Below are 57,671 nucleotides of genomic sequence, written 5' to 3' on the forward strand. Positions count from 1 at the left end.
GGCTGCTGCCCACCGCTGAGACCATCGGTGTCTGGGCGCCGATCCTCCTCATCGTCCTGCGGATCTTCCAGGGCATGGGATCGGGTGCCGAGTTCGCCGGCGCGATCACGATGGCGAGCGAGTCCGCCGACGTGAAGCACCGCGCGTTCGCCGCGTCCTTCCCCGGCGCCTCCGTCTACGTCGGCATGGCCCTCGCGACGACCGTGTTCGCCGTGGTGAGCGCGCTGCCGACCGAGCAGTTCCAGAGCTGGGGCTGGCGCATCCCGTTCCTCGCGAGCGTCGTCATCGTCGCCTTCGCGCTCTATTTCCGCCTGCGGGTGAAGGAGACGAAGGCCTTCGAGAGCGCCGAGGAGCGCGGTTCGACCAGCTCCGCACCGCTCGTCGGCGCGATCCGTTCGCACTGGCGCGTGATCATCTGCGGGATGGCGCTGTTCGCGTTCGCGCTGCCGTGGGTCTACGTGGTGCAGGTGTTCTCGCTGTCGTACGTCACGGGCACCCTGACGGTGAACCCGACGGAGGCGCTCATCGGCCTCATCGTCGCCGAGGTCCTCACCATCCCGACGGCGCTGCTCTTCGGCCGTCTCGCCGACCGCATCGGCCGGAAGCCGGTCCTCATGGGCGCCGCGATCTTCGGGGTCCTGTACGCGTTCCCGATGTTCCTGCTCTACAACACGGAGCAGTCGGTCGTCGTCGCGCTCGGCCTGATCCTCGGCCTCGCGGTCATCCAGGGCTCCACGATCGGCACCTCCGGAGCCCTGCTCGCGGAGATCTTCCCGACGTCGATGCGGTGGAGCGGCATCGCGCTCTCCCGCGAGATCCCGGCGGCGCTCGTCGGCGGGACCGTCCCCCTCGTCGCCACGGCCCTCGTCGCCGCGAGCGGCGGAGCCCCGTGGCTCGTGGCCGCGTACCTGCTCGTGCTCAGTGCGATCGGCATCGTCGGCATCGCGTTCCTCCCGGAGACCCTGCCGCGTAAGCAGCGGGGCTGACGGGAGAGCCGACGACAGGAGCGGTCCGGCCTACCGGCTGGGCCGCTCCTCCTCGTCCCAGGTCATGCGGCGGCCCATCACGGGCACGGAGGCCAGGAGCTCGCGGGTGTAGGCGTCCTCGGGAGCGGCGAGGACCGTCGAGGTGGGGCCCGCCTCCACCACCCGGCCGGCCTGCATGACACTCACCGAGTCGCACATGTAGTTGACGACGGCGAGGTTGTGCGAGATGAACAGCACCGTGAGGTCGAGTTCGCGCTGCAGCTCGCGCAGCAGGTTGAGGACGACGCCCTGCACCGAGACGTCGAGCGCCGAGGTGATCTCGTCCGCGATGAGCACCTCCGGTTCGGCGGCGAGCGCCCGGGCGATCGTGATGCGCTGCCGCTGACCGCCGGAGAAGGCGGACGGCAGCTCCGAGGCGCGGTCCGGGTCGATCTGCACGCGTTCGAGGAGCTCGCCGACGCGTGACCGCTGCTCCGCGCGACTCCACGAGCGCCCGGTGGCGCGGGAGCCCTCGGCGATCGACAGGCCGATCGGCATGCGCGGGTCGAGTGCGGAGTACGGGTCCTGGAAGACGAGCTGCACGCGGCGTCTGGCCCTGCGGGCGGCGGCGGAGCGTCCGACGATGTCGGCACCGTTCAGGCGGATGCTGCCCGCCGTCGGGAGGACGAGTCCGACGGCCGCGGCCGCGACGGTCGACTTCCCGGAGCCCGACTCCCCGACGAGTCCGTGGGAGGTGCCGGGGCGGACGGTGAGGTCGAAGCCGTCGACGGCCGTGTGTGCTGCGGCGCCGTGGCCGTAGCGGACGGTGAGGCCGGAGAACTCGAGACCGGTCATGCGCGCTGTCCTTCGGTGGTGATGACGGGCTGGTCGTCCGGCCCGTCGACGAGCAGATCGGGCCCTTCGACAAGCGGTTCCTGAGCCTGTCGAAGGGCAGGGACCAGGAGGTCGTCTTCGTCCATCGCGCCGATGACCGGGAGCGGCATGGTGCGGTCCGAGGTCATGTCCGGCACGCAGGCGATGAGCCCCTGGGTGTACGGGTGACGGGCCTCGTGGAGGCGGTCGGCGTCGAGGGATTCGACGATGCGGCCGTCCTTCATGACGAGGATGCGGTCGCAGAAGCCGCTCACGAGGGCGATGTCGTGCGAGATGAGCAGGATCGCGGCGCCGGTCTGCACCTGCGCCTCGTGGAGCACCCGCAGGACCTGCCGCTGCACGGTCACGTCGAGCGCGGTCGTGGGCTCGTCGGCGATGAGCAGCTTGGGGCGGCCCATCAGGCCCATCCCGATCATGGCCCGCTGGCGCATGCCGCCGGACAGTTCGTGCGGGAACTGCTTGAGCCGTTTCGCGGGGAGCGGGATGCGCACCGACTCGAGCGCGGCCTCGGCCCGCTTCGTCGCCTCGGCCGTCGACAGGCCCTCGTGGACCTCGACGGTCTCGCGGAGCTGCTTGCCGATGGTGAGCGAGGGGTTCAGCGAGGTGAGCGGGTCCTGGAAGACCATCGCGAGTTCGAGACCCAGGCGGCTCCGTTCGCCCGCGGTGAGCGGCGCGGTCATGTCGATCCCGCGGAACGTCAGCTCGGAGGCCTGCACCGACGAGTCCGGTCCGAGCAGGGCGGCGATCGCCATCGCGCTCACCGACTTGCCGGACCCGGACTCCCCGACGACGCCGACGACCTCGCCGGGCATGATCGTGAGGCTGATCCCGTGGACGCGCTCGACGAGTCGACCGTCGCGGTCGGGGAACGCCACGCGGAGGTCGCGCACCTCGACGACGGGCGCCTCCTCGGTGGGGACGGCGGCCGTGGCGGCCTCGGTCGCCGCGCGCGAGCCGCGTCGTCTGGCTGGAGCCGGCAGGCCGAGCAACCGCTTCGACGACTCGTTCCAGAGCTCGCCGAGCTGGGTGAAGATGACGCCGCACACGACGAGCGCGATGCCGGGGCCGATCGCGGCCATCGGGTTGCCGTAGATGCGGGCGATGCCGAGACCGAGCAGGCGACCCCAGTCGTACTCGGGGGCCTGGACACCGAGGCCGAGGAAGGACAGCCCGGCGAAGGCGAGGAGGGTGCCGGACGCCGAGACGGCCGCGTTCACGAGCATCGGCGGCAGCATGTTCGGCATCACGTGGCGGACGAGCACCTCGGCCTGGCCGACGCCGGCGATGCGGGCGGCCTTGACGTAGTCGCGTCCGATGAGCGAGGAGGCGAGCGTGTAGGTGAGGCGCGCGAAGGTCGGGACGCCCGCGAAGCCGACGGCGAGCATCGCCCCGGTCGCGCTGGCGCCCCAGATGACGGAGAAGAACAGCGCCATGAGCAGCCACGGGAACGACAGGAGGATGTCGATGAGCGCCGTGACGAGGCGACGCAGCGGCCGCGGCAGCACCGTGGCCACGGCGCCGAGCAGCACGCCGCCGACGACGGAGATCGCCGTCGCGCCGAGCGTCAGGAGCACGGACACCCGCGTCGCGACCATGACCCGTGCGAAGACGTCGCGGCCGAGTTCGTCGGTGCCGAAGGGGTGGGCGAGGCTCGCGCTGGCGAGGCGGTCGGCGACGGAGGTCGTGTCGGCCGCCGTCCCCCACACGCTCGGGGCGACGACCGCGACGACGATGATGAGGAGCGCGCCGACGGCGCCGGTCAGCCCGCGCGGGGTGCGGAGGCGGTCGAGCAGCGGCGAGCGACGGGTGCGGGTGGGTGTGCTCATGGGCTCAGCCCTCCGTGATCGACGAGCGCGGATCGATCGTCGCGAGTGCGACGTCGATGAGGAGGTTGAGGCCGAGGACGAGCATCGCGTACACGAGCACGATGCCCTGGATCATCGGGTAGTCCTTCGAGGTGATCGACGACACGATGCTCGTGCCGAGACCGGGGATGGCGAACACCGTCTCGATGAGCACGGTGCCGGCGACCATGCCCGTGAGGATGATGCCGCCGATCGTGAGCGTCGACGTCACCATGTTCGGCAGCGCGTGCCGCAGGTAGACCAGGTGGGTCGGCAGTCGTTTGCTGCGGGCCGTCGTCATGTACGGCATCTCGAGGACGGCGAGCATCTCGACGTGCACGATGCGTGCCAGGTAGGCCATGGGGCCGACGGCGAGCGCGACCACCGGCAGGATCGCCTGGTCGAACGAGCCCCAACCGGCCGCCGGGAGGACCTTCAGGCCGATGCTGAACACGGCGATGAGGCCGACGGCGAGCAGCAGGCTCGGGATCGCGATGAGGACCCCGAGGAGCCCGGAGACCCCGAGGTCGGCGAGGCGGCGACGGCCGGTGCGCGAGGACACCGCGGTGGCGACACCGATGGGGAACGCGCCGATCGCCGCGAGGAGGAAGGACGCGACCGCGAGGGTGAGGGTGACCGGGAAGCGTTGCGCGATCGTGTCGGCGACCGGCCGCTGCGAACCGATCGCCGTGCCGAAGTCGCCGCGGAACAGACCGCTGACGTGGTTGACGAACTGCTCCGGGACGGGCACGTTCAGGCCGAGGTCGGCCCTGGTGCGCTCCACGAGCTCGGGGGTCGCGCTGTTCCCGAGTGCCGCCCGCACCGGGTCGCCCGGGACGAGCTGCACGATGAGGAACGTCGCGACGATGACGATAGCGAGGGAGACGAGCACCCGACCCAGCCGTCGGAGGATGAAGGACGTCCGCGGCGAGAGTCCGCCGAGGACACCACGACCCCCTCGACGCGCGACCGCCGGGCCGCCGGGGCCCGTGGCCGGGTCGGTGGCCTGTCCGGTGGTCACGGTCGAGGGGATCGCCATGATCAGCCGACCATCCGGATGCTCGTCGGGCGGATGAAGTTCGGACGCTCGACCTCGGCGCCGTTCAGGTACAGGAAGTCCTGCGCGTCGGCGATGGGGAACACGTCCGTCCGCTCGATGAGCTTCGCCTCGGCCTGCTGCCACAGGTCGCAGGTCTCCTCAGGGCTGGCCGTCTTCGCCTGCTCGGCGAGGGCGTCGTACTCGGGGTTGTCGACGAACATGAAGTTGTTGCCACCCTTGTCCGGGGTCTCGCCACCGAAGAAGGTGTTCACGATGACCGGTCCGCCCGGGGCGATCTGGACGAAGCCGGTGTCCCAGTCGAAGGTCGAGAACAGCTGCTCGGACCAGGCGTTCGCGTCGTTGCCCGAGAGCTCCGTCGTGACGCCCAGCTCGTCCCAGGTCTGCTGCACGAGCTCGGCCGCTGCCGCGTGGCTCGGGGTCGCCGCGTCGTAGATGAACTTGATCGTCAGGGGCTCGCCGTCCTTCGAACGCTTGCCGTCGGAGCCGAGCGTCCAGCCGGCCTCGTCGAGCAGCTCGCCGGACTTCTCGACGTCGGTCTCGGGGAGCGTCCACTGCGGGCCGTCGGCGACGCAGAGGTACGGGCTCTTCACGACGAGCGACTTCGACTCCTCGGCGGTGCCGTCGGTGACGACCTCGCCGACCTGCTCGCGGTCGATCGCGGTGACGAGGGCCTCACGGACGAGCGGGTCGGAGGTGGGGCGCTCGGGGCGCTCGTTGAAAAGCATCTCGCCGATCGGGTTGCGCACACCCTCGCTGGCGAGACCGGCGGCCTCGACGCGGTCCTGGTCGGCTCCGCCGATGCTCGCGGCGTTCACGTCGCCGGAGAGCAGCAGGTTCGCGGCGGTCCCGGGGTCGGTGACGACGCGGACCTCGAAGGTGTCCGGCAGGCCCTTGGTGTCGCTCGTGACGTCCCCTGGACCCCAGGTGTAGTCGTCACGCTTCGTGAAGGTGTAGCTGGAGCCGGGCGTCGCCTTGTCCAGCGCGAAGAGGCCGGTGCCGTTCATCGTCTCGACGAGCGAGTCCGGGTCGTCGAGACCGGCCTGGCAGACCATCTCGACGGTGCCGGTGTTGGCGAGGATGAACGGGTCGGGCGTCGTGCTCGTGACGGTGAGCTGGTTGCCGTCGGCGGTCGCGGTCATGCGCTCGGAGACCTGCGCACCGTAGTAGAAGGTCGCGTTGGCCGGGTCGGCGTTGTAGGTGATGTTCGCGGCGGCCGTCTCAGCGGTGAACGGGGTGCCGTCGGCGCAGGTGATGCCGTCCTTCAGCGTGTACGTGATGGAGGTGGCGTCCTCCTCCCAGCTCTCGGCCAGCCACGGGACGAGCTCGCCGTCGGCGTCGACGTACACGAGCGACTCGTAGTGGAAGCTGATGATCTCGCGGGCCTCGAGGCTGATCCCCGTCATGGGGACGAGGCTGCCGGGGTCGCCGCTCATCGCGGTGACGAAGGTGCCGCCGGAGACGTACTCGCCGGAGGAATCCGAGGATTGCGAGGAGGTACACGCGGTGAGGGCCACCGCGGTGAGCGCCGCGGTGGCGAGGGCCGCCGCGGCTTTCTGCTTGCTGTTCATGCTGGATCCTTCGTACTCGGGTGGCCGTGGTGCGCGGGTGGCCGGATCAGATGGGGTGAGGTGCCGTGCTGGAATGGCTGTGATGCGTGGTGCCCGGTGCGGTGGTGCGGGGAATCGGCTGGTGCTGCCCGTCAGACGGGCTGTCTCGTGGCGGTCCCGATCCTGGCGAGCGGACCCGCCGCCTTCACGGAGACCTTGAGGGTGGGACGGGTCGCGTACGAGACGGGGGTCTCGAGCACGTCGACGACCTCGACCGTGCGCGGGTCTGCGCCGGCCTGGATCGCCTTCTCGATCGCGGAGCGTCCTGCCTCCTCGATGGCGGCTGCGCGGTCGGCGAAGTCGCAGAGCTGATCGGAACGCCCGCCGGCGAGCGCGATGGCCGCGCCGACCGCGTTGGCGACGTTGCCTCGCGCGGGGCGGAGCACCTCGCTCGCTCCGAGGACCGAGTCCGGCACGAGGAACCCGCCGCCGCCGACCACGACGAGCGGGAGGCCCGTGCGGCCGAGCGACATGCGTTCCACGGCGGACTCGATGCGTTCGTGGGCGACCCCGAGGGCGTGTTCGAGCGCCTGGCGGGTCGCGCGGTCGAGCGGCGGCAGCTCCCGGTCGGCGATGCCGAACTGGAGCGATGCGGCGTCGGTGAGCGTCGGGGTGGAGCCGCCGAACAGCAGCGCCTCCTCGGTGAGCCGGTAGCCGACCGAGTCGTGCCGCGGGACGCCCGTCGCGGTGTCGACGATCGTGCCACCGCCGAGGCCGACGCTCAGGATGTCGGGCATGCGGAAGTTCGTGCGCACGCCGCCGACCTCACGCGGCAGGGTCGACTCGCGCGGGAAGCGGTCGACGAGCACGCCGAGGTCGCTCGTGGTGCCACCGACGTCGATGATGATCGCGTTGTCGGCACCGGAGAGGAACGCGGCGCCGCGGATCGAGTTCGCGGGTCCCGAGCCGATCGTCAGGACCGGGTAGCGCGCCGCGTACTCGACGGCCATGAGCGTGCCGTCGTTCTGGGCGAAGTAGGTGGTCGCGTCGAGCTGCTCCTCGGCGACGACCGTGGTGAGGGCGGCCGTGACGTCGCGGGCGACGGCGTAGAGGGCGGCGTTCAGGACGGTCGCGTTCTCCCGTTCCAGGAGTCCGAGGGCGCCGATCTCGTGGCTGAGCGACACCGGGACGTCGACTCCGACGTGGTCCTGGACGAGCGCCTCGACCTCGAGCTCCTGCTCGGGGAACGACGGGCTGAAGATGCCGCAGACGGCGACCGCGTCGAAGGTGCCGGCGAGGGCGTCGAGCTCGCGCCGGATGAGGTCGCGGTCGAGCGGTGCGATCGGGTAGCCGTCGACGAGGTGGCCGCCGCCCGCGAGCACGCTGCCGGCGAGGACAACGTCGCGCAGCTCCCGCGGCCACCCGGCGAGGGGCGGGAGCGAGGTGGCGGCGGGCGAACCGAGCCGGATGACGACGACCCGACCGAGGTCACGGCGGTTGACGATCGCGTTCGTCGCGTGGGTGGTGCCGAGCATGACGCGCGTCACGAGGCAACGGGCGTCGCCCAGTTGCTCGAGGACGTCGGCGAGCGCCGCGCGGATGCCGCCGGTGACGTCGCGCGTGGTCGGCTGCTTCGTCCACGAGACGACCTCGCCGTTGCCCGCGAGCGCGACGGCGTCGGTGTTGGTCCCACCGACGTCGATGCCGATGGCGAGTTCGCCCGAGGTGTCCGTGACGGTGCTGGTGCCGGCGTTCATCGGGTCGCTCCCAGGGTCTCGGCCGCACTCGTCGTGCCGAACGGTTCGTAGTCGAGGTCGTAGCCGAACGCCCGCGGGCCGGCGAGTTCGAGTCCGCGCGGCGTCCGCCACAGCGGGTCGCACGCCCAGGCGAGCACGCTCACCCGCTGGCCGAAGCGCAGCATCTCGGTGGAGATCGCGTCGCCCGTCTCCGAGTCGACGATGGTCACGAGGTCGGGCACGCTCACGATGACCGCGCCGTCCTCCATGACCACGAGGTTCTCGTTCTGGATCTCCACCCGCGTGAGGCGACCGCGGTGCTCGCCGATGCCCTCGACCGTCACGGAACCGCGGGTGAAGCCACCCTCGGTCCGGCGTTCGATGTCGACGACCTTGCCGCCCGTGATGAGCGCGGCCCCGAGTTCGTCGGTGAGCGCCTCGACCGGGTCGGTGGCGGTGAGCAGCCGTCGCCCGACCTGCACGGCCCGACTCACGCTGCCCTCGATGACGGCGCCGCGGACGGTGTCGCGGTCCATGACGTAGTTCGCGCCGATCGAGATGGCACCGCTCGCGACGGTGAGGGCACGGGCGTGACGCTCGAGCCACGACAGGCTGACGGGCCGCAGGATCGAGACGTTGCCGATCACGTCGCTCAACACGGCGTACCCGGGCGGGAGGTTCGCGACGTTCATCGCCGTCATCGGCGCCTCGGGGAAGGCGCGGCCCATGCCGTCGGCGTCGAGGATGCTCAGGCCGAGGCTCGCCGCCCACCCGACCGGACCGACGCCGTTGCTGCCGCCGATCTCCGTCGCCATGATCGTCGTGATGCGCTTGCCGGTGAGCCGCTGGATCTCCTCGACGATGATCTCGGCCTGGCCGGTCGCCGCGAGCATCTCGAAGCCCACCGAAGGGGCGCCGATGCCGGACATCGCGACGACGACGTCGTGCTCGTCGAGGTCGGCGACCTGTTTGACCGGCACCGGGCCGTACTGCTCGAGTGCGATCTCGACGCCGAGCTGCGGGGTCTGCACCGCGCCGCCGCCGCCGGTGCCGAAGACGGCGCAACCGGCCGCGAGGGCGGGCACGTCGGCCAGGGTGATGCTCGTGACCGGGGTGGCCGACGCCGCGGACCGCGCGGCGGGGTGGTTCGTTGACATGTACCGAGCGTAGGCAGGGGTCGGAATCACGACAATGTTCCCGCAGCCCACACAATCGGGGCAGAATGTGCTCATGGCCCAAGTCACCGTCGCCGACGTCATCCTCCAAGCCGAACATCTCGGCGCTCGCTGCGTCGCCGGTTCCCCGGCCGACGTCCTCGTCACCGGCGTCGAGATCCTCGCCCTCGACGAGCTCAACGACGCCACCGAGCACGCCATCGCCGTCGTCACCACCCCCGACGGCGCCGTCCCCCGGCCGTACCAGGTGGACATCGCCATCCGCCGGGCCATCGCGGCGGGATGTGCGGCGATCCTGTTCGTCGGTGAGTTCCCCATCGCCGAGACCTCGCGCGCGCTCGCGGGCCGTGGCGGCCTCCCCGTGATCATGAGTCAGGGCATCGCCTCCGATCTCGCCGTGCTCATGGACCGCACCATCCGCGGCGGGGCCGAGGAGGCGATGTCGCGGGCGGAGTTCGCGATCCAGCGCGTCATCGCGGCTTCGGCGGCCGAGACGGAACAGGCCTCCGGCGTCGGCGTCCGGGAGGCGATCCTCGAGGTCGCGAGCACCACGCTCGGCGTCCCCGTCACCCTCGTCGAGGACGCCGGCGCGAGCTGGCTCGAACCCGACGCCGTGTGCATCGGCGAGATCCCCATCGGCCGGGTGCACGCCGAACGCGACGACCCCGCCGCCGCCATCGCGCTCCCCGTCATCGCCTCGGTGCTGTCGCGGGCGCTGCAGCGCGAACTCCACGGTCGCTTCGGCTCCGTGCGGTCCCGGGCGGAACTCATCATCGAGTTGATCTTCGCGGAGTCCTCCCGCATCGACGGCTTCGCGATGGACGCCGTGCGGGCCGGCCTCCCCCTGCAGCTGTCGCATGCGGTCGCCTGGTTGACCCCGAAGCACGTGAGCGACCCGGACCGACGGGCGCCGACGGTGCTCGCCCCCTCCGTCGAACTGTTCGCGCTGCAGCTCGTCGACCAACGCGACGAGCAGTGGCACCTGGCGATGCGCCGCGACGAGATCGTCGTCATCGCCTCGGAGGAGCTCGGGGCGCCGGACCACCAGCGGCGCCTCCGCGACGTCATGGAGCGCATCGTCGCGCACGCGTCGTCGGTCGCCGGGCCCGAGTGGACGTTCACCGTCGGCCTCGGCACGCCGCAGAGCGGGGCCGCCGGGCTGCGGCAGTCGGCGACGGAGGCCAGGGTCGCGGCGGAGGCGGCGATCGCGGGTGGGCGGTTCGGCACGATGGAGGCGACCGACGTCACCGGGCTGCGCCGGGTGCTCCTCGACTTCTACGCCTCACCGCTCAGTCGCACGCTGCTCGACGACATCCTGTCGCCGCTCGACGACCTCGGGCCGGAGCGCGCGGCGATCGCGGTCCGCACGCTCCTCGCCTACCTCAGCCACCGGAACTCGCTCGTGCGCGCCGGGGCGGAACTGAACCTCCACCCGAACGCGGTGAACTATCGGATCCGCCGCATCGAGCAGTCGCTCGAGCTCGACCTCGCAGATCCCGACGTGCGCTTCGCAGCCGAACTCGCCTGTCGCGTTCGCCTCATCGGCATGCCGTAGAGAACCCCGTTCCCTGAACTCCCGACGCCGATCCCTGAGCTTGTCGAAGGGCAGCCCCGGTCCCCGCCCTTCGACAGGCGCAGGGACCACGCCACCCTCAGCGCAGCTGCTCCGCGTGCCTGGCCACGCGCACGATGCCGGCGACGAGCGTCGGCCACAGCTCCGCGGGGATGAGGTGCCCCATGTCGGGCAGGACGTGGAGTTCGGCCGCCGGCATGGCCTCGGCGATGTCCACGGCCGAGCTCCAGTGCAGCACGTCGTCCTCGCGTCCGTGGAGTACGAGGGTGGGCACGGTGACCTCGCGCAACCGGTCGAGTCGCTCGGGCGCGCGGCGGAGGGCCGCCCACTGCCGGCTGTAGCCCTCGGGCGCGTAGCCGCGGTCGTACGCCTCGCCCGTCGCCCACACTTCCCATTCGGTGTCCGGCTGGTACCGGGCGCCGGGGACGGGCGCGGCCAGCTCGGCCATGACGGCGACGGACTCCTCGCGGCTGGTCCGCACGGGCTCGACGAGCAGCTCCGGCCGCTCGCCGTGCAGGATGTAGCGCGGGTCCTGGCCGGGGATCGTCGACAGCAGGCCGAGGCTCAGCACACGCTCAGGGTGCTCGAGGGCGACCATCTGCGCCATCATCCCGCCCATCGAGTGGCCGACGAGGTGGGCCGCTGCGACCCCCAGGTGGTCGAGCACGCGGAGGACGTCGTCACCCATGTCGCCGAGCGAGTACCCGCCGTCGACGTCGTGCTCGCCGCCGAAGCGCTGGGAGAAGCCGACGTCGCGGTTGTCGAACCACACCACCCGGAACCCCTCGTCCACGAGCATCGCGCGGAGTTCGGGGCGCCACGCGATCATCTGCGCGCCGCCACCGGCGATGAGCACGATCACCGGGTCGGCGGGGTCGCCCTCGACCTCGTAGTGGATCGAGACGTCGTCGGTGTCGGTGTACGGCATGTGGTGCCCACTCTCCTCGTGATCGGTTCCGAGGCTAACCCGCAGCCGGAGCACACACCATGTGTCGGTGCACCACGCTTCGGGCGGGGACTGTGCCGGGCACCCAAGGCTCCGGGCCACGGGCTCCGCGGGTAGGCTCGCGCCATGAGCGCTGAACCCCTCTCCGGAGACGACTCCCTGCACCTGCCCGAGTTCGAGACCCCGCCGACCGAGCCGATGCCGCTCGCCCAGGCGTGGTTGGCCGCAGCCGTGGAGCGCGAGGTGAGCGAGCCCCGCTCGATGACCCTCGCCACCGCCACCGCCGTCGGCGTGGTCAGCGCCCGGACCGTGGACGTGAAGACGATCGACGGTCGCGGCCTGGTGTTCGGCACCTCGACCGAGAGCCGCAAGGGCGGGCAGTTGACGGAGAACCCGAGCGCCGCCCTGCAGGTGTACTGGCGCGAGACGATGCAGCAGCTCCGCTTCGAGGGCCGGGTCGAACGGTTGAGCGACGAGGAGTCCGACGCGCTGTTCGCCGACCGCTCGCCGAAGTCCCGGGCCGCCACGGCGGTCGCGCACCAGTCGACGCCGTTCGCCGACGGCCCGGAGGAGACGCTCGACACGCTCATCGCCCGCGCGAACGAGCTGCTCGAGCGTTCGGGTGACGATGTGCCGCGGCCGGCCACCTGGGTCGGCTACCGGCTCGTCCCCGACATGGTCGAGTTCTGGCACGCCAGCCGCGACCGCATGCACCGGCGACTCCGCTACCTCGCGGCCGACGGCGGCTGGATCGTCGACCGCCTGCAGCCGTAACGGGGAGGCGACCACCGGCCGCCTCCCCGTATGGAGAGCATTTCCGTCATTAACGCGTATAATGACGAACATGATCGCCATTATCGAGAAGGTGCCATCATGGCCGCCGGTCCGGGTCTGAGCCGCGAGATGGTCCGTCTCGGATCGAACGTCCGAGCCTGGCGCAAGATCGTCGGCCTGACGGCGGACATCGTCGCTGAGCGCGCCGGCATCTCGCGGGACACGCTGCGCGCCATCGAGAACGGACGGTCGACCTCCTCCGAGAACCTGTTCGCAGCACTCCGAGCTGTCGGGATCCTGTCCCAGGTCGTCGACGCATCAGATCCTCTGGCGAGCGATTTCGGCTCGCGGAACTTCGCTCGAGCTGGCGTCGAGCGCGTCCGGATCCCTGCACCGACGCCCGCAGACGATCAACGATGACCGTCGACCTGGCGCCCGACCACCTGGTCGAGGCGAACGTGAGCATCGTCCTGCCAGACGGAGTCGAAGTCCCGGCCGGCCGGGTGGCGACCGACGGGCACCCGGGGTCGGCCGCGCCGGGCATCGTCTTCCGATACGCGGACTCGTTCCTCCTCGATCCACGCGGCTACGACCTGTCGCCCGACATGCCCCGAAGTGCTGGTCCGCTCCGCGCATGGTCCGGCCGCGAAGCGCTCGGCGCACTCGGCGACGCCATGCCCGACAGCTGGGGGCGTCGGATCATCCGCGCCGGAACGCAGGCGCGAAGCGGTCTGGACTACCTGCTGCACGTGAACGACGAGACCCGTCAGGGCGCCTTACGTTTCGCGGTGGAAGGCACGTTCCTCGGGCGACGCACCCATCCCGTAGCTCAGGTCCATGACCTGCCCCGGATCCTCGCAGCAGCACGGGCATTCGAGACGGGCACCGAGTCCGACGATGAGCTCGCGGTGCTGATCGAGGCAGGGACCAGTGCCGGAGGAGCGCGACCGAAGGCGGTCGTCCGTCATGACGACGCACTCTGGATGGCGAAGTTCGCTCGCGACACCGAATACTCCGACCCGATGGCCTGGGAGGCGACCGCACTCGCGCTCGCGCGTCAGGCGGGTGTCGAGATACCGGACTTCGAGCTGGAACGGATCGCCGAGGGCCGGTCGATCCTGCTCACCAAACGATTCGACCGCATCGGCGAGCAGCGCATCGGGTATCTCAGTGCTCACTCGCTCACGACGAAACCGGAGAACCAGCCCCTGTCGTACGTCCACCTGGCCGAGGCAGTCGCGTTCGCCAGTCCGACCCCGCGAGTGGATCTCGCCGAGCTGTTCCGACGAGTCGCGCTCAGCCTGCTCATCGGCAACGTGGACGACCATTTCCGGAACCACGGATTCCTCCGGCAACACACCGGCTGGAAGCTGTCACCCGTCTTCGACCTGGAACCGAACAAGCGCCCCGACCGGGTGGAAGCCACTCCCATCACCGAAGGAGGCGAACGATACGGTCGTGACATCCGCGAACTCTGCGCGGTGCACGACGCGTTCCGCCTCTCGGCGACGGCCGCCGCTTCGATCATCCGCGACACAGCGGAGCGCACGATGGACTGGCGGACGGTCGCGATCGGTTACGGCATCTCGCCTGAGGCCGCGGTCGTCGCCGAGCGTGCGTTCGACGGCGACAACCGGCGTCGCGCGTTGGAGATACAGGCTCGGTGACCGGAGACACCGGTCACCGAGCCTGGCGAGACGCTACCTCGGTGCCCGGACGATGACGACACCACCGGCGGGCGGCTCGACGACGGCCGTCCCGTTGTCGGCGTCGACCGCGATCACATAGGCACCGACGGCGACCCGCTGCACGCCCGCCGAAGCCGGGTGCACGATGACGTCGAGGCCGGGCTCCACCCGGGAGACCTGCTGCTCGCCCGGGTCGGGGTCCGTCGTGAGCACGTGCGCCGGGTGCGTCCGGTCGGCGGCCGCAGCCGCCTCCCGGCGGGTCAGCTCGCTCGAGGGCGAGGCCACGTGGGCGGCGGTCGCCGCGGTCACGCCGGCACCGAGCGCCGCCGTCTCCGCGCCGTCGACCGCACTCCGCGGGCTGTCCTGCTGCGGCACCGTCTCGACCGAACCGGTGTTGTGGGGGTGGCTGCGTTCGAGCGCGGCGCCCTCCACGTCGACGTTCGGCAGGATGCGGTCGAGCCACTTCGGGATCCACCAGGCGCTCGTCCCGAGAAGGTGCATGATCGCCGGGATGAGCAGCATGCGGACGACGAACGCGTCGACGAGCACACCGAACGCGAGACCGAAGCCGATCGACCGGATCATCGCCGAGTGGGAGAAGATGAACCCGCCGAAGACGGAGATCATGATGATCGCTGCGGCCACGACGACCGTGCGACCGGCGTGGAGACCGCGGCGCACCGCGAGTCGGGCCGGAGCACCGTGGGCGTACGCCTCACGCATGCCCGACACGAGGAACAGCTGGTAGTCCATCGCGAGGCCGAACAGGATGCCGATGAGGATCGTCGGCAGGAAGCTCAGGATGGGCCCCGGGTCGTGGACGCCGAACACCGGGCCGAGCCAACCCCACTGGAAGATCGCCGTGATGCCGCCGAAGGTCGCGGCGAGCGACAGCATGAAGCCGAGCGTCGCGGTGACGGGCACGAGGATCGAGCGGAACACCAGGATCATGATGATGAGCGACAGCCCGACCACGAGTGCGAGGTAGAGCGGCAGGGCGTCGGACAGCTGCTTCGAGACGTCGATGTTGCCGCTCGCACTGCCGGCCACACCGAGGTCGACGTCGCCGGACAGCGGCGACAGGTCGCGGAGGTCGCGGACGAGCTGCTCCGTGGAGACCGCGTTCGGGCCTTCCTCGGGGATCACCTGGAACGCGAGGACGGTGTTGTCGTCCGAGGCGCCGACGGGGGCGACGGCCTTGACGTCCTGCACGTCGGCGATCTTCTGACCGATGCGCACCTGCTCCTCGAGCACCTCGTCGTCGGTCGCGGCGTCCGGGAGGGTCGCGACGACGAGCAGCGGGCCGTTGACGCCGGCACCGAACTTGTCCTCGATGAGCGTGTAGGACTTGTACTGCGTCGAGTCGACGGCCTCTGAGCTGCCGTCGGGGAGGCCGAGCCGCATGTCGAGGGCCGGCAGGGCGACGACACCGAGGACGACGAGCCCGGCCACGAGGGTGCCGATCGCGCGGATCGTGCCCATCGGCTTGGTGGGGACGGCGTCGGGGCGCGGGGTGCCGATGGAGGCGCGGGCCTTGCGGCTGAGGATCCGCAGGCCGAGCAGCGACAGCAGCGCCGGCGTGAGGGTGACGGCGAGGAGGATGGCGACGGCCACGCAGATCGCGCCGACGGTGCCCATCATGCCGAGGAACGGGATGCCGGTGACGTTGAGCGCGAGGAGCGCGACGAGCACCGTGGAGCCGGCGAACACGACCGCGTTGCCCGAGGTGCCGTTCGCGAGCCCGATGGACTCGTGGAGGTCGACGCCGTCGAGCAGCTGCTTCCGGTGCCTGTTGAGGATGAACAGCGAGTAGTCGATGCCTACCGCGAGCCCGAGCATGACCCCGAGCACCGGGGTGATGGAGAGCATGTCGACGACACCGGACATCGCGAGCGAGGCGGTGACACCCACGCCGACGCCGACGATCGCCGAGACGAGCGGGAGCGATGCGGCGATGACGGTGCCGAGCATGACGAGGAGGGTGATCGCGGCGATGATCAGGCCGATGGCCTCGCCGACGCCGAACAGCTGCGGGAGGCTCTGCGCGAGTTCGTTGGAGAACTCGACCTCGACGCCCGCGGGGACGTCCTCGGAGACCTGGTCGATGACCGACTGCTTCGTCTCGGGCGTGACCTCCTGCTGACGCTGCTCGAAGACGACGTTCGCGACCGCGGTCGTGTCGTCGGTCGACACGGTGCGGATGCCGGAGGAGAGGTCGAGCAGCTGCGAGGAGAGTTCGAGCTTCGTGCTCTGCTCGTCGATGGTCGCGAGGTTGTCGGTGATCGTGGTCTGCTGGGCGTCGAGCGCGGCCTGCTGCTGGGTGATCGCCGCCTGCTGGGTGTCGAACTGGGCCTGTGCGGCGGCGGGGAGCGTGCCGCCGGCCGCCTGCTGTGCCTGGGCGAGCGCGGCGCTCAGCTGGGTCTGCGCGGCGGTCAGCTGCTGCTGGCCGGCGTCGAGCTGCGCCTGTCCGTCGGTCAGTTGCGTGCGACCGGCGTCGACCTGCGCCTTGCCGTCGGAGATCTGCTTCGCCTGGTCGGCGATCGTCTCCTGGGTCTCGAAGGGGTTGACCGTGGAGTCGACGCCCGTGAGGTCGGCGGTCTCGTCGAGCAGCTCACCGATCGCGGTCTTCTGCGAGTCCGTGAAGGCGTCGCCGTCCTTGGTGTGGAAGACCATCGCGCCGGTGCCGCCGGAGGCGCTCGGGAACGACTCCTCGAGCTGGTCGGTGACCTTCGCCGTCGGGGTACCGGGGATGGTCACGGCGCTCGACAGCGTCCCGCCGAACGCGAGGAACGCGCCGACCGAGATGCCGAGGATCACGATCCAGGAGATGAGGACGGCCCACGCGCGGCGCGCGGAGAAGCGTCCGAGGCGATACAGCAGTTCAGCCAAGGGAGTCTCGATTCTTCGGGAGGTGGTGCTGGTGACGTGTGCGGGGACGGAGCGGATGGGATCAGTGCGTGGAGCCGTAGCCCGTGCGGACGCTCGCGATGAGCCGTTCCAGCAGGGTGGTCCAGAGCGCACGGGCATCATCGTCCGTGGTGGCGCCGGTGCTCGCGATCCAGTGGTGCGCGAGCACTTCGACACCGTGCATGAGGGAGGACACGAGGAAGCCGGCCTCGAGTTCGTCGACGTCGGTGTTGCGCTCGGCCAGTTCGTGGGCGAGCTCCTGGGTGGTGCGGGAGAACGTGGCCTGGAAGAGCTGCTGCGGCCGCGAGTCCTCCGGGGCGAAGCCGCCGAGCGCGTTCCAGAGGAAGGCGATGACGCGGGGGATGTCCGTCGTGCGGAGGGCCGCGGCGACATCCTCGAACATCGAGGCCCGCGACCCCGGGCCGGCCGGGCGCGCGTTGACGGCGGCGCGGAAGCTCTCGATGACGACGGCCAGCTCCTCGGTGCAGGAGGTCGTGACGAGGTCGTCGACGGAGGAGAAGTGGTTGAACACCGTCCGCCGCGAGACGTCGGCGCGCTCGGCGATGACGTCGACGTTGAAGCCCGCGATCCCCTGCTCCGCGATCATGACGCGGGCGGCGTCGAGGATCGCGCGATGGTGGCGCGCACGCAGGGCGGCGCGTCGATCCTCGGCGGGGGCGGTGGTGGACACGTGGGTACACTACGTGCACCGATGCACGGAGTGCAACTTCTTGACGCGGGGTTCACCGAGTTGCCAGCAACGCGACACCGGAGCGTCTGCGGACGAACGGTCGGACCCTGCGGACGCAGCGTCGGGCGGGCGTCGTCAGCCCCCGCCAGACTGGGAGCATGAGCACCCCCGACACCCTCGATTCACCGCGCACCGGCTCCGTCCCCGTCGCCGGCACCCCGCGCGACCGCACCGCCTGGGCGTCCGTCGCCGTGATGATGGCGACGAGCTTCGTGCTCGTGCTCGCCGAGTTCCTCCCGCCGAGCCTCCTACCGTCCATGGCCGCGTCGCTCGGCATCTCCGAGGGGCAGGCCGGCCAGGCCGTCACCGCGACGGCCTTCGTCGGGTTCCTGACGGCACCGACCATCGGCATCCTCGTCCCCAGCCTCGACCGCCGCCTGCTGCTCGTCCTCCTCGCCGTCGGCGCCGCGGTCTCCAGCGCACTCGTCGCGATCTCCGCCGACTTCGTCATGCTGCTCATCGCCCGCCTGCTCCTCGGAGCGGCACTCGGGGCGTTCTGGGCCATGTCGATCGCGATCGCCGCCCGCCTCTCGGCCCCGAAGCACCTCGGGCGCGCGATCATGCTCGTGAACACGGGCACCACCGTCGCGACCGTCGCCGGCGTCCCCGTGGGCACCTACCTCGGGTCGATCATGGACTGGCGGCTCATCTTCGCGGCCGTCGCGGTGATCACCGCCGTCGTCGCCGTCGCGCTGCGGCTCGTCCTCCCGCCCGTCGCGCCGGCACCGTCGAGCGGCGGGCTGCGGTCGCTCGTCGACACCCTCCGGGTCCCGGGCATCCGCATGGGCCTGACTGGTCACATCCTCACCGTGCTCGGACACTTCATCGCGTTCACCTACATCCGGCTCGCGATCGAGCGGGTGCCCGACCTCGACGCCGCCGGTGTCGCCGTCCTGCTCGCCGCGTTCGGCCTCGGCGGCGTGGTCGGCAACTTCGTCATCGGCCTGCTCGTCGACCGTCACCTGGCGGCGCTCCGCTATGTGGTCCCCGCGTTCATCGGCGTCTCGATCGCGCTCGTGACCCTGTTCCCGGGGCAGCCGTTGGTCGTGACCATCGCCATCACCACCTGGGGCATGGGCTTCGGCGCGTGGCTCACGACGCTGAGCACCTGGATGGGACGGCTCGTCCCCGACCGCATGGAGTCCGGCGGCGGGCTCGTGGTCGCCGGGTTCCAGCTCGCGATCACGGTCGGCGCCGGTGTCGGCGGCATCCTCGTCGACGCGGTCGGCATCGTGCCGGCGCTCGTCGTCGCCGCGGTCTCCGCGATCGTCGGTGGGGTCATCTTCGGCTCGGCGCGCACCGCGCGCTGAGGCAGCACCGACGCCGAGGCCGAGACCGCACGCCTACGCGGCGGCGGCCTCGGCTCGCCAGCGGGCGGGCGTCAGGCCCGTGTAGCGCTGGAAGGCGCGTGCGAAGCCGTCCTCCGAGGCGTAGCCGAGCTCGCCGGCCAGCTCGGCGACCGTCGCCCCGCCCGTGATGATGAGTCCCTTCGCGGTCTCCATCCGGACCGTCGTGAGGTAGGCGCGCGGGGTGTGTCCGACGACCTGTCGGAACCGCTCGGCGAACGCGGAGCGCGACATCATCGCGATGCGGGCGAGGCTCTCGAAGGTCCACGGCCGCCCGGGTTCGGCGTGCAGGGCGTCTAGCACGGCCGCGATGTGCGGGTCGCCGATGCGTTGCAGCCAGCGCTCGGGCGCGCACCCGGCCTCGTTCCAGGACCGGAGGGCGGCGGAGACGATCGTGGTCGCGATCCGGCTGCAGATGACGGCGTCGCCGGGGCGTGCGCGGCCGCTCGGACCGGGGCATCCCATGCCCTCGATGAGCGCGACCATGGACCGCTCCTGACCCGCGAAGTCCCGCACGGTCAGTGTCTCGGGCAGGGTGTCGGCGACCGCCTGCCGCTGCCGCGACGGTTCGAGACCGACCTCCAGGACCTCCGCCTCGCCGAGCGCGCGGAGGACGGTCGTGTGCGCCCGGGGGAAGAACACGAGGTCGCCGGCGTCGAGGTCGAGGGCGCCCTCCGGGGTGGTGAGCCGGATACGTCCGCTCGACACGAACAGGAAGCCGGAGGCCGGGTGCCCGCGGTCGAGCCGGGAACCGTCCGCGAGGCGGTCGCGGTAGGTGCCGTGGATCGTCCACTCGAGGCTCGCGAGCGCGCGATCGAGGGTGTCTGGTGCGGACTCGGCGAGGGCCGGCAGCGTGAGGGTCACACCTGGGCGAACGCGATCACGCCCGGCGATGTTCCGAGGGCGGCCGATTCCGCCTCAGCGGGCGTCGACGACGGACATGAACCCGGCGAAGGCGAACGCCGCGGGGATGAAGTACAGCAGGGTGCGGGTGATGAGCCACGTCGCCGCACCGACGACACCCCACAGCGCGTGGAAGCGCGCGCGGACCCGGAGTCGTCGGCCGTCCTCGGAGACGACCGTCCGCCCCTTCGTCCACTGCTGCTCGGCCTCCATGGCCTTCCGTGCGGCATCGAGGACGCTCTCGGCGTCCTGCCCCACCACCCGTTCGTCGCGGTACCGTTCAGCCTTCCGGACGAGGCGCGGGACGAGGTCGGTGAGGATGGCGTCGACGGCGATCCACGGTGCCGGGTAGGCGAAGTCGGCGGCGGGCTTGCTGAAGAACACGACCCGGTCGTCGAGGATCTCGACGTTGTAGTACGCGGCGGTGCTGATGAGCGACGACATCACGTCCGGCGTCAGGACGTACCGGGCGTCGACCCCGTAGCCCGAGGGCGCGTACACCCGGAACCAGCGGTCGAAGTCGCCCTCGAGCGAGATCAGACCGCCGCGGTCGAGGCCGGGTGGCAGGTCGCTGCGGACGGTGTCGTTCCTCGTCGCGTCGAGGAGGAGGTGCGGCAGCGGCGCCGGCAGCCGGACCACGAGGTAGTGCCAGTCCCCCGAACGCTTCACCTCGTCGAGGAGGTTGCCGAACTCGACCTCGTCGCGGACGAACCGGGGGTCCGACAGGAACTGCGGCCCGGGAGTAGAGACGAACGCGTTGTGGTACTTCCCGGTCGTGGTGATGAGCGAGGAGAACATCGCCCGCGACTTCGGCTCCTCGGTGAAGCCGTTCTCCACCGCGGTCAGGTGTCGCCGCCACTCGGCCAGGCGCGCCTTCGGCGATGGTGGCCGTTGCGACCAGCGCAGCAGGAACCAGGCGCCGGCGAGCAGCCCCACGAGGATGAGCGCGGCGACGACCAGGCCGATGACGTCGTCGGCTTCGACGCGACTGTCGTGGTACTCGTCGACGCTGACACCGACCGAGACGAGGGCGATCGCGAGATACCAGAGGACGAGGCTGAAGTAGAGGTGGAAGACCACTCGGCGCCCGGTGGGTACTCCCTTGGACCTGGCCGAGCGGCGCTCCTCCGCGATCGCGGAGGCGACCTCGTGCTCGGGTGCCGTCAGCCACCGCAGGTCCATCGACTCCGTCACCGACACCGACACTGTTCCCCCGTCACCCTCGACCTCCAAGCGTATTGCAGCCGGACCCGGTCGATGCTCGTCAGTGAGGCGCGGGATCGGCCTCGGGCCGAGCCATGGACCCCTGTCGTGCGCGGTGGGCGCGGACCCGGCCCCGACTGGCGCAGGCCGGCGACGGACACCAGTGGCGCCGACCGGAGGTGTCGAGGAACACCCACCGGCAGTCGACCTCGGCACACTGGTGCAGGAGCTGTCGGTCCGGTCCTTGCAGGGTGACGAGCGCTTGGACGGCGATCGCGGCGAGCGCCGTGTCGAACGGCATGCCGGCGACCTGGTCGCGCCAGGCCGGCTCAGCCGGGATCGTGGCGATCGCACGGACCTCCTGCGCCGCCTCGGCCGCCGGCTCCCGTCCGGCGACCGCCGCCATCGCCAGTTCGCGGAGCGCTTCCCGCAACCGCACCAGTCCGGCGAGGTCCGCATCGCTCAGCTCGTCCTGCGGCGGGAACCCGACGAGCCCGAGCCAGCGTCGTCCGGCTTCCGGCGTTCCGATGCGCTCGATCGGTCGCGTTCCGAAGCTCTGCCCCCGGGTGGCGAGCAGGTTCAGCCAGGTGGCGCCGCCGTCGAAGCGGAAGTCGGTCTCGGTCGTCATGGTTCGAGTGTAACGTGTCAACCGTTACAGCCGAGACGATCGAAGGAGAGACGATGCACGAGGTGTTCGATGTGGCGGCAGGCCGCGAACGATTGGCGGAGCTGCAGGACGAGACGACGACCGCGGCCTGGCGCGCGACGGTGGATGCGGCGGCGCCGGGCTTCGACGAGTGGATCGTCGGCGCCGTGTTCGGCGGGACGTATCAGCGTGAGGGCCTGACGCCGCGCGACCGACAGCTGCTCATCATCGGTGCGCTGACCGCGCTCGGCGGCGTGGACCCGCAGCTCAGCGGGCACCTCACGACCTCGCTCCGGATCGGGATGACCCGCACGGAGCTCGCGGAATCGCTCATCCACCTCGTGCCGTACGTCGGCCTCCCCCGGGTGATGGCGGCCCTGCGGCTGCTGCCCGAAGCGGCGACCGCCGGGGATGCCGACGCCCGATGACCCGGGTGATCCGCACGGTGCTCGGTGACATCGACCCGGCGACGGCGGGCGTGGTCGACTCGCACGACCACCTCTTCCTGCGGACACCGGTCCTGGCCGGTCAGGACCTGGTCGACGAGCCGGACGCCCTGGCGACGGTCGAGCGGTTCGCCGCGGCGGGCGGCGGGAGTCTCGTGCAGTGGACGCCTCGAGGTCTCGGCCGCGGGCTCCCGGCACTCCGACGGATCAGTGCGTCGACGGACGTCCACCTCGTGGCGGCGACCGGCCGGCATCTGCGGCGCGTCTACCCCGAGGGCGCTGCAGAACCCACACGCTCGGCCGACGAGCTGGCGGCGGCGTTCATCGACGACATCGACCGGCACGGGTGCGGACTGATCAAGATCGGTGTCGGCCCCGACCGCCTCGCCGAGGACGAGCGGGACGCGTTGCGGGCCGCTGCGGTGGCGCATCACGCCACCGGAGTGCCGATCGCGGTGCACCTCGAGCAGGGAGCGGCGGCCGGCCTCGTCCTGGCGGCGCTGGACGCCGACGAGGTGGACCCGCGGTCCATCGTCCTCGGGCATCTCGGCCGGAACCCTCACGTCGAGCAGATCCTCGAGGCCGCGCGCTCCGGCGCGTGGGTGTGCATCGACACACCGTCGCCCGGCCACCCGATGGAGCCGAACCGGTTGACGCGGATCCTCGAGGCCCTCATCGACGACGGACACCTGCCCGCGCTGCTCCTCGGCGCCGACACGACCACGTCCGCCTCCCGCGCGCGGCCGGAAGACGCCGGTCCGGCGGCGCTGCTGACGGCCATCGAACCGCAGCTGGCACAGGCCCTCGGCGCGGAAGCGGTGTCGACGATCACCCGCGACAACCCCGCCCGCGCCTGGGCGTTCGAGCTGGGGGATTTGACGCCCTAGGAACTGTCAGGACTGAGGCAGCAGGCGACTGGACACGGTGCGGGCCGCCGAGCAAGCCACGCTGCCTGAGATCTCCGAGGAGCTCATGCCCGCCAGAGATCGAGGGTGTCCCAGTGTGTCGGCGCGCCCAGGGACTCGATCGTAAGAGCTTCGGACGTTGGGAAGCCGCGGAACAGTGCTGCTACCCTCACCGGCCAATCGGTATCCGGATCGATCGATGCCAGCAGGTAGGCGATCACGGCCAGCGCATTGTAGGTGCCGTACACCTGTTTCGGATGCTCGGAGTCGCGCAGATGATCGAGCATCTCGATCAGTCGACGGTCGAAGTCGATGATCGCTTCGGCGTGCGAGAGACGTGTGCCCGGCCGGTATCCGCTGAGGATGCGGACCCGGGTGCGGCCATGCTCGTCGACATACGCTTCGGACAACCGGAACGGGTACAGGAAGCCGGTCAGACGGTAGTACCCGATCGATTCCACGACTCGGGCGGCATGATCGGGATCCGAAACCTCGAGGCCGTGGTACTCGAGTCGGGCGACCTGCTGCTCAACGGACAACCAGTCTTTGGCGTACTCGACCATGGACCTCCCCCGAACAGAAAATCAGCCCGCGCCTTTCGGCAACGGGCTGATCATGATGACTCCAGTCTAGCGCGCAGAGACGCGACGTTGAGCTTGGCGTCGTTGCGGCTGTGGACACCACGCACCGTAGGGAGGTCGTGAGGATCGACGCGGAAGGCGTATGGAAACCGTGAGGACGGCCGATCCGGGCTGCTGACGGGTGTTGGCTCTGAGCTGTCCCGAACGGGACTCATCAGCACCACGCACCATTCACACACTGGAGTCCTCTTGCTCGACCTCGTCTACGTGCTCGGCATCATCGCCGTGTTCGCTGTGGTCGGCCTCGTCGCCCGGGGAGTGGAGAGACTGTGATCGTCTTCGAACTCCTCGCCGCCGTCCTGGCCGTCGCCGCCGTCGTGTACCTCGTGTACGCGCTCGTGAAACCCGAGAGGTTCTGATGCAGACCCTCTTCGCGATCCTCCAGGTCTCGACCCTCGTCCTGGTCCTCGTGCTGCTCTACCGTCCGCTCGGTGAGTACCTCGTCCGGGTGTACACCTCCGGCAAGGACTTCGCCGTCGAGCGCGGCTTCTACCGCGTGATCGGTGTCGACGCCCGCTCCGAGCAGACCTGGCAGGCCTACCTGCGCGGGGTGCTCGCCTTCTCGCTCGTCGGCGTCCTCCTCGTCTACGCCCTCCAGCGTGCGCAGGCCGTCCTGCCGTTCGCGCTCGGCCTCCCCGCCGTGCCGGAGGGTCTGTCGTTCAACACGGCCGCGTCGTTCGTCGCCAACACGAACTGGCAGTCGTACTCCCCCGAGGTCACGATGGGGTACACCGTGCAGCTCACCGGCCTCGCGGTGCAGAACTTCGTCTCCGCCGCCGTCGGCATCGCGGTCGCCATCGCCCTCGTCCGCGGCTTCGCGAGTCGGCGCAGCGGCACCATCGGCAACTTCTGGGTCGACCTCACCCGCGGCACCCTCCGTGTCCTGCTGCCGCTCTCCGTCGTCATGGCGGTCGTGCTCATCGCGGGCGGCACCATCCAGAACCTCAACGGCTTCACCGACGTCGGCACCATCACGGGTGCGACGCAGACCATCCCCGGCGGACCGGTCGCCTCGCAGGAGGCCATCAAGCTCCTCGGCACGAACGGCGGCGGGTTCTTCAACGCGAACTCCGCGCACCCCTTCGAGAACCCGACCGCGTGGACGAGCCTCGTCCAGAACATCCTCATGCTCGCGATCCCGTTCTCGCTGCCGCGCACCTTCGGCCGCATGGTCGGCGACCACAAGCAGGGCTACACGATCCTCGCGGTCATGGGCGTCATCTTCCTCGCGTCGTTCTCGATCCTCACGGCGCTCGAAGCCCGTGGCCTCGGAGCGGCACCGATGGCGGCCGGCGGCGCGATGGAGGGCAAGGAGCAGCGCTTCGGGGTCTTCGCCTCGACGCTGTTCGGTTCGACCTCGACGCTCACCTCCACCGGTGCCGTCAACTCGATGCACGACTCCTACACGGCACTCGGCGGCATGATGCCGATGATCAACATGATGCTCGGCGAGATCGCCCCCGGCGGCGTCGGCTCAGGCCTGTACGGCATGCTCGTGCTCGCCGTCATCGCCGTGTTCATCGGTGGCCTGCTCGTCGGCCGGACCCCGGAGTACCTCGGCAAGAAGATCGGCCCGCGGGAGATCAAGCTCGCGAGCCTGTACATCCTCGTGACGCCGACGCTCGTCCTCGCCGGTACCGCACTGAGCTTCGCCATCCCCGGCGTCCGCTCGGACGTGGAGACGACGTCGATCTGGAACCCGGGCCTCCACGGCCTCTCCGAGGTGCTCTACGCCTTCACCTCCGCCGCGAACAACAACGGTTCCGCGTTCGCCGGCCTCACGGCGAACACCCCGTGGTTCAACACGGCCCTCGGTGTCGCCATGCTCCTCGGCCGCTTCGTCCCGATCGTGCTCGTCCTCGCACTCGCCGGTTCGCTTGCCGCGCAGGACCGGGTGCCGTCGACCGCCGGAACGCTCCCGACCAACCGGCCGCAGTTCGTCGGCCTCCTCACCGGTGTCGCCGTGGTCATCACCGCACTCACCTACTTCCCCGTCCTCGCGCTGGGTCCCCTGGCGGAAGGGCTGTCATGAGCCACGTCCACCACGCACACCCCGTGGTCATCACCGCATCCACCTACTTCCCCGTACTCGCGCTGGGTCCCCTGGCGGAAGGGCTGTCATAAACCATGTCCACCACGCACACGCTTCCCGCCCCGGCGGAACCCGAGCAGGAACAGGACCACCACCACGAGCCCGCGAAGGCCGCGTTCGGTCCGGCACAGCTGCTCGCCGCGACCCCCGGCGCCTTCCGCAAACTCGACCCGCGACTCATGGTCAAGAACCCGGTCATGTTCATCGTCGAGGTCGGGGCCGCACTGACGACCGTCCTCGCGATCGCCGAACCGTTCCTCGGTGGGGCGCAGGAGTCCGGCGGCTCGGCCGTGCCGGCATCGTTCACCTGGGGCATCGCGATCTGGCTGTGGCTCACCGTCGTCTTCGCGAACCTCGCCGAATCCGTGGCCGAGGGCCGCGGCAAGGCCCAGGCCGACAGCCTCCGCAAGACGCGCACCTCGACCATGGCGAACCAGGTCACCGCCTACGACGCCTCGGGCGATCCGTCCGCCGAGCACACGGCCACCGGCCAGGTCTCCTCGGCGGACCTCACCCTCGGCGACGTCGTCGTCGTGACCGCCGGCGAACTCGTCCCGGGTGACGGCGACATCGTCTGGGGCATCGCCTCGGTCGACGAGTCGGCCATCACGGGCGAGTCGGCCCCGGTTGTCCGCGAGTCCGGCGGCGACCGCAGCGCCGTCACCGGCGGCACCCGGGTGCTGTCCGACCGCATCGTCGTCCGCATCACCTCGAAGCCCGGCGAGACCTTCGTCGACCGCATGATCGGCCTCGTCGAGGGCGCGGCGCGGCAGAAGACGCCGAACGAGATCGCGCTCAACATCCTGCTCGCCAGCCTGTCGATCGTCTTCGTGATCGTCGCGCTCACGCTCAACCCGATCGCCTCCTACGCCGCGGCCCCTGTCAGCGTCCCGGTCCTCATCGCCCTCCTCGTCTGCCTCATCCCGACGACCATCGGTGCCCTCCTCTCCGCGATCGGCATCGCCGGCATGGACCGGCTCGTGCAGCGGAACGTGCTCGCGATGTCCGGCCGCGCGGTCGAGGCGGCCGGCGACGTCACGACCCTGCTGCTCGACAAGACGGGCACCATCACCTACGGCAACCGCCAGGCGGTCGAGTTCATCGCCCTCCGCGGTGTCACCCCGGACGAGCTCGCGCAGGCCGCCGCCCGGTCCTCGCTCAGCGACCCGACGCCCGAGGGCAAGTCGATCGTCGACCTCGCGGCCGAGCGGGGTGTCCACCTCGGCGGATCCGTCGCCGGCGAGATCGTCCCGTTCACCGCGCAGACCCGCATGAGCGGCCTCGACCAGCCGGACGGCGCGCAGATCCGCAAGGGCGCCGGCTCGGCCGTGCTCGCCTGGGTGCAGGAGTCGACCCCGCTCGACGAGGCGATCCGCGCCGAGCTCCAGGAGCACGTCGAAGCGGTGTCCGCCGGCGGTGGCACCCCGCTCGTGGTGGCGCAGACCGACACCACCGGCACCGCCCGGGTCCTCGGTGTCGTCCGGTTGAAGGACGTCGTCAAGGCCGGCATCGCGGAACGCTTCGCCGAGCTGCGTGCGATGGGCATCCGCACCGTCATGATCACGGGCGACAACCCGCTCACGGCGAAGGCGATCGCCGCGGAGGCCGGCGTCGACGACTTCCTCGCCGAGGCGACGCCCGAGCAGAAGCTCGAACTCATCCGCAAGGAGCAGGAGGGCGGCAACCTCGTCGCGATGACCGGTGACGGCACGAACGACGCTCCGGCGCTCGCCCAGGCCGACGTGGGCGTGGCGATGAACACGGGCACCTCCGCCGCGAAGGAGGCCGGCAACATGGTCGACCTCGACTCCGACCCCACGAAGCTCATCGACATCGTGCGGATCGGCAAGCAGCTGCTCATCACGCGAGGCGCCCTCACGACGTTCTCCATCGCGAACGACGTCGCCAAGTACTTCGCGATCATCCCGGCCATGTTCGCCGGGGTGTTCCCGGGGCTCGCCCTGCTGAACATCATGCAGCTGCACTCCCCGGCGTCGGCGATCCTCTCGGCGATCATCTTCAACGCGATCATCATCGTGATCCTGATCCCGCTCGCCCTCCGCGGCGTGAAGTACCGACCGCTCAGCGCCTCGAAGGTCCTCAGCCGGAACCTGTTGATCTACGGGCTCGGCGGTGTGATCGCGCCGTTCATCGGCATCAAGCTCATCGACCTCGTCGTGACGCTCATCCCCGGCTTCTAGCCGGACCCCGTCCCCTCGCCCCAGTACCCCAGCACACGAAAGCAGACAGAACATCATGAGTGCATCCCGCAGCGGCATCGCCCAGTACTGGGTCGCCATCAGGGCCATGCTCGCCCTCACCGTCGTCCTCGGCGTCGGCTACCCCCTCATCGTCACCGGGATCGGACAGGCGACGATGTCGTGGCAGGCGAACGGCTCGCCCGTCTCGGAGGGTGGGAAGACGGTCGGCTCGGCGCTCATCGGGCAGTCGTTCACCGACGCCGACGGCAAGCCGCTGCCGCAGTGGTTCCAGTCGCGTCCGTCCGCAGCGGGCGACGGCTACGACGGCGGCGCGTCGAGCGGCAGCAACCTCGGGCCGGAGAACACCGACCTCGTCGCCTCGATCGAGGAGCGCCGTGCGGCCATCGCCTCCTTCGAAGACGTCGATCCGGCGAGCGTCCCCGCCGACGCGCTGACGGCCTCCGCGTCCGGCCTCGACCCGCACATCAGCCCGGCGTACGCGCTGCTGCAGGTGCCCCGTGTCGCCGCCGAGCGCGGCCTCGACGAGGGCGAGGTGCGGGCCCTCGTCGAGCGTCTGACGCAGGGCCCCGACCTCGGCTACCTTGGGGAGTCCACGGTCAACGTCCTGCAGCTCAACCTCGCCGTGGCAGGACTGGACGGATAACACCATGCAGCGCGGACGACACAGCGCGGCCCCCGGGGTCGGCAGGCAGAGCGCCATGCTCCAGGAGAACTGAACACCATGCAGCGCGGACGACTCCGGGTGCTCCTCGGCGCGGCCCCCGGGGTCGGCAAGACCTACGCCATGCTCGAGGAGGGCCACCGCCTCGCCGCGGAGGGCGTCGACGTGGTGGTCGCGGTCGTCGAGACCCACGGTCGGGCCGCGACGGCCGCCCTGACGGAGGGCCTCGAGACGCTGCCGCGCCGGGGCGTCGAGCATCGGGGTGTGACGCTCGACGAGATGGACCTCGAGGCCGTCCTCGAGCGCCGCCCGGGACTCGCCCTCGTCGACGAACTCGCCCACACGAACGCGCCGGGCTCCACGAACGACAAGCGCTGGCAGGACGTCGAGGCTCTGCTCGCCGCCGGCATCCCGGTGCTGTCGACGGTGAACATCCAGCACATCGAGTCGCTCAACGACGTCGTCCGGCAGATCACCGGGGCACCGCAGCGGGAGACCATCCCGGACGCCGTGCTCCGGGCCGCAGACCAGATCGAGCTCATCGACCTCGCTCCACAGGCGCTCCGCGACCGGCTCGCCGGCGGCCGCGTCTACCCGGCCGAGCGGATCGACGCCGCCCTGTCCAACTACTTCCGCCTCGGCAACCTCACCGCCCTCCGTGAGCTGGCCCTGCTGTGGCTGGCCGACGAGGTCGACTCCGCCCTCCGCGACTACCGCGCCGAGCACGGCATCGACAGCACCTGGGAGGCGCGCGAGCGGGTCGTCGTGGCCCTCACCGGCGGACCCGAGGGCGAGACCCTGCTCCGTCGGGGCGCCCGGATCGCCGCCCGCTCCTCCGGCGGGGAGCTCATCGCGGTGCACGTGACGACGCAGGACGGCCTCCGCACCGCGAACCCCGGCGCGCTCGCGCAGCAGCGGGCGCTCGTCGACACCCTCGGCGGCACCTTCCACCAGGTCGTCGGCGACGACGTGCCGCGCGCGCTCGTGGACTTCGCGAAGGCGGCGAACGCGACGCAGCTCGTCATCGGCGTCAGCCGGCGCAGTCGCCTGTCGGCCGCCGTCACCGGCCCCGGCATCGGGAACACGGTCATCCGCGAATCCGGCAACATCGACGTCCACATCGTCAACCACGAGGCGGCGGGTGGGCGGTTCCGGCTGCCGAAGCTCGGCGGTGCGCTGAGTGCGCGGCGCCACATCGCCGGCTTCGCCCTCGCGCTGATCGGCGGGCCGCTCGTCACCTGGCTCCTCCACCTCGCCCGCACCGAGGAGTCGATCACGAGCGAGGTGCTCTCGTACCAGCTGCTCGTCGTGCTCGTCGCCCTCGTCGGCGGCTTCTGGCCGGCCGTGTTCGCCGCCGTCCTCTCGGGCGTCACGCTCGACTTCGTCTTCGTCCAACCGCTGTACACCGTCACCATCGACGACCCGGCGCACCTCGTCGCGCTCGTGCTCTACGTGGTCATCGCGGTGATCGTGAGCGGTGTGGTCGACCTCTCGGCTCGTCGTGCCCGGGTGTCGAGACGCGCGGCGGCGGAGTCCGAACTGCTCGCGACCGTCGCGGGCAGCGTGCTCCGCGGCGAGGGCGCCCTGCAGGCGCTCGTCAGTCGGACCCGCGAGTCGTTCTCGCTGGCGGGGGTCCGGCTCGTTGCGGGCGAGCAGGTCCTCGCGGTCGACGGCGAACCGACCCGCGGCGGTGAGTTCACGAGCATCCCGATCGGCACCCGTGCGGTGCTCGAGCTGCACGGCGGCGTGCTCGCGGCCTCCGACCGCCGACTGCTCGCCGTCATCGCCGCCCAGCTCGACGCCTCGCTCGAGCACACCGACCTGCGCGCCACCGCCCAGGAGGTCGGTCCGCTCGCCGCGACCGACCGGGTCCGGAGCGCGTTGCTCTCCGCGGTCAGTCACGACCTCCGCCGCCCGCTCGCCGCCGCCACCGCCGCGGTGACCGGCCTGCGCGCGACCGACGTCGAGCTGACCACGACGGACCGCCAGGACCTCCTCGAGACCGCCGACGACAGCCTGCGCACGCTGGCGGCCCTCGTCACGAACCTGCTCGACGTCAGTCGTCTCCAGGCCGGCGTCCTCGCGGTGACGGTCGCCCCGATCGACGTCGAGGACGCGATCCTGCCGGCCTTCGACGAGCTCGGCATCGGGCCGCAGGACGCCGAGCTCGACCTCGCACCCGACCTCCCGCCCGTCCTCGCCGACGCCGGCCTCCTGCAGCGCGTCATCGTGAACCTCCTGACGAACGCGCAGCGCTTCAGCCCGGACGACACCCCCGTCCGGATCGCGACGAGCGCGTTCCGCGGCGCCGTGGAGATCCGCATCGTCGATCACGGCCCGGGGATCGCGCCCGACCGACGCGAGGACGTGTTCGTCCCCTTCCAGCGGCTCGGCGACACCGACAACCTCACCGGCCTCGGCTTGGGCCTCGCCCTCTCGAAGGGCTTCGTGGAGGGGATGGGTGGCACACTCGAACCCGAGGACACCCCGGGCGGAGGTCTCACCATGGTGGTGTCGCTGCCGGCCGTGCCGACCGAGGAGCCAGCAGCCCGATGAAGATCCTGATCGCCGACGACGACCCGCAGATCCTCCGCGCCCTCCGCATCACGCTCACCGCGCGCGGCTACGAGATCATCACCGCCGAGGACGGCACCACCGCACTCAACGCCGCGACGGAGCACCGCCCCGACCTCTACCTGCTCGACCTCGGCATGCCGGGACTCGACGGCAAGCAGGTGATCGAGGGCCTACGCGGGTGGACCGATGCGCCCATCCTCGTCGTGTCCGGGCGGGCCGGATCGACGGACAAGGTCGAGGCGCTCGACGCCGGGGCCGACGACTACGTGACGAAGCCGTTCGCCATCGACGAACTGCTGGCGCGGATCCGTGCGCTCACCCGCCGGGTGCCGGGCGCCGAGGCGGAACCGACCGTGCAGTTCGACGACATCGTGGTCGACCTCGCCGCGAAGCAGGTCACGAGACAGGTCCCCGGCGCCGCGCCGGTCACCGTCCGCCTGACGCCGACGGAGTGGCAGGTGCTCGAACTCCTCCTCCGGAACGCCGGCAAACTCGTCACCCGGCAGATGCTGCTCACGGAGATCTGGGGGCCGACGCACGTGACCGACACCGGCTACCTGCGGCTGTACATCGCCCAGCTGCGGAAGAAGCTCGAACCGGAGCCCGGTGCGCCGCGTCATCTGCTCACCGAGGCCGGCATGGGGTACCGCTTCCAGTTGTGAGCCGAGGCCGGGCAGGGTAACAGGTTGCCGCGTCTCCGGCTACGCCCCCGGAATCGCAGCTTGCACGCGTACCGTCGCAATCGCGTTCGGGCTTTCCGGACGAGACACACGCAGGTACCGCAGAAGCAGAGAGGATGGCTCCCATGACGCAGGTCATCGAAACCATCGACGTCGACGTTCCCGTCTCCGTCGCCTACAACCAGTGGACCCGCTTCGAGGACTTCCCCAAGTTCCTCGACGAGGTCGAGTCCATCACCCAGGTCACCGACGTCCTCACCGAGTGGACCGTCAAGGTCGCCGGTCAGACCCGCGTCTTCGAGGCGGAGATCACCGAGCAGCACCCGGACGAGCGCGTCGCTTGGACGAGCACCGGTGGCGAGGTCGATCACGCCGGCGTCGTCACGTTCCACCGTCTCGAGGACGCGAAGACCCGTGTCACCGTGCAGCTCGACTGGGAGCCCAAGGGCCTCCTCGAGCACCTCGGATCGGCGCTCGGTGTGGACAACCACGCGATCAAGAAGGACCTCGGCAACTTCAAGCAGCTCGTCGAGACCGAGGGTCAGACCGGACAGGGATGGCGTGGCGATGTCGAGTGACGGCCCCCGCCCCGGTCCCCCGCACACGCACGACGACGTGAAGGACGCCGCGAAGCACGACGTGCCGAAGCCCGAGGAGGTCGACCCCGAGACGGGGACCGACGCCGAGGGTGACCCGGTCGAGAACCCTTCGGGCTAGTCAGGCACCACCCGCACCACCTCGCCACCCCTAGGCTCGGAGCATGAGTGCCGGCGCCGGTCAGGCGAACCCCCGCCCCGCGCTGTCCGCCGATCTCCGGCGGCGGCGCGGGGCGATCTTCGTCTTCATGCTGACCGTCGGGGTCGGCCTGTCGTCCTTCATCGTCCGCACGCCCGCCGTCCGCGACCTCGTCCATGCGAGCACCGCCGAGATGGGCCTCATCCTCTTCGGGATCTCCGTCGGGTCGATGACCGGCATCCTCTCGTCCGCGGCCCTCGTCCGCCGGTTCGGTGCACGGCGCCCGATCGTCATCGGCGGGGCGGCGTTCGTCACCGGGCTGGCCCTACTCGCCCTCACGGCGGGCGTCGGACAGGGCATCGGTGTCTTCCTCGGTCTCGTCGGGATCGGGCTGGGCTTCGGCCTCGCGGAGATCGCGATCAACATCGAGGGTGCGCTCATCGAGCAGCTGTCCGGCCGATCGATCCTGCCCGTCCTCCACGGCTGCTACAGCCTCGGTTCCGTCATCGGCTCAGTGGCCGGCATCGCGCTCACGGCGATCGCCTTCCCCGTGACGATCCACCTGCTGATCGTCTCGGCCGTCGCGCTGGCGGCGCTGGTGTGGGCGATGCCGAAGATCCCGGCCGAGACCGGACGGCAGTCCGACACGGGCGCCGACTCCCCCGGGATCCGTGCGCAGCTCGCCGTCTGGCGGCAGCAGCGGGTCGTCTTCCTCGGGCTCATCGTGCTCGCCCTCGCGCTCGCGGAGGGTGCGGCCGGCGACTGGTTGCCGCTCATCATGGTCGACGGGCACGGCACCACGGCTGCCGTCGGGTCCATCGTCTTCGCCGGGTTCGCGCTCGCCATGACGATCGGACGGTTCTCCGGCGAGCCGTTGATCGCCCGGTTCGGCAAGGCGAACGTACTGCGGGTGAGCGCGATCGTGTCGGCCGTCGGCATCGCCCTCGTCGTCTTCTCCGACAACGTGCTCGTCGCGGGGCTCGCGGTCCTGCTGTGGGGACTCGGTGCGGCGCTCGGCTTCCCGGTGACGCTCTCCGCGGCGGGCGAGAGCGACGACCCGACGACGACGGTCGGCGCGGTCGCCTCGGCGGGCTATGTCGCGTTCCTCGTCGGGCCGCCGTTGCTCGGCTTCCTCGGCGAGCACTTCGGGCTGCGGGGCGCGATGATCGTCGTCCTTGCGGTCGTCGTCCTGGCGTCGTTCCTGACGTCCGCGGCGAAGCCGCAGCAGCGGACGGCCACGCCAGCCGGGCACTGAGCCTGTCCCCCGGTCCCTGAGCCTGTCCCCCGGTCCCTGAGCCGCCACCGCCGGTCCCTGAGCCGCAACCACCCGGTCCCTGAGCCTGTCGAAGGGCGCACCTCGACAACCGCGGCGGACCTACCCGCCCCCGGCCCCGCTCAGCGCGGGTGACGCTTGGAACGCCGGATGTACCCGGGCAGCAGCACGCGGCCCGAGACGCCCGTGCGGCGGGCGAGGATCTCACCCAGTGTGACGCCGGCGGCGAGCGCGAGGCCGGTGAGCCCTGCCTGCAGCAACTGCTCGACCCCTTCGGAACCCTGCTCGCCGTTCACGAGCGCGAGCATGCCGCGATAGATCGCGAGCCCGGGCAGCAGCGGGACGATCCCGCAGATGGTGAGGATGATCGCCGGGATCCGCAGCCGCGGGCCGAGTGCCTCCGCGGCGAAGCCGATGATGAGCGCGGCGAGCGCGCTGGCCGCTGCGGGGGCGACGCCACTGCCGGAGACGAACACGAAGACGGAGAATGCGACGGCGCCCGTGATTCCGGCGAAGACCGCCGCGCGGACGGCCGCCTGCGAGGCCATCGCCCACGCGGCCGAGGCCACCGCCGCGCCGACGATCTGTACAGCGACGGGCCAAGGGCTGACGGGGAGGTCGAACAGCACGAGGGAGATGCCGAGGCGTCGGGCGAGGTCGAGGACGCCACCGATGCCGACCACGATCCCGATGGTCAGGAGCATCACCTCGACGAGCCGTCCGCTCGCGGTGACCGGGAACCCGTTGATCGCGTCGTCTGCCGCTCCGACGAGCGAGGCGCCTGCGAGCAGCACCACGATGCCCGACGCGACGATGAGGGCGGGCGGCAGGGCCGAGAGGTCGTCCGGTACGTAAGGGCTGAGGATCGAGATGAGGACGGCGACGGTCGTGGCGATGGCCGCCCCGGTGAGTTGGAGGAAGAAGACCGGCAGCTTCCAGACGTTCAAGGCGCGGAACGCACTGTCGATGAGCGCGGTGGTGGCGGCGGCGAGCAGCATCGAGACCACGCCGCCCCCGAGGAGGACGGCGACGGCCGCTGCCATCGTCGACAGCAGTACGGTGACGAAGCCTCGCCGGTAGGTGCGGCGTGCCGTGAGGATGCGGTCGAGGTCGCGGTGGGCGGCGCCCAGGCGGGCGTGCAGTTCGTCGCGGACGTCGGCCTCCTCGTCGGGGGCGACGTCGGTGACCGTCATGATCGGTTCGGATCGGTTGGTGATGCCCTCGGCGACTACGACGACCTTGGCGAGCCGGTCGAAGTCGGCGGAGGGCGAGCGGACCACGCGGAGCACGGTGACGCCCGGCGACAGCTCGGACCCGTCGTGCGCGATGAGGATCGAGGTGAAGGTGAGGTCCACCTGGCACTCGAGGTCGAACGCCCGGCAGACCCGGCGGATGGCGTCGGTGACCTCGGCCGCTGCGGCTCCGAGAGCCAGCATCGACTCCCCGATCCGGCCGGCCAACTCGAGCACTTCGCGCACGGGCCGTTCCGCATTGAGGCGGACGACCGCCTGCTCGTCGACGCCGTCCGGCGCCGCTCCTCGGACTCCCCCGGCCAGCTGACTCAGCAGCGAACGCATACCCACTCGCTCATCGTACGAGTCACGGGTGACGGCGCTGTCGCTCTGGCGTTCGGCGGTCGTCTGTGCGAGGCCTTCGGGCGCCCGGGGGAACTGGTCAACTCGAATGTCAGTGGTCCATGGTGGACTGGATCCATGACCGAGAACGACGCGATCCAGGGGCCTGAGGCACCCGGGGCGCCGGGAGTGCCTGCGCCCCACGAGCACCCGAGCGACGTCTTCGCCGACCGGATCGCCTCGTTCACCGACCGCTTCGTCGACCTCGCCCGACGCCGCTCGGCACTCGACGCGGAGGAGGCCCGGCTCCTCGCGGAGGCGTTCGCGTATGCCGACGCCACCGCATCAGCGTTGGTCTCCGCGAGCACCACCTCGACCGATGCCCGCGACCTCGCGAGGCGGTCGATGTGCGCGTCGCTCGCGATCGCCACGAGGATGTCCGAGCCGACGCTGCAGGCGCGGGTCGGTGACGCCGAAGCGCTCGTCCACCACGCGCCCGCCGTGCTCGAGGCGCTGGCGCAGGGTTCCATCAGTGGCGGTCACGCCCGAGCCATCACCGACCAGCTGCGCGACGTCCCGGCGGAGGGCCGCGCGGTGTTCCTGGAGCAGGTGCTGCCCGTCGCCACCCGATCCACGGCCGCTCGCCTCCGGCAGCGCGCCAGGGTCGTGCGCGAGCGGCTGCATCCCGAATCGTTCACCGCCCGGCGCGCACGCTCGATCGCCGACCGCCGGGTCGAGCTCGAGGCTGCGGCCGACGGCATGGCGTGGGTGCACCTGTTCACCACGGCGCCGCTCGCCCACGCGATCAGGAACCGCCTCGACGCCGTCGCGGTCCCGGCGCGGATCGCCGGCGACACCCGCACGCTCGCGCAGCTGCGTGCCGACGCCCTCGCCTCGCTCGCCGTCGCCGGCACGGTGCACGACGACGTCGGCCCCATCCCCGTCGACCCGGAGACGACCGGGACGTTCACGTGGCTCCCCGGTTCCGCGCCGCTCGACGCCGCCGCCAGGATCGCGGAGGAGGCGGTCGCCGCCGGGGCCACCCCCTTGCTCGCCGAGCCGGTCGGCATCGAGGCCCGCATCCGGGCCACCGTGCAGATGACTGTCCCGGCGCTGTCCGCACTCGGCGTCACCGACGAACCGGGCGAGCTCGACGGCTACGGCCCGATCGACCCCGACACCGCCGCCCGACTCGCCGTCACGGCTCCGTCGATGACGCGCATCCTCACCAACCCCGAGACGGGAGCCGTGCTCTCCGTCGGGCGCGGCCAGTACCGGGTCCCGGCAGACCTCGCCCGCGCCGTCCGCCTGCGAGACACCACGTGTCGTGCACCGGGCTGCGGGCGCGCCGCCCGGAGCTGCGACCTCGACCACTCGGTCGCCTGGCAGGACGGCGGCACGACAGCTGTCGACAACCTCGCCTGTCTGTGCCGACATCATCACCGGCTCAAACACCTGCCGGGGTGGAACCTCGAGCACCATCCAGGTGGCGTCCTCACTTGGACGACACCCGATGGCCGTCGGCACGAGACCAGACCGGAGTTCGCCGAGACGGGATAGGCACGGGCCTCCGTCGTCCACCCGCGGCGAGCGACCGCGCCACCCGCGTCTACCATGGGTACCCGTGACTGATCGCCGACTCCCGCTCCTCGCGCAGCTGCGCCGGCGCATGCCGCTCGTCCGCCTCGGTACGGATCAGGCGGCGTCGGGTGGGTCACTCCGCCGCTCGCTCGGGGTGTGGCAGCTCACGATGATCAGCGTCGGTGCCACCCTCGGCACGGGCATCTTCGTCGTGCTCGGCACCGCCGTCCCGCTCGCCGGCCCGGCCGTGTGGATCGCGTTCGCGGTCGCCGGGCTCGCGGCCCTGCTGTCGGCACTGTCCTACGCCGAGATGGCCGGCTCGGTGCCCGTCTCCGGGTCCAGCTACTCCTATGCCTACGCGACGATGGGCGAGGGTGTCGCCTGGGTCTGCGGGTGGTGTCTCGTACTCGAGTACGGGGTCTCCGTCGCGGCCGTCGCCGTCGGTGCCGGCCAGTACGTGAACGAGGCGCTCGCGGTGTTCGGCCTCGGCCTCCCGCCCGCACTCGCGAACCCGATCGGCGTCGCCGACGGCCTGATCAACCTGCCGGCCGCGGCCCTCGTGCTGCTGGCCATGCTGCTGCTCGTCCGTGGCGCGAAGGACAGCGCGTGGGCGAACACGGTCATGGTGTTCGTGAAGCTCGCCGTCCTGCTCGTGTTCGTCGTCATCGCGTTCTCGGCGTTCTCGCTCGGCAACTTCGAACCGCTCGCACCCATGGGGGTCGCCGGGATCGCCGCAGCGTCCAGCCGCCTGTTCTTCTCCTACATCGGCTTCGACGCGGCATCGACCGCGGGCGACGAGGCGACGAACCCACGCCGCGACCTGCCGCGCGCGATCATCCTGTCGATGGTCATCGTCACCGCCGTCTACATCCTCGTCGCCATCGCCGCGATCGGCGCCCGCCCGTGGACCGAGTTCGCCGACGACGAGTCCGCGTTCGTCGGGATCCTCACCGAGATCACCGGGCAACCGATCGTCGCGCTCTTCTTCTCGATCGGCGCCGTCATCGCGATCGCGAGCGTCGTCCTCACCGTCTACTACGGCCAGACGCGCATCCTGTACCGCATGGCGCAGGACGGCATGGTGCCTCGGGTGTTCTCGCGGGTCGGTCGCCGCAGCGGTACGCCCGTCGCCGGAACGGTCATCGTCGGCGCGGTCGTCGCCGTGGTCGCCGCGCTCATCCCCCTCGGTGAACTCGCCGACGCCACCAGCATCGGCACCCTGTTCGCGTTCGCGCTCGTGAACCTGTCGGTCATCCTGCTCCGCCGTCTGCGGCCGGACCTCGACCGCAGCTACTCGGTCCCCCTGTTCCCGTTCGTGCCGGCACTCGGCATCGTCATGTGCCTGGGGCTCATGGTGTCGCTCGGCGGCACGACCTGGCTCGTCTTCCTCGTGTGGATGCTCGCCGGGGCGGCCCTGTACCTCGCGTACGGCCGCCGGCACTCCACGGTCGGTGCCCTGAGCGACGCGGAGTACGCCGAGGCGCTCGCGGCAGGGGAACCCGCTCAGAAGTAGTGCACGCAGCCCAGATGACGCCCTGTTACGGGGAACGCGGATTGCCAGGCGGCGTCCGGGACGGGTGATGCAGGATCGTCCTCATGACTCGTCAGATCCGTTTCAACGCCTTCGACATGAACTGCGTCGCCCACCAGGCCTCGGGTATGTGGCGTCACCCCGACGACCGGTCGAGCACCTACAAGGACCTCTCCTACTGGACCGATCTCGCCCAGTTGTTGGAGCGCGGGAACTTCGACGGCATCTTCATCGCCGACGTCCTTGGCACCTACGACGTGTACGGCGACAGCAACGAGGCCGCGATCCGCAACGGCGCGCAGGTGCCGGTGAACGACCCGATCCTGCTCGTCTCGGCGATGGCAGCGGTGACGAAGCACCTCGGCTTCGGGGTCACCGCGGGCACCGCCTACGAGCACCCGTACCCGTTCGCGCGACGCATGTCGACGCTCGACCACCTGACCAAGGGGCGTGTGGGCTGGAACGTCGTCACCGGGTACCTGCCGAGTGCGGCACGCAACATGGGGCACGACGACCAGCTCGAGCACGATGAGCGGTACGACGTCGCCGACGAGTACCTCGAGGTCCTCTACAAACTGTGGGAGGGCTCGTGGGAGGACGACGCCGTCGTTCGCGACCGTGAGACGGGCGTGTTCACCGACCCGACGAAGGTGCACGAGATCGGCCACTTCGGCAAGCACTACACGGTGCCGGGCATCCACCTGTCGGAGCCGTCCACGCAGCGCACGCCTGTGATCTACCAGGCGGGGGCGTCTCCGCGAGGTATCCAGTTCGCGGCGGGCAACGCGGAGGCGATCTTCGTCGGTGCATCCACGAAGGCGGGGCTGAAGGCGACCGTCGGTCGGATCCGCGACGCCCTGGAGGCGGCCGGTCGCGACCGGTACTCCGCGAAGATCTACACCCTCCTCACGATCATCACCGACGAGACGAGCGAGAAGGCCCAGGCCAAGCACGAGGACTACCTGCAGTACGCGTCGCAGGAGGGTGCGCTCGTGTTCATGTCGGGGTGGATGGGCATCGACCTGTCGCAGTACGACCCGGAGGAGCCGATCGGCAATGTCGAGAGCAACGCCATCCAGTCGGCGGTCGCCAACTACCAGGCGGCCAACGAGGAGGGTGGCGAGTTCAAGGTGAAGGACATCGCGCGCATGGGCGCGATCGGTGGTCTCGGACCGCGGATCGTCGGGAGTGCGTCGGAGATCGCCGACACCCTGCAGGAGTGGGTGGAGGAGACCGACGTCGACGGCTTCAACCTCGCGTACGCGATCACGCCGGGCACCTTCGAGGACATCGTCGAGTTCGTGATCCCCGAGCTGCGACGTCGTGGCGCCTACCCGGAGGAGTACGTCGAGGGCAGCCTGCGGCACAAGCTCCACGGTCGTGGAGACCGCCTCCCCGAGGAGCACACCGGGGCCCGCTACCGCTACGCGAAGTAGGTTCTGCTCCCTCGGTCCCTGAGCCTGTCGAAGGGCACCACGCACCCACCCAAACCGATCCCGCAAGCCAACCACCCCGGTCCCTGAGCCTGTCGAAGGGCCCACGGATGCACCCCGGCCGTCGACAAGCTCAGGGATCGAGACGCCCGATCAGCGCGCTTCGAGCCAGTCCCGCACCGCGGCGTCGAACGCGTCGGGGTCGACGTTCCACTCCAAGCCGTGTGGTGCAGCGGCGACCTCGACCAGTTCGAACGACGACGAACCGGGGACGACCGCCCGCGTGAGTTCCACGGGGATCGTCGTGTCGCCGGGTGAGTGGATCGCGAGCGTCGGCAGGCCCGGGATGAGCCCGTCAGACAGCGCGCGGACGGGAACCGCGCCGCGCACGCCGGCGGCTCGCGCGAAGAGCGGCGACCCGAGCAGCCCGAGCGCCGACCACACGAGGACCCGCGGCACCCCGGCGACCGTGGCGGCGTGCCGCACCGTCTCCCGGAGGCTGAGCATCGGTGAGATGAGGATCGCGCCCTGCACCACCTCGGGTCGGAGTCGGGCTGCGGCGAGGCTCAGGGCGGCGCCGTAGGACCATCCGCACACGATGACCCGCCGGGCGCCGAGTGCCACGGCGTCGTCGATGGCGGCGACGACACGGTCGACGTCCGCGGCATCGGCCCCGGAGCGGCGCTCGGTGAACGCGGACCCGAGGTTGGTGACGAGCGAGTGCAGTCCCGCGCGCTGCACGGCCTGCACCGAGCGGAGCGTGGCCAGCGGTGACGCCCCGAGTCCGTGCGTGTGCACGACCCAGGTGCCGTCGTTCGGTGCGTTGTCTGCGTCGCTGTCGACATCGACATCGCCGTCTGCGTCGCCATGGCTGTCTGCATCACCGTCGAACCGCCAGGCGCCGGACGGGGTGGTCGCCAGGTGTGCCTCGTCGACTCCGAGGTCGGCGGGCGTCACGGCTGCGCCGGTGAACCGTGTCCGGGTGGCTCCGGCGGGAACCCGGCCGGCGATCACGCTGCGCATCACGGAACCGTCCGTGGTTTCGCGGCCGATCACCGGGCCGACGATGACCCGGGAGCCGTCGTCGAACTCGAGCCCGTAGCGACCCGGTAGGCCGGTGGCCGCGTTCCGATCGAGGCGTACGGTGATCGGAGATGAGCTCGGCAGCACCTCGCTGTGATGCACCCGTCCTGCGGCGATGACGCGGCGGGCGACCATGGCGCTCGCCACCCCGAATCCCGTGACGACCGCGGTCGTGAGGCCGGCCAGGACTATACCCGCAGTGCGTTGCACGTCGCCTCCTCAGTCCCGTCCCACTCGGGGAACGGTGAACCAGCCTAGCTTCGTGCGATGTCGCCGGCTGTGACCCGGCCGAGGATCTCCGGGGTCACCGGCACCCAGCACCGGTCCCTGAGCTTGTCGAAGGGCACACGAACAGGCCCCGCCCTCCGACAAGCTCGGGGCTGAACGGGGGCCCGCCGGTTCATGTACGATTACTCAGGACGCTCCGGCGCCACGCGGATGTAGTTCAATGGTAGAACTTCAGCTTCCCAAGCTGATAGCGCGGGTTCGATTCCCGTCATCCGCTCCATCACAGGGAAAACTCGACGCCTCTACAACTCGCTTGACTGGATCTTATTCCGACCGACCCACGGTTTACGCTCCTTTGCTGTCGGTACTGCCGCCCGCAGCCTCTGGTCCCTGGAACCGCGCAGTGCGGGCTACGACGATCCCCGAGGAGGCACAGATGTCGACCGACATCGTCCATCGCGTTGCCAACATACAGCTTCGACCGCCGCGAGTCATCGTCCTCTTTCGAGGTGGCGAACGTTGGCAGGATCATGCACGTGAAGCTGTTTCGATAGTTAGCGAGACCTGGGGCGGCGAGGGCATGATCTACGCGCCATACGACGAGGCCGGTGAGGTGTCGAAGCCGGTCTTGCGTCTCGCAGCTCAGTACGATCCCGACTACGTCGCGGTCCTTCGTCACACACCGGAGACTTGGTCGGATCCAGCGGGCAGTCACTCGAGCCATTCGTCCCGATTGCTAGTCGATAAAGACGCGACGGTGGCTGCAAAACACCTGATCAAGCACTGCACGACCTTGAGCTGGGGATTCGACTCCCACTCATTGCCGCAACACGTGCTAATCGGGCCCCTCGGAGCGCCGCCACAGAGCCCCTTTATTGGAGCTCCATTGATCGGCGCCGAGACGCCCCACTCTGCTATTGCCGGCGACATCTCGTGGGCCGGGAACGGAGCACTGTTCGCTGCGGCCATCCTCGGAGCGCCGCAAAACCCGCGGCCGAGGACGGCGCCTGATGATGACGCCTTGGCGATATGGCTCTGCGATACCGATGAGGCTCCGCCCGAGGAGCTGCTCTGGTCGCGCGGAATCGAGTTGAGCGAGCGACCACAGGACCGCAAGCCCTGGTTCTCGTCCTCATCGCCAGAACTGGTCAGCGTGCGCACCTGCCTGGCCAGCTTGCCCGGCGTCTTAGTCGTCGGAGACTCCCCCGATGACTTCGCCCTGGCCGTTGGATACAAGCGACTCTTGGGACATTGCATCTGGATCTCGGCCGAGAACGGCGGGGACCTGACGAGTAGTCGCCAGAGCTCATGGCCACTCTACCGAGCACTTACGCAGGGCCCTCCCGGCTTGACCTTCCCAGCGATAAGCGCGACCCTCGATTTTGGCGAGTTGGAGAGTTTCGTCTCGGAATTGTCCACTCCCTGGCCTACGCCGCAGGATGGAGAGGCTGTTGTGGTTGCTGCGCATAGGAGCCTTCCACTACCCGCTTATGGGCTATCGAGCCTCATTCTGGAGGAGCACCTCAATTCGGAGGTAGTGCTTCCGTTCGAGAAGACGCATGACGGCAGTTATCTGGCGCAGGCCCCGATCGCAGCGCCGCTCCCCTCTGGATCCATCATCCCCGTGGATCGAGCGGGCAACCCAGCTTGGATCGTTGACGTGGGGATCTATCCGCCGTCGATGCCTAGCGGCCGGCGCTTGCCCGCAAAGTGGATGCTCCATCCAGACCAGCGCAGCCTTCCGTTCAAGATTCGCAGCAGCAGGGAGGGGGCGAGCTACCATGCGGCGAACATGGGGTTCATGAGCAATGGTGCACTTCTGACCTCTCGTCTAGCGCGTCCGCGTCTGCAATTCTTGGGAATGCTGGGTTGGGTCAGCGCCGTCGCCACAGCGCAAGGAATGACCAGCTCCCTCTCTCGTCCCGGACAACATGCTGGCCTTGTTGCAGCTCGTCTCGGCGGGCGATCACAGCTCATCGACTTGGTGTCGGGCGAACACCGCGAGCTTCTCCGGAGTTTCGTCGATCGTCCGTCGCGTTCCGACGAGAGTGGGTTTCAACTGGACAAGCGTCAGCTTCTCACTTGGCGTGGCATCGAAGCACTTTCCGGTGGGGCTGACTGGACAACGACACGAGACCTTGTAGACAGGCTTCTCGACGTCAGACTCCTGAGACAGGGGCTAGCGCTCGGATGTGCTGAATGCGGAGTCGTATCCTTTGTAACCCTCGACGCAATGCGGCAGCATTTCGAGTGCCAAAGATGCGGCGCGGTGAATACGCTGCGCCATTCGCGCTGGAACTCGAAGTCTGCTGAACCAACGTGGTTCTATGACCTGCATCCCTCATTCGCCGATATTTTCCGGCAGAACGGCGATGCAGTCTTGCTCACCGCAAACCATCTCCGACGTGAGGTGAGAAACTACGCCGATGTGGCCGAAGTAGAGTTCAGCGTTCTGGGCGCCAGTGTTGTGAAGTATGAGATTGACCTCATTGCTCACGCTGACAATCGACTTGTGCTCGCCGAGGTAAAGACTGGCAAGAACCAGGGCGGAACCGCGAAGGAACGGCGCCGGATGATTGCAAAGAGGTTCGAAGCTGCTCGAGTCCTACAGGCCGATGTGGTTCTCTTCGCTGCTACGGATGCATGGCCAGACGGGTTCGAAACGGACGTCCACCAAGCAGCTGACGTGGACGGAGTCGAGTACCGACTTCTTCACATTGAAGCATAGCGCTCGCTCGGGGACGACTAGGAATCCAGCTGCTCAATTGCGCGTGATCGATCAGGCGGGTCGATGCGCTTCGGGGTATGGGGCTTCGGCGTCCCATGGCTACCTGTTTGCCGGAGGTTACCGCGCGCGGCGTCACAGATGGCTCAACGCCACCGATGGGCACCTTGGAACTCGAAATGATCGAGACCGTCGTCGACACCGTTTGGGCGCTACACGCAGATCCGAATGCGCAGCTGGCCGCGCCAACTGCAGCGTCCGGTCGGACGCGGTTCAGCGTCTCGCCACTGACGACACGCGGATTGGACTCTGTCGACGCACGGCGGGTGGGGCACCGCGAAGGATCTCTTCGACGTCGCCGCCGCGACGCGCCTGATTCCGCTCGGTCGGGACCGAACAGGCCAGCCAGCATGGCTGATCAGCCGTGGGTTCAGCAGACGTCTGGCCCGCGGCTCGCGAGCATCAGCATGCACCCGGAGCAGGCTTCGGCCGCTAGCGCTGAGCGTGCCGCACGAGTCGTGCTGAAGACGGTCGCCCTCGACATCGACGCAGCTCGTCCTGCGCGCCTCGTGTGCGGACCTCCTAGTGGAAGGTGACGTCCAGCAGCTGGCCACTCGTCTCATGACTGCAGTGGACGCGGGTCGGCTGGTCGGAAGCGACTACTTGCAGCAAATCCGCGACGTCGCAGCCGCGAATGCGCTCGCGGACTGTGGGATCTACTCGCGGGTGTTCCAGACCCTCATCGTGGCAACGAACGGCTTCGAGGCGGTGGCCGTCTCCGAGCTGAATCATCGCTGCACCGGCTCGCTCGAAGGGCTAGGCAAATCCTCGTCGCGCTTCCCGGATGGCGGTGGAGAAGCCGTCAGTATCTAGGAGCTCAACGGCTCACCGCTGTCTGGAGGCGATGACCTGTCTCAGCAGCTCCTGCGGACAATCGATCCGATGATGCCCATGTGCTCACGTACAGGTCAGTCGAACCGCCGCAACGTGCCGGCCTTCTGAGACCTGGCCGACTTCGAAGACACTTGCAATTAGGTTCACATCGACGTCACCTGTGCGCTCGGATCGACGGGCGGAGGCACTTCAACCGCAACGCCAGCCGCAAGCCTTGCAATCCCCGCTATCGTGAAGGTACGTGTCGGCCGAGGGGGACCATGGAACTTGAAGATCTCACAGAACTTCCGCACCCTTCACGCAGCGAAATTCCCGTGAGCTTGAGCGGCCCTCCCGTCTCTCCGGCAAAGCGCCTATTCCTGTACGAGGACGGTGAATGGGAAGAATTCATCCACGAATGGGCCTTCAGCGTTACGGCCGACTACGTCAGTATCCGCCGATATGGCGGCGCTGGGGACAAGGGCGTCGACATCGCTGCATTCACTGATGCAGACGGATTTCAGGGCAAATGGGACTCATTCCAAGCCAAGCATTATTCGCGGCCTTTGAGTCCGGGTGACGCCTATCCTGAAATGCTCAAGCTCTTTGTGCACGCGGCAGAGGGGGAGTACACCCTACCCCGTCGCTACTATTTCGTAGCGCCTCGCGGCTGCGGTACATCTCTCGCGCGTCTACTGAAGGACCACGACAAACTTAAGAAGGCATTTTCAAACTGGGCAAAGAAGCCGGATCAGGGCTTTTCCGCAGAGCGCGTGCAAACTGCAATGTTACTCGCAGAGAGCACCGACTTTCAGCTTTTTTGTGATCTGTCAGCGCTTGAGCTACTAGAGACACACCGGCAGTCGCAGTTCCATGTTGCTCGCTTTGGAGGCCCACTTCCTCCTCGGAAGCCGGTGGATGCACCACCCGAACAAGTGCAGGAATCGGAACTGCGCTACGTCGAACAATTAGCGGCCGTTTACGACACAGAGTGGCCCTCTGCAGGCATCACCGCGGCGAACGTCTCTGTCAATGAGAAGAGCGCCAAACAGTTCCTTCGACAACGTGTTCGCTTTTATAGCGCAGAAGCACTCAGGCGCTACGCGCGTGACTCCGTACCTGATGGAACCTTCGAGAAACTACAGCTCGACCTTCTGGAAGGCGTGATCGATATAGCCGATAGTTCGCACGAATCGCCACTGACACGCCTAAATGCTGTACTGCAGTCGGCGGGTCAACTCGATCTGTCCGCTCATGCACTTATCTCTGTAGCTACGCAACATGATCGGCGTGGCATCTGTCACCAGCTAGCGAATAGCGAATCCTTGAGCTGGATGGATATGGATCAGTGACCGTATTCAACAGCAACCTCGAGGTTGCAATACGTCTTGCCCTCATCTTAGAGGCCTCATTCCCCCGTAGCCTCGATCTGGAGCAGCTGTCACTGGCCGACCATGCGATCATCCATAGCGCAGACATGGGCGGACCGCCGAGCATATTCCCGGCCAGCCCAGGGAGGGTCTCCGAGCTCACAGTGAAGAGGCCCCTCGTAAGAAATGGTATGCACCTACTGTGTCAAGCGGGCATCGCGGCCGCGCTCACTGAATCGCGCGGAATTGTGTTCTCTGGCACGGAAGATACCGCCCCATTCCTGAAGCTTCTCGAGGCACCACTCCTCGAGAGGTTGCGTGAACGTGCGGCTTGGTCAGTGGACTACATTCTGTCCATAGCTGACAACGAGATTTCACTGGAGTTCTCGAAAAATCTGGACGCTTGGCGCAGTCAAACCGCAGGAAGAGCCTTTGAATGACAAACCGCATGGTACTACACAGTCTGACGTTGGTCTCCGCGGAGCGTGAGTCGGCTACAGTCCGGTTCGGTGAGAGTCTCAGCGTTGTGCAAGGCCCCTCGGACACCGGCAAGACGTTCCTCGTCGACTGCATCGACTTCGTCCTAGGCGCGGCAGCACTGCGAGAAATTCCTGAGTTACGAGCGTATAAAGACGTGCTTTTGGCCATAACCCTGACGGACTCGTCGTCCATTACACTTCAACGACCGGTCAGCGGCGGGAACATCAGCGTATACAACGGCACTCTGGAATCGATACCAAACTTTCCTCCGGACCAGACTCTACGGTTCAAGCACTCAGCTGGCGATGAGAAGACCCTGTCGGGATTCTTGCTCGCCGGTCTAGGTCTACAGAATCGGATCTTGCGCAAGAACAAGCTCAACAAGACCGTGAGCTTGAGTTTTAGAGACATTGCTCACTTGTGCGTGGTCGACGAAGTTGCAATGCAATCTGACGTAGCTCCGCACCTTACTGGCCAGTACACGACAGGCACGAAAGAGATTTCGGCATTTCGGGCAGTCCTGGAGGACACGGACGACTCGGGGCTCAGCGAAGTTGAAGATACGTCGAACATCAAGAAGCTCAGCCTTGCTCGTACGGATGTACTCGATGGTTTGATCGCTGATGTATCTGCAAAATTGGTTGATCGTCCATCTCGAGATGATGTCCTTGCTCAGATTGCGAAGTTGAATGCCCAGGTCCACGGGCAGACGGATTCGGTGAATGGTCGTTACGCACGCCGCGACCAGCTCGGAGAGGAGCGCTCGAGAAATATGCGACTAGAACGCGCGCGTCGTTTACGTCAGAAAGAAATTGACGAGACTATGCGCCGATTCGAAGTGTTACGTGCACAGTACGTTTCAGATATCGAGCGAATCGATCTCATGGCTGAGGCTGGCTCGATCTGGGGCTATTTTGGTGTTGGCGTCTGTCTCTATTGCGGCGCCGCAGTTGAGCATCAACATCCACAGGTCGTTCCTGGAGCCTCCGGTCCAGATTTCGAAACCGCGCTTCGTGCCGAGCGTGAGCGCACCCTGGGACTCGCGCACGATCTCGACGCTACGCTCGGGGATCTCGAAATGGAAAGCGAGCGACTCGAGGGCGAGGTCAACGCGCTCGAATCTCGGCGTTTGAAACTCACGAATGCGTTCCACCTTGCAGAGCTGGAGGCGGTGCCTGTATCACAGGGGCTACGTTCGATGCTTTCCGTGAGGGAGGAGATGCAGTCGGTACTTTCGATTTACGACCAGCTTGACACTCTCGAGCAAGCGCGCCGAGCGGCTGAGCATGAGACAAGCTCCGAAATCGCGAGCTCAGCGGAGAAGATCAATGGAAACGTACTCGACGAGTTCAGTTTAGAGTTGAGAACCACCCTTGAACGCTGGGGATACCCTCACGCCGAGACGGTCCGCTTTGATCGCACGGCTCAAGACGTTTGGGCACACGGTCAACTCCGAGTCTCGCATGGCAAGGGAGTTCGGGCTCTTCTGCATGCAGCATTCTCAGTAGCGCTTGCCCAGTACTGCCTGGAGCGCGACCTGCCCCACCCCGGTTTCGTTGTACTGGACTCGCCATTGGTAACGTATCGAGCCCCCGAAGTCGCAGCGGATGGCACCGGAGAGGTGGTTGTTGTGGCCGAGAGATTCTATTCCGATCTCGAATCGCGCTTCCTTGGCCAGGCCATTGTCATTGAGAACGTGGACGTGGTCGACGTGGCACCGGAAACGATCGTCACAGCATTCACGGGAGTCGCGAACTCTGGCAGACCAGGGTTCCTCCATGCGCAATAGTTGTCGAACACCACAACCCCGGTAAGTGAGAGAAGGCTCGGTCGACTAGTTCGAGTAGAGGACTCAGGCGATCGGGCAAGCCGACCGCGTTGAAGAGGACGAGCACGTTGTATTGCCCGCCGACGATGATTACATCAACGTGATGAGTCACCTGCTTAGCGCCGATTCTCGCTGCCCCTTTTGGTACCCCAAGGCCGTGAATGGTGTTCAAGGTGTGGGCCCACAAGAGTTGGGGCAGGCTTGCGCTACGGTCTCGGCGATGGCGGCACCGCCATCCATGTCTCGCCTAGCTGGCCTTCGCGATTCCGTCGGCATGCGAACGCAAAGTTGGCTTCCTGGTCCTATCTCGTTGCCTCCAAGCGGAGCGGGTTTGGCTCGGCGCATGCGCACAGCTGCGCAGCAGTCGGAGATCAGCGAGCCGCGGATCCGCATGGTCATCAGGCCGAGCTGGCTCCGGTTCAGATTCCCGTGCGGGCCGTACAGTCGAGGACATGCGACCTACGCAGCATCTCTCGCCGAACACCGGCCTGCGATCTAGGATCGACAGTCATGGACCTGAACCGCTCACTGCTCGTGTACGACGGCGACTGCGCCTTCTGCACCACCTGGGTGGAGCGACTCAAGAAGGTCTTGGCCGTCTTCCCGGAGGCACAGCCGTGGCAGTGGCTCAACCTGGACGAGGTCGGCCTCACGAACAGCGATGTCACGACCGCGGCCTGGTTCCTGTCAGGCGAACGACGGCACCGCGGACACGCCGCCTTCGCCGCACTGTTGCGCATGCAGCCCGCGTTCGGCTGGCGGTTCCTCGGCAACCTGCTGGTGACACCGCCGTTCTCCTGGGCGGCCAGGATCGGATACTTCCTCGTCGCCCGCTACCGGCATCGTCTCCCCGGCGGCACGCCCGCCTGCGCACTGCCCCGGCCGACGAGCTAATCGCTCCAGAGCTATGCGCCCGGCGGAGTGCTCGTCCAGTGTCGGTCAGCCCGCTCGACGGCGGCGATGCCCACTTGGACGCCGACGACTCAGCCGACCACCACGAACGACAGCACCAACGTCCAGACGCTCAACACGGCGAGGATGCCGACGCTGTAGGCGATGGAAGCACGCAGGATCTCGCTCTCCCGACCTGACAAGCCGACCGCACCTGCGGCGATGGCGATCGACTGCGGGGAGATGACCTTGGCCGCGGCACCTCCCGCTGTGTTCGCCGCCACCAGGAGCGTCGCGTCGACACCGATGCGTCCGGCTGTCGTCGCCTGGAGCTGGGCGAACAAGGTGTTGTTGTTGACGACGGAACCGGTGAGGAAGACGCCGACCCATCCGATGACGGGTGCCAGCAGGGGGAAGAACGCCCCCGCCCCGGCGAGAGCGGTGCCGATACTGGCCGAACCACCCGACAGGTTCGCGATCTGCGCGAGGACGAGGATCGCGGCGATGAGGATCAATGCCCGCCAGAGGTCCGCAAGGGTGGAGCGGAGTTCCGCCCAGACGACCGCCGCGGTCAGTGACCGTGTGGTCAGGGCGGTGATGATCACCGCGAGGAGGATCGCCGTACCGGTGGCTCCGAGTGGGGACCAGCTCCACACGGTCTGGACCACCGTCCCTCCCGCGGTCGTGATCCCTCCCGTCACTCCTGGGACAGGCACGTCGACCACCGACCACGCCAACCCACCCCCGGGTGCGAACAGCGCCTTGAACGCCGGGGTGCTCCACACGAACACGAGCACCGTCAGGACGTAGAACGGGCTCCACGCCGCAAGGACCTCACGAGGCGTGTGACGATCCATCTCGACGACCGCGGCGCCGTCCTCACGGAACACCCGCCGCGGCGACCAGACGAACCGCAGCGCGGCGAGGGTGAGCATGCCGAGGAGCCCCGGCAGGATCGCCGCGAGTTCCGGGCCCAAGAAGAGCAGGACGGCGGCCTGGCTGCCACTGAAGACCACGCTGACGGCGAGCGTCGCAGGCCAGGTCTCGCGGAGTCCGCGGAACCCGTCCAGGATCACGACCAGGAGGAACGGGATCAAGAACGTCACCGGCTGCAGGATGAAGGCGAGATCGCGGGAGAGGTCCATGACGTCGACGCCGCCGACCTGAGCACCCACGATGACGGGGATACCCACCGCGCCGTACGCGCCGGCCGCGAAGTTCGCGACGAGGCTGACCATCGCCGCTCGGACCGGCCGGAACCCCAGCTGGACGAGCATGGCCGCGCAGATCGCGATGGGGACCCCGAAGCCGGCGACGCCCTCGAGGAACGCTCCGAAGCAGAGGCTGATGAGGAGCACCTGGATGCGCTGGTCGGGCGAGATCAGCGCGATCGACGAGCGGATGACCGTGAACTTCCCGCTCGCGACCGCCATGCGGTACAACCACACCGACATGACGATGATGTACGCGATCGGCCAGACGGCGTTCAGCACGCCGAGGAGTCCGGCACCTGCGGCCGAAGTGGCGGGCATGCCGAACACACCGATGGCGACGACGAGCTCGGCGGCGAGCGCGACGGCTGCCGCCTGGAGCCCCGTCAGTTTGAAGACGACGAGGCAGAGCAGGAAGATCACGATGGGGACGGCGGCGACGAGGGCGGACAGCCAGGGCGCGCCGAGCGGGTCGAGGCCTTGGAGCCAGGTGTCCTGAGGTGACATGGTCGTCACCGTGCCAGTCCGGCGATGACGGACGACAACGCATCCGCAGACCGCCCGAGCAGCGTGAGCTCCGAGTCGGAGAAGGGGGTGTTCCTCACGGGTTCGGCGCCGGTGGCACCCACGATCGACGGCACCGACAGCGCGACACCGTTGATCCCGTGGAAATCCGTCAACACGGTGCTCACCGGCAGGACCGCTCGTTCGTCCTGCAGGACGGCCTCGACGATCCGCGCACTGGACAGGCCGATCGCGTAGTTGGTGGCACCCTTGCCCTTGATCACCCGGTACGCGGCGTCGCGCACGTCGATGGCGATCCGGTCCAGTTCCTCCACCGTCATCCTCGGGCACGTGTCGGTCTGCCATTCGAGGATCGGCACCGGCCCGATCATCGCCTCCGACCAGAGCGGGAACTCGGTGTCGCCGTGTTCTCCGACGATGTTGGCGTGCACGCTGCTCGTGGACACGCCTGCGCGCTGCGCGAGCTTCCACCTCAGGCGGGACGTGTCGAGCACGGTGCCCGAGGAGAAGATCCGATGGTGCGGGAGGCCGGACGCCTCGGCGGCGATGACGGTGAGCACATCGCACGGATTGGTGACGAGCATGAACACCGCGTCGGGCGCGACCTCGAGCAGGCCGGGCATCATGCCCTCGACGATCCCCGCGTTCACGTCGGCGAGTTCGGTGCGCGACTGCCCGGGATGTTGCTTGGCTCCGGCGGTGATGACCACGACATGCGAACCCTCCGCCACGGCGAGGTCCGAGCCGCCGGTGATCTCGCTCGCGCCGACGAACTGGGTGCCGTGGGCCAGGTCCAGCACCTCGGCTTCGACCTTGTCCGTCGCGATGTCGTAGAGGGCGACGTGCCTGGCGGAGCCTCGGATCAGGGCCGCGTAGGCGACACTTGCGCCGACGCTTCCGGCGCCGACGACGGTCAGTTTGCTGTTCTCTCTGGTGGCCATGTTCATTCCTGTCGTTGCGCTGGTGGAGGGACGGACGTCAGGGCAGGACCATGACGGGGACGTTCGCGTTGATGAGCACCTCGTGGAGGGTGCCGCCGACTCCGGCGGTGGCGACGCGACGAGAGCGACCCATGACGAGGAGTGCGCGATCCCGTGCGAGGTTGAGCATCGCCTCCGCGGGTCGCCGGTTGGCCAGGTGGCGGCTGATCTCGAGTCCGGGCGCCACTGCCCGGGCAGCCTCGAAGGCCTCGCGCAGGACCGCCTCGCCCAGCTGTCGTCGCTCGGACGTGGCGTCGACGGCGATGGCATGGACGAGGCCGAGGGCACACTGCCGAGCCACGGCCTCCTCCGCACCGACGCGGGCCAGCCGCGAGGACTCCGGCGTCCCGTCGATCGCCACGAGGACGCCGGCTCGGAATCGGAGATCCGCCGCGGGGACGACCGTGAGCGGGCCGGACACGAGGGCGGCGAGCTGGACACTGCGAGCGCCGAAGAGTCGACCGTGAGCGTATCCCGTCTTGTCCGACCCGATCACGACGAGGTCGTCGGGGCGGGCGGCGGCCGCCAACGATGCGGCGACCGGCCCGGCGATGAGCCGGGTCGTGACGGCGATTCCGGGGTGCTGCTCCGTCAGGAGCGCGACCGTCTCCGACAACAGCTGTGCACGGGCGTGGTCGCTGTCGCTCGCGCTCGTGCCGCTCATGGCTCCGGCGTCGTCGTCGACGACCCCCACCAGGTGCACGTCACGGTGGTACCGGGCTGCCCAGGTGACCGCCCAGTCGAGCGCCGTGACCCCTGCCGAGGATCCGTCGAACCCGACGACGCACCGGCCACGTCCTTCGCTCGGCGGTCCGCTCACCGTCATCCGTGCCCGCTGCGGCAGCGTCGTCGTCTTGTCCACAGTCGTTCTCCCCTCGTTCTGACGGTCCTGGTAGATTCACTCTTCAGCGACGCGAGCGCCTGCCATAGGGCCGGAAGTCCCATCGGATCGAACCCTTCCCAAGGAGCCCTGTGCGCACGGACCCATCCATCGGCTTTCCGGAGCTGCCGAGGTCGGAACTCGAGAAGGCCATCGACGAGCTGGTCCAGAAGGCGCAGAGCGTGCTCCATACGCAGGGGCGGCTCCGGGACCTCCTCACGGCGACGCGAGCGATCACCGAGGACCTCGACGTGGAGGTCGTGCTGCGGCGCATCACGCAAGCAGCCGTCGATCTCGCCGGCGCGCGGTTCGGTGCGCTCGGGGTCATCGGGCCGGATGGAACGCTCGAACAGTTCATCCACGTCGGCATCGACACCGAAGCGGCACGGTCGATCGGTCATCTCCCCCGCGGGCTCGGTGTCCTGGGTGCGCTCATCGACGACCCGAGCCCGGTGCGTCTCGACCACCTCGCCGACCACGACCGGTTCGTCGGCTTCCCCGACGGGCACCCCCCGATGGAGAGTTTTCTGGGCGTGCCCATCCAGGTCCGAGGACAGGTGTTCGGCAATCTCTACCTCACCGAACGGGCGGACGGCCCGTTCAGCGCCGAGGACGAGGAGCTCCTGCAGGCCTTGGCCGGCGCTGCAGGCGTCGCGATCGACAACGCCCGGCTGTTCGGCGAATCGCAACGCCGACAGCGCTGGGCACTCGCTTCGGCCGAAGTGTCCTCCGCGCTCCTCGATCAGGACGGTGCGGACCCACTCGGCTTGATCGCAGCCTCCGTGATCCGTCTGACCGGCGCCGCCGTGGTGGCGCTGGTCGCCCGCACCGACTCCGACGCGTTCGCCACCGACATGGCCTGGGGTGACGACGCGGAGGCGTACCTCGGTCGTGTCTTCAGTGCCGCGTCGACACCGGCAGCCCAGGTCATCGCTTCGGGGAACCCCGCCCTGTCCCTCGGCCTTCCCCGTCCCGGGTCCCCAGACCAGAGTGACTTCACCGGCAGCGCCATGATCGTGCCCCTGGCCAGGCCAGGTGGTGCCGACTCCGTCCTCCTCGTGGCCCGTCCCACCGGTTCTGCTCGGTTCGTCGAGCTGGACCTCGACATGATCACGGACTTCGCCGCGCAGGCGAGTGTCGCCTTGGAGCTCCGAAGCGCCCGTGAGGCGCGGGAACGCGTCGCGCTCCTGGAGGATCGGGAGCGGATCGCCCGCGACCTGCACGACAACGTCATCCAACGGTTGTTCGGGGCCGGCCTGGCGCTCAACGGCCTGGACCTGCACGCCCTCCCGACGTCGGCGCGCGCTCGCGTGGACGGGATCTCCGACCTGCTCGACGAGGCGATCGCCGAGATACGGACCTCCGTGTTCGCCCTCCGAGCGACCCATCGACCGGAAGCCGACGCGCGTCACCGCCTCCTCGATGTCGTCGGTGAAGCGGCCGGTTCCTTCCCGACGTCGCCACGGATCATCTTCGAGGGAGAGGTGGACCTCCTCGTGGCGGGCGTGCTGCTCGACGACGTCGAGGCGGTCGTCCGCGAGGGGTTGTCGAACGCCGCTCGTCACGCTCAGGCGACCTCGGTCACCGTCTCGATCACGATCGAACCGACTGCGGCATCACCGGCGAGCTCGTCCGCCGTCGTGGTGCGCGTCACCGACGACGGGCTCGGGCTCGGCGGCGACGGTCCCCGTGCGGCGAGCGGTATCGCCAATCTGGCCGCGAGGGCGGCCTCGCACGGCGGATCGAGCGAGCTGACCCCCGGTGCCGAACACGGCGCCGTCTTGACCTGGCGTGCGCCGCTCCCTGAACCTTCGAAGGACTCCTCCCGATGATCCGTGTCTTCCTCCTCGACGACCACGAACTGGTCCGACGGGGCATCACCGACGTCATCGAACGCGAACCGGACCTGACGGTGGTCGGCGAAGCCGGCACGGTCCACGACGCGATCTCCCGGGTCGATGCGACGACCCCCGACGTGGTGGTGCTCGATGTGCGACTTCCGGATGGATCAGGGGTGGACGCCTGCCGCGACATCCGCTCGGCTCATCCGGACCTCCCCTGCATCATGCTCACCGCGTTCGACGACGACGACGCCCAGCAAGCCGCGGTGCTCGCGGGAGCGCAGGGATGGCTCTTGAAGGACATCCGCGGCGCCGGTCTCGTGAGCGCCATCCGTCAGGTGAGCGCGGGCGCCCAGCTCATGGACGCGGAACTCGTCCTTCGTGCGCGCAGACGACTGCTCGATCACCCCGCGACCGACGAGGCGCGTCTCACCCTGCGCGAGAGCCAGGTGCTGTCGCGCATCACCGAAGGCATGACGAACCGGCAGATCGGGGTGGACCTCGGTCTCGCCGAGAAGACGGTGAAGAACTACGTGTCGGGGCTGCTCGGCAAGATCGGTGTGGAGCGGCGGACCCAGGCTGCGGTGTACGGGCTCACCCACACCAACCGTCCGAGGCCCTGAGGTCCTCAGCATCGAAGGGTGACCGCGGTCACGGAGCTGAACGGCGGCCGGTCTCCGGTGGAGGACCGTCTGTTGCCGCGACCTCGTCGAGTGTGCCGTCGCGGTGTCGGTCGAGCGTGCCCTTGCGTGCGAGCCGCTCGCGGGTGGCGTGGCACAGCTGCTGCCATCGTGCGGTGTCCACCGTTCGTACCGTCATGCGTTCCTCGATCTGTCGTCGTGTCTTCTCAGGCAACCTCGCCCGGACCTGCCGCGGTAGGGCCGTTCGACCCTCCTTCCTTGGGAGACCAGGTGAGGAAACCCATGGGACTTTCGGCCCTCACCTCGCGAAGGACGAGCGACGACGATGGTCTTCGAAGGCGCCGCCCCTCCCCCGTCCGCGCAGAACGAACAGAAAGCACACACCATGAGCACCACGACCACCGACAGCGCTGCAGCCACCACGCTCACGTCCCGCACTCGCCTGCTCGCCCGGTGGGCTGGAATCCTCGCCATCGTCGCCGGGATCGTCATGATCGTCGCGGGCGGCGTGGTGTGGGGCGTCGTCAGCTCACAGCTCGCCGACCAGCACATCACGGTGAGCGAGGACGCATCGTTCCTCGCCAACGCGCCGGTGACGGGCCCGTTCAGCGCGTTGGCGCAGGCTGACGCGATCAACATGCACGCCACCGCGATGGCAGACGGCAAGACCTACGCTCAGCTCGAGAAGGACGACCCGATCCGAGCGACCGTGATGGACGCGTCGTTCCTCCGCGCTTCGCTCTTCACCTCGGTCGTGTCGTTCGGCGTCGCCGTCTTCGCCATCGGAGTCGGCATCATCCTCGCCCTCCTGGGTTGGGCCACGACGGCGCTCAGCCGGGCCGTCCAGGTGGCCGCACCGCAGACGGACCTCTGAGGCCTGTCGCCTCGTCGCACGTGGCGGATTCAGTCGTGGCGGAGCGCGGCACCCTCGACGGGTGTCGCGTTCCGCTGTCCTGTTCCGATGCCCGGGCGGATCCGACCGGGGCGCTGTAGGCGGCCTGGTCCCGCGGAGTGCCGGCACGCGCCCGGTAGCTTGGACATCATGGTTGAGATCTCCGACTTCGTCACACACGGCCCTGTCCCGGAAGAGCTCATCGAGGAATATCGGGGCCGAGTCCCGGACGAACTCGTCGAGGTGTGGGAACGCTACGGGTACGGGACCTTCGGCCACGGCTTCCTGCGCGTCATCGATCCGAAACGCTACGAGGACCAGGTCGGCGACTGCATCGGCAAGACGCAGGGTGACGGCATCGCCATCCCGATCATGGTCACTGGTCTCGGTGACCTCATCACCTGGGAGCCGAGCATCGGCGTCGTCGGCATCCTCTTCCGAGAAGGCCGGACGGTGGGACTGAACTCCTCCGTCGACAACTTCCTCTTCATGGTCGATCTCGACGGACCCGACGAACTGTCCGACACCCTGCACTGGGACATCTTCCCCGAGGCGGTCGCGGCGCACGGCGACCTGCCCTACGAGGAGTCGTTCGTCTTCGAGCCATTGCTCTCGCTGGGCGGCACGGCCACGGTCGAGAACCTGCACAAGCGCGAGACCATCGCCGCGATCCAGGTCGCCGTCGACCTCCAGGGCGTCATCGGCCACTGACCGCCGTGCGGCCGTGTCGGCAGGCCTACGGCGCCCACTCGGCATCGAGCCACGTCACCGTGGGGAGTTCTGCACCACCCGCCGGCGTCGGTACTCGACGATGGAGACGACGAAGAACACGACAGCCGCGACGACCATGAGCACGAGGGAGATCGGACCCCACCACACGGGCAACTGCCGGGCGAAGAGGATCCCTGCGATGC

Annotated in this window: 50 protein-coding genes and 1 tRNA gene (2 of these 51 cut by a window edge); 31 read left to right on the forward strand and 20 right to left on the reverse strand. The window is 68.9% G+C overall.

The genetic code is table 11. The annotated features are described in order from the left end of the window. Positions 1-986, forward strand: partial view of an MFS transporter gene (locus tag ASE44_RS10550; protein ID WP_082455954.1) — the 3' portion only. It extends 376 nt beyond the left edge of the window; only the last 986 of its 1,362 coding nucleotides appear in the window; its start codon lies off the left edge, out of view; the stop codon is at positions 984-986. Positions 987-1,016: 30 nt separating this feature from the next. Here ASE44_RS10550 and ASE44_RS10555 read toward each other — a convergent pair whose 3' ends face one another. The 6 genes from ASE44_RS10555 to ASE44_RS10580 form a co-directional block, all read right to left on the reverse strand. After that, the gene (locus tag ASE44_RS10555) at positions 1,017-1,820 is read right to left on the reverse strand and encodes an ABC transporter ATP-binding protein (RefSeq protein WP_056779561.1); all 804 of its coding nucleotides are present in this window, start codon (positions 1,818-1,820) and stop codon (positions 1,017-1,019) included. Beyond that, the gene (locus tag ASE44_RS10560; RefSeq protein ID WP_056779564.1) at positions 1,817-3,685 is read right to left on the reverse strand and encodes a dipeptide/oligopeptide/nickel ABC transporter permease/ATP-binding protein; all 1,869 of its coding nucleotides are present in this window, start codon (positions 3,683-3,685) and stop codon (positions 1,817-1,819) included. The genes ASE44_RS10555 and ASE44_RS10560 overlap by 4 nt, the downstream gene beginning before the upstream one ends. Positions 3,686-3,689: 4 nt before the next feature. After that, a complete protein-coding gene (locus ASE44_RS10565; protein WP_082455955.1) occupies positions 3,690-4,742 on the reverse strand; it encodes an ABC transporter permease in 1,053 nt (350 codons plus the stop codon). A 2-nt stretch (positions 4,743-4,744) separates the two neighbouring features. Continuing rightward, on the reverse strand, positions 4,745-6,331 hold the full coding sequence (locus tag ASE44_RS10570; protein WP_056009308.1) for an ABC transporter substrate-binding protein: 1,587 nt from the start codon (positions 6,329-6,331) through the stop codon (positions 4,745-4,747). 131 nt (positions 6,332-6,462) lie between these two features. Beyond that, positions 6,463-8,067, reverse strand: coding sequence for a hydantoinase/oxoprolinase N-terminal domain-containing protein (locus ASE44_RS10575; RefSeq protein WP_056779566.1), 1,605 nt, complete (start codon positions 8,065-8,067; stop codon positions 6,463-6,465). Continuing rightward, complete coding sequence (locus ASE44_RS10580; RefSeq protein ID WP_056009312.1) at positions 8,064-9,203, reverse strand: DUF917 domain-containing protein; 1,140 nt, start codon at positions 9,201-9,203, stop codon at positions 8,064-8,066. Before ASE44_RS10580 ends, ASE44_RS10575 begins: the two co-directional genes overlap by 4 nt. Positions 9,204-9,276: 73 nt before the next feature. Here ASE44_RS10580 and ASE44_RS10585 point away from each other — a divergent pair, with 73 nt between their 5' ends. Next, positions 9,277-10,776, forward strand: coding sequence for a CdaR family transcriptional regulator (locus ASE44_RS10585; RefSeq protein ID WP_056779568.1), 1,500 nt, complete (start codon positions 9,277-9,279; stop codon positions 10,774-10,776). Between the two features lie 97 nt (positions 10,777-10,873). Here the strand turns inward: ASE44_RS10585 and ASE44_RS10590 are convergent, their stop codons facing one another. Continuing rightward, entirely contained in the window at positions 10,874-11,722 is an 849-nt protein-coding gene (locus tag ASE44_RS10590; RefSeq protein ID WP_056779570.1) for an alpha/beta fold hydrolase, read from the reverse strand. Positions 11,723-11,866: 144 nt separating this feature from the next. Here ASE44_RS10590 and ASE44_RS10595 point away from each other — a divergent pair, with 144 nt between their 5' ends. From ASE44_RS10595 to ASE44_RS10605, 3 genes are all read left to right on the forward strand, one after another. Then, the gene (locus ASE44_RS10595; RefSeq protein WP_056779572.1) at positions 11,867-12,514 is read left to right on the forward strand and encodes a pyridoxal 5'-phosphate synthase; all 648 of its coding nucleotides are present in this window, start codon (positions 11,867-11,869) and stop codon (positions 12,512-12,514) included. A 99-nt stretch (positions 12,515-12,613) separates the two neighbouring features. Then, a complete protein-coding gene (locus ASE44_RS10600; RefSeq protein WP_056779574.1) occupies positions 12,614-12,934 on the forward strand; it encodes a helix-turn-helix domain-containing protein in 321 nt (106 codons plus the stop codon). Next, entirely contained in the window at positions 12,931-14,181 is a 1,251-nt protein-coding gene (locus ASE44_RS10605) for a type II toxin-antitoxin system HipA family toxin (protein ID WP_056779578.1), read from the forward strand. Before ASE44_RS10600 ends, ASE44_RS10605 begins: the two co-directional genes overlap by 4 nt. A gap of 33 nt (positions 14,182-14,214) precedes the next feature. Here ASE44_RS10605 and ASE44_RS10610 read toward each other — a convergent pair whose 3' ends face one another. Both ASE44_RS10610 and ASE44_RS10615 read right to left on the reverse strand, forming a co-directional pair. Then, entirely contained in the window at positions 14,215-17,091 is a 2,877-nt protein-coding gene (locus tag ASE44_RS10610; RefSeq protein WP_082455956.1) for an MMPL family transporter, read from the reverse strand. A 61-nt stretch (positions 17,092-17,152) separates the two neighbouring features. Next, entirely contained in the window at positions 17,153-17,800 is a 648-nt protein-coding gene (locus tag ASE44_RS10615; RefSeq protein WP_056009323.1) for a TetR/AcrR family transcriptional regulator, read from the reverse strand. Positions 17,801-17,958: 158 nt separating this feature from the next. Between ASE44_RS10615 and ASE44_RS10620 the strand changes: the two genes are divergently transcribed. Next, entirely contained in the window at positions 17,959-19,170 is a 1,212-nt protein-coding gene (locus ASE44_RS10620; protein WP_056779581.1) for an MFS transporter, read from the forward strand. A gap of 33 nt (positions 19,171-19,203) precedes the next feature. Here ASE44_RS10620 and ASE44_RS18825 read toward each other — a convergent pair whose 3' ends face one another. The 3 genes from ASE44_RS18825 to ASE44_RS10635 all read right to left on the reverse strand — a co-directional run bounded on the left by ASE44_RS18825 (position 19,204) and on the right by ASE44_RS10635 (position 21,940). Further along, positions 19,204-20,070: an AraC family transcriptional regulator gene (locus tag ASE44_RS18825; protein ID WP_200921053.1), complete on the reverse strand. Its 867-nt coding sequence runs from the start codon at positions 20,068-20,070 to the stop codon at positions 19,204-19,206. Positions 20,071-20,124: 54 nt separating this feature from the next. Next, positions 20,125-21,303, reverse strand: a complete 1,179-nt coding sequence (locus ASE44_RS10630) for a hypothetical protein (RefSeq protein ID WP_157579869.1) — start codon at positions 21,301-21,303, stop codon at positions 20,125-20,127. Between the two features lie 70 nt (positions 21,304-21,373). Continuing rightward, positions 21,374-21,940 (reverse strand): ABATE domain-containing protein, encoded by a 567-nt coding sequence (locus tag ASE44_RS10635; RefSeq protein WP_056779588.1) that lies wholly within the window; start codon positions 21,938-21,940, stop codon positions 21,374-21,376. Positions 21,941-21,993: 53 nt separating this feature from the next. On the opposite strand from ASE44_RS10635, the gene ASE44_RS10640 reads away from it, so the two are divergent. Both ASE44_RS10640 and ASE44_RS10645 read left to right on the forward strand, forming a co-directional pair. Further along, positions 21,994-22,386: a carboxymuconolactone decarboxylase family protein gene (locus ASE44_RS10640; protein ID WP_056779591.1), complete on the forward strand. Its 393-nt coding sequence runs from the start codon at positions 21,994-21,996 to the stop codon at positions 22,384-22,386. Continuing rightward, entirely contained in the window at positions 22,383-23,291 is a 909-nt protein-coding gene (locus tag ASE44_RS10645) for a hypothetical protein (protein WP_056779594.1), read from the forward strand. The genes ASE44_RS10640 and ASE44_RS10645 overlap by 4 nt, the downstream gene beginning before the upstream one ends. Before the next feature lie 83 nt (positions 23,292-23,374). Here the strand turns inward: ASE44_RS10645 and ASE44_RS10650 are convergent, their stop codons facing one another. After that, positions 23,375-23,872 (reverse strand): hypothetical protein, encoded by a 498-nt coding sequence (locus ASE44_RS10650; RefSeq protein ID WP_056009334.1) that lies wholly within the window; start codon positions 23,870-23,872, stop codon positions 23,375-23,377. Between the two features lie 347 nt (positions 23,873-24,219). On the opposite strand from ASE44_RS10650, the gene kdpF reads away from it, so the two are divergent. From kdpF to ASE44_RS10690, 9 genes are all read left to right on the forward strand, one after another. Further along, on the forward strand, positions 24,220-24,309 hold the full coding sequence (gene kdpF, locus ASE44_RS10655) for a K(+)-transporting ATPase subunit F (RefSeq protein ID WP_056009336.1): 90 nt from the start codon (positions 24,220-24,222) through the stop codon (positions 24,307-24,309). Next, a complete protein-coding gene (gene kdpA, locus ASE44_RS10660) occupies positions 24,309-25,982 on the forward strand; it encodes a potassium-transporting ATPase subunit KdpA (RefSeq protein WP_056779596.1) in 1,674 nt (557 codons plus the stop codon). Before kdpF ends, kdpA begins: the two co-directional genes overlap by 1 nt. Positions 25,983-26,077: 95 nt before the next feature. Then, on the forward strand, positions 26,078-28,243 hold the full coding sequence (kdpB, locus tag ASE44_RS10665) for a potassium-transporting ATPase subunit KdpB (RefSeq protein WP_082455957.1): 2,166 nt from the start codon (positions 26,078-26,080) through the stop codon (positions 28,241-28,243). Between the two features lie 55 nt (positions 28,244-28,298). After that, positions 28,299-28,907, forward strand: coding sequence for a potassium-transporting ATPase subunit KdpC (kdpC, locus tag ASE44_RS10670; protein WP_056009340.1), 609 nt, complete (start codon positions 28,299-28,301; stop codon positions 28,905-28,907). Between the two features lie 78 nt (positions 28,908-28,985). Then, the gene (locus ASE44_RS10675; RefSeq protein WP_056009342.1) at positions 28,986-31,481 is read left to right on the forward strand and encodes a DUF4118 domain-containing protein; all 2,496 of its coding nucleotides are present in this window, start codon (positions 28,986-28,988) and stop codon (positions 31,479-31,481) included. Then, positions 31,478-32,164, forward strand: coding sequence for a response regulator (locus tag ASE44_RS10680; protein ID WP_056779599.1), 687 nt, complete (start codon positions 31,478-31,480; stop codon positions 32,162-32,164). The genes ASE44_RS10675 and ASE44_RS10680 overlap by 4 nt, the downstream gene beginning before the upstream one ends. Positions 32,165-32,307: 143 nt before the next feature. Next, positions 32,308-32,760, forward strand: a complete 453-nt coding sequence (locus ASE44_RS10685; protein ID WP_056009346.1) for an SRPBCC family protein — start codon at positions 32,308-32,310, stop codon at positions 32,758-32,760. Beyond that, the gene (locus tag ASE44_RS18495) at positions 32,750-32,899 is read left to right on the forward strand and encodes a hypothetical protein (RefSeq protein ID WP_157579871.1); all 150 of its coding nucleotides are present in this window, start codon (positions 32,750-32,752) and stop codon (positions 32,897-32,899) included. Before ASE44_RS10685 ends, ASE44_RS18495 begins: the two co-directional genes overlap by 11 nt. Before the next feature lie 43 nt (positions 32,900-32,942). Beyond that, a complete protein-coding gene (locus tag ASE44_RS10690) occupies positions 32,943-34,172 on the forward strand; it encodes an MFS transporter (protein WP_056779601.1) in 1,230 nt (409 codons plus the stop codon). A 140-nt stretch (positions 34,173-34,312) separates the two neighbouring features. Here the strand turns inward: ASE44_RS10690 and ASE44_RS10695 are convergent, their stop codons facing one another. Beyond that, positions 34,313-35,767, reverse strand: coding sequence for a threonine/serine exporter ThrE family protein (locus ASE44_RS10695; RefSeq protein ID WP_056914191.1), 1,455 nt, complete (start codon positions 35,765-35,767; stop codon positions 34,313-34,315). Positions 35,768-35,902: 135 nt separating this feature from the next. Here ASE44_RS10695 and ASE44_RS18960 point away from each other — a divergent pair, with 135 nt between their 5' ends. From ASE44_RS18960 to ASE44_RS10710, 3 genes are all read left to right on the forward strand, one after another. Next, positions 35,903-37,324: an HNH endonuclease signature motif containing protein gene (locus ASE44_RS18960; protein WP_056779607.1), complete on the forward strand. Its 1,422-nt coding sequence runs from the start codon at positions 35,903-35,905 to the stop codon at positions 37,322-37,324. 109 nt (positions 37,325-37,433) lie between these two features. Further along, positions 37,434-38,858, forward strand: a complete 1,425-nt coding sequence (locus ASE44_RS10705; RefSeq protein ID WP_235522635.1) for an APC family permease — start codon at positions 37,434-37,436, stop codon at positions 38,856-38,858. An 83-nt stretch (positions 38,859-38,941) separates the two neighbouring features. Further along, on the forward strand, positions 38,942-40,312 hold the full coding sequence (locus ASE44_RS10710) for an LLM class flavin-dependent oxidoreductase (RefSeq protein WP_056009355.1): 1,371 nt from the start codon (positions 38,942-38,944) through the stop codon (positions 40,310-40,312). A gap of 150 nt (positions 40,313-40,462) precedes the next feature. Here ASE44_RS10710 and ASE44_RS10715 read toward each other — a convergent pair whose 3' ends face one another. Next, a complete protein-coding gene (locus tag ASE44_RS10715; RefSeq protein WP_157579875.1) occupies positions 40,463-41,602 on the reverse strand; it encodes a S9 family peptidase in 1,140 nt (379 codons plus the stop codon). Between the two features lie 224 nt (positions 41,603-41,826). Here ASE44_RS10715 and ASE44_RS10720 point away from each other — a divergent pair. The 7 genes from ASE44_RS10720 (at position 41,827) to ASE44_RS10735 (ending at position 49,790) form a co-directional block, all read left to right on the forward strand. Next, positions 41,827-41,900 (forward strand) — tRNA-Gly (locus ASE44_RS10720). A 156-nt stretch (positions 41,901-42,056) separates the two neighbouring features. Beyond that, positions 42,057-44,348 carry a hypothetical protein gene (locus tag ASE44_RS18500; RefSeq protein ID WP_157579877.1) on the forward strand — a complete coding sequence of 764 codons (2,292 nt, stop codon included), beginning with the start codon at positions 42,057-42,059 and terminating at the stop codon, positions 44,346-44,348. 618 nt (positions 44,349-44,966) lie between these two features. Next, on the forward strand, positions 44,967-45,218 hold the full coding sequence (locus ASE44_RS10725; protein WP_157579879.1) for a hypothetical protein: 252 nt from the start codon (positions 44,967-44,969) through the stop codon (positions 45,216-45,218). Between the two features lie 281 nt (positions 45,219-45,499). Continuing rightward, entirely contained in the window at positions 45,500-46,570 is a 1,071-nt protein-coding gene (locus ASE44_RS18505) for an ABC-three component system protein (RefSeq protein WP_157579881.1), read from the forward strand. Beyond that, positions 46,567-47,028, forward strand: a complete 462-nt coding sequence (locus ASE44_RS18510) for an ABC-three component system middle component 2 (protein WP_157579883.1) — start codon at positions 46,567-46,569, stop codon at positions 47,026-47,028. Before ASE44_RS18505 ends, ASE44_RS18510 begins: the two co-directional genes overlap by 4 nt. 401 nt (positions 47,029-47,429) lie before the next feature. Then, entirely contained in the window at positions 47,430-48,857 is a 1,428-nt protein-coding gene (locus ASE44_RS18515; protein ID WP_157579885.1) for a hypothetical protein, read from the forward strand. A gap of 549 nt (positions 48,858-49,406) precedes the next feature. Then, the gene (locus tag ASE44_RS10735) at positions 49,407-49,790 is read left to right on the forward strand and encodes a thiol-disulfide oxidoreductase DCC family protein (RefSeq protein WP_056779621.1); all 384 of its coding nucleotides are present in this window, start codon (positions 49,407-49,409) and stop codon (positions 49,788-49,790) included. An 89-nt stretch (positions 49,791-49,879) separates the two neighbouring features. On the opposite strand, the gene ASE44_RS10740 is transcribed toward ASE44_RS10735, so the two are convergent. Genes ASE44_RS10740 through ASE44_RS10750 form a run of 3 tightly spaced genes read right to left on the reverse strand, consistent with a single transcriptional unit; the run spans position 49,880 to position 53,365 of the window. Beyond that, positions 49,880-51,505 (reverse strand): L-lactate permease, encoded by a 1,626-nt coding sequence (locus tag ASE44_RS10740; protein ID WP_056781096.1) that lies wholly within the window; start codon positions 51,503-51,505, stop codon positions 49,880-49,882. A 5-nt stretch (positions 51,506-51,510) separates the two neighbouring features. Continuing rightward, on the reverse strand, positions 51,511-52,464 hold the full coding sequence (locus ASE44_RS10745; protein ID WP_056781098.1) for an L-lactate dehydrogenase: 954 nt from the start codon (positions 52,462-52,464) through the stop codon (positions 51,511-51,513). Between the two features lie 37 nt (positions 52,465-52,501). Beyond that, entirely contained in the window at positions 52,502-53,365 is an 864-nt protein-coding gene (locus ASE44_RS10750) for a universal stress protein (protein ID WP_056779624.1), read from the reverse strand. Between the two features lie 110 nt (positions 53,366-53,475). On the opposite strand from ASE44_RS10750, the gene ASE44_RS10755 reads away from it, so the two are divergent. Both ASE44_RS10755 and ASE44_RS10760 read left to right on the forward strand, forming a co-directional pair. Next, complete coding sequence (locus ASE44_RS10755; RefSeq protein WP_056779626.1) at positions 53,476-55,215, forward strand: GAF domain-containing protein; 1,740 nt, start codon at positions 53,476-53,478, stop codon at positions 55,213-55,215. Beyond that, positions 55,212-55,847, forward strand: a complete 636-nt coding sequence (locus tag ASE44_RS10760; RefSeq protein WP_056009367.1) for a response regulator transcription factor — start codon at positions 55,212-55,214, stop codon at positions 55,845-55,847. Before ASE44_RS10755 ends, ASE44_RS10760 begins: the two co-directional genes overlap by 4 nt. A 28-nt stretch (positions 55,848-55,875) precedes the next feature. Here the strand turns inward: ASE44_RS10760 and ASE44_RS18965 are convergent, their stop codons facing one another. After that, entirely contained in the window at positions 55,876-56,043 is a 168-nt protein-coding gene (locus ASE44_RS18965; RefSeq protein WP_157579887.1) for a hypothetical protein, read from the reverse strand. 207 nt (positions 56,044-56,250) lie between these two features. Here ASE44_RS18965 and ASE44_RS10765 point away from each other — a divergent pair, with 207 nt between their 5' ends. Both ASE44_RS10765 and ASE44_RS10770 read left to right on the forward strand, forming a co-directional pair. Next, entirely contained in the window at positions 56,251-56,739 is a 489-nt protein-coding gene (locus ASE44_RS10765; RefSeq protein ID WP_056011654.1) for a hypothetical protein, read from the forward strand. A gap of 168 nt (positions 56,740-56,907) precedes the next feature. Then, positions 56,908-57,468 (forward strand): GAD-like domain-containing protein, encoded by a 561-nt coding sequence (locus ASE44_RS10770; RefSeq protein WP_056779628.1) that lies wholly within the window; start codon positions 56,908-56,910, stop codon positions 57,466-57,468. 54 nt (positions 57,469-57,522) lie between these two features. On the opposite strand, the gene ASE44_RS10775 is transcribed toward ASE44_RS10770, so the two are convergent. Beyond that, positions 57,523-57,671: the 3' portion of a hypothetical protein gene (locus tag ASE44_RS10775; protein ID WP_056779630.1), read on the reverse strand. The gene runs 46 nt beyond the window's last position; the window shows 149 of its 195 coding nt (coding positions 47-195); its start codon lies beyond the right edge, outside the window; its stop codon occupies positions 57,523-57,525.

The organism is Plantibacter sp. Leaf1 (assembly GCF_001421315.1).
Taxonomy (GTDB): Bacteria; Actinomycetota; Actinomycetes; order Actinomycetales; family Microbacteriaceae; genus Plantibacter.

What these genes read in the sequence shown, in the direction of transcription:
- ASE44_RS10555 (WP_056779561.1), bottom strand. Translation starts at nt 1,820, where the DNA reads ATGACCGGTCTCGAGTTCTCCGGCCTCACCGTCCGCTACGGCCACGGC.
- ASE44_RS10560 (WP_056779564.1), bottom strand. Translation starts at nt 3,685, where the DNA reads ATGAGCACACCCACCCGCACCCGTCGCTCGCCGCTGCTCGACCGCCTC.
- ASE44_RS10565 (WP_082455955.1), bottom strand. Translation starts at nt 4,742, where the DNA reads ATGGCGATCCCCTCGACCGTGACCACCGGACAGGCCACCGACCCGGCC.
- ASE44_RS10570 (WP_056009308.1), bottom strand. Translation starts at nt 6,331, where the DNA reads ATGAACAGCAAGCAGAAAGCCGCGGCGGCCCTCGCCACCGCGGCGCTC.
- ASE44_RS10575 (WP_056779566.1), bottom strand. Translation starts at nt 8,067, where the DNA reads ATGAACGCCGGCACCAGCACCGTCACGGACACCTCGGGCGAACTCGCC.
- ASE44_RS10580 (WP_056009312.1), bottom strand. Translation starts at nt 9,203, where the DNA reads ATGTCAACGAACCACCCCGCCGCGCGGTCCGCGGCGTCGGCCACCCCG.
- ASE44_RS10585 (WP_056779568.1), top strand. Translation starts at nt 9,277, where the DNA reads ATGGCCCAAGTCACCGTCGCCGACGTCATCCTCCAAGCCGAACATCTC.
- ASE44_RS10590 (WP_056779570.1), bottom strand. Translation starts at nt 11,722, where the DNA reads ATGCCGTACACCGACACCGACGACGTCTCGATCCACTACGAGGTCGAG.
- ASE44_RS10595 (WP_056779572.1), top strand. Translation starts at nt 11,867, where the DNA reads ATGAGCGCTGAACCCCTCTCCGGAGACGACTCCCTGCACCTGCCCGAG.
- ASE44_RS10600 (WP_056779574.1), top strand. Translation starts at nt 12,614, where the DNA reads ATGGCCGCCGGTCCGGGTCTGAGCCGCGAGATGGTCCGTCTCGGATCG.
- ASE44_RS10605 (WP_056779578.1), top strand. Translation starts at nt 12,931, where the DNA reads ATGACCGTCGACCTGGCGCCCGACCACCTGGTCGAGGCGAACGTGAGC.
- ASE44_RS10620 (WP_056779581.1), top strand. Translation starts at nt 17,959, where the DNA reads ATGAGCACCCCCGACACCCTCGATTCACCGCGCACCGGCTCCGTCCCC.
- ASE44_RS10635 (WP_056779588.1), bottom strand. Translation starts at nt 21,940, where the DNA reads ATGACGACCGAGACCGACTTCCGCTTCGACGGCGGCGCCACCTGGCTG.
- ASE44_RS10640 (WP_056779591.1), top strand. Translation starts at nt 21,994, where the DNA reads ATGCACGAGGTGTTCGATGTGGCGGCAGGCCGCGAACGATTGGCGGAG.
- ASE44_RS10645 (WP_056779594.1), top strand. Translation starts at nt 22,383, where the DNA reads ATGACCCGGGTGATCCGCACGGTGCTCGGTGACATCGACCCGGCGACG.
- ASE44_RS10650 (WP_056009334.1), bottom strand. Translation starts at nt 23,872, where the DNA reads ATGGTCGAGTACGCCAAAGACTGGTTGTCCGTTGAGCAGCAGGTCGCC.
- kdpA (WP_056779596.1), top strand. Translation starts at nt 24,309, where the DNA reads ATGCAGACCCTCTTCGCGATCCTCCAGGTCTCGACCCTCGTCCTGGTC.
- kdpB (WP_082455957.1), top strand. Translation starts at nt 26,078, where the DNA reads ATGTCCACCACGCACACGCTTCCCGCCCCGGCGGAACCCGAGCAGGAA.
- kdpC (WP_056009340.1), top strand. Translation starts at nt 28,299, where the DNA reads ATGAGTGCATCCCGCAGCGGCATCGCCCAGTACTGGGTCGCCATCAGG.
- ASE44_RS10675 (WP_056009342.1), top strand. Translation starts at nt 28,986, where the DNA reads ATGCAGCGCGGACGACTCCGGGTGCTCCTCGGCGCGGCCCCCGGGGTC.
- ASE44_RS10680 (WP_056779599.1), top strand. Translation starts at nt 31,478, where the DNA reads ATGAAGATCCTGATCGCCGACGACGACCCGCAGATCCTCCGCGCCCTC.
- ASE44_RS10685 (WP_056009346.1), top strand. Translation starts at nt 32,308, where the DNA reads ATGACGCAGGTCATCGAAACCATCGACGTCGACGTTCCCGTCTCCGTC.
- ASE44_RS18495 (WP_157579871.1), top strand. Translation starts at nt 32,750, where the DNA reads ATGTCGAGTGACGGCCCCCGCCCCGGTCCCCCGCACACGCACGACGAC.
- ASE44_RS10690 (WP_056779601.1), top strand. Translation starts at nt 32,943, where the DNA reads ATGAGTGCCGGCGCCGGTCAGGCGAACCCCCGCCCCGCGCTGTCCGCC.
- ASE44_RS10695 (WP_056914191.1), bottom strand. Translation starts at nt 35,767, where the DNA reads ATGCGTTCGCTGCTGAGTCAGCTGGCCGGGGGAGTCCGAGGAGCGGCG.
- ASE44_RS18960 (WP_056779607.1), top strand. Translation starts at nt 35,903, where the DNA reads ATGACCGAGAACGACGCGATCCAGGGGCCTGAGGCACCCGGGGCGCCG.
- ASE44_RS10705 (WP_235522635.1), top strand. Translation starts at nt 37,434, where the DNA reads ATGCCGCTCGTCCGCCTCGGTACGGATCAGGCGGCGTCGGGTGGGTCA.
- ASE44_RS10710 (WP_056009355.1), top strand. Translation starts at nt 38,942, where the DNA reads ATGACTCGTCAGATCCGTTTCAACGCCTTCGACATGAACTGCGTCGCC.
- ASE44_RS18500 (WP_157579877.1), top strand. Translation starts at nt 42,057, where the DNA reads ATGTCGACCGACATCGTCCATCGCGTTGCCAACATACAGCTTCGACCG.
- ASE44_RS10725 (WP_157579879.1), top strand. Translation starts at nt 44,967, where the DNA reads ATGACTGCAGTGGACGCGGGTCGGCTGGTCGGAAGCGACTACTTGCAG.
- ASE44_RS18505 (WP_157579881.1), top strand. Translation starts at nt 45,500, where the DNA reads ATGGAACTTGAAGATCTCACAGAACTTCCGCACCCTTCACGCAGCGAA.
- ASE44_RS10735 (WP_056779621.1), top strand. Translation starts at nt 49,407, where the DNA reads ATGGACCTGAACCGCTCACTGCTCGTGTACGACGGCGACTGCGCCTTC.
- ASE44_RS10740 (WP_056781096.1), bottom strand. Translation starts at nt 51,505, where the DNA reads ATGTCACCTCAGGACACCTGGCTCCAAGGCCTCGACCCGCTCGGCGCG.
- ASE44_RS10745 (WP_056781098.1), bottom strand. Translation starts at nt 52,464, where the DNA reads ATGGCCACCAGAGAGAACAGCAAACTGACCGTCGTCGGCGCCGGAAGC.
- ASE44_RS10760 (WP_056009367.1), top strand. Translation starts at nt 55,212, where the DNA reads ATGATCCGTGTCTTCCTCCTCGACGACCACGAACTGGTCCGACGGGGC.
- ASE44_RS18965 (WP_157579887.1), bottom strand. Translation starts at nt 56,043, where the DNA reads ATGACGGTACGAACGGTGGACACCGCACGATGGCAGCAGCTGTGCCAC.
- ASE44_RS10765 (WP_056011654.1), top strand. Translation starts at nt 56,251, where the DNA reads ATGAGCACCACGACCACCGACAGCGCTGCAGCCACCACGCTCACGTCC.
- ASE44_RS10770 (WP_056779628.1), top strand. Translation starts at nt 56,908, where the DNA reads ATGGTTGAGATCTCCGACTTCGTCACACACGGCCCTGTCCCGGAAGAG.